This window comes from Pseudomonas saponiphila (assembly GCF_900105185.1).
GTDB classification, from domain to species: Bacteria; Pseudomonadota; Gammaproteobacteria; order Pseudomonadales; family Pseudomonadaceae; genus Aquipseudomonas; species Aquipseudomonas saponiphila.
Genome location: NZ_FNTJ01000001.1, coordinates 875,172 through 929,940, shown reverse-complemented (window position 1 = coordinate 929,940; position 54,769 = coordinate 875,172). Strand labels below are relative to the sequence as shown.

The window sequence follows — 54,769 nt, the reverse complement described above, 5'->3', positions numbered from 1 at the left end:
TCTGAGGAAGGACCTGCCTACCCATAAGCTGTTCTGCGAGTCGCTACACTCCGTGAGCAGGCAACTATCAGCGTCCGGAGCAAGCAGAGAACATGAGGCCAAGGAGCTGATCGCGAAGCAATTTATCGTTACCTGCCAGCAATTCAGAATTCCGATCAAGTGGAGCAAGGAGTTCGAGTACCACTCGGTGAACAGCAAGAACGAGCCATCCGCCTATCTCCTCGGCGCCATCTATGCTGCGGGCGGCATGAAGGCCGATGCTGAAACCACGCCTGCTCATCGCGCCAATCACTATCTGGGGCGTTTCAGCAAAGGATTTACCGTCGCTATCGATGGAGTTGTAGTCCGGGTGCTGCTGAAGAAAACAGTGATAGAGCCCAATCTTTACATGTCCCAGATAATGAAAGCCGTCTCCGAGGGACGTGAACCAACCCTGCCCACAAGCAGCATCCTTACGGCATCTTGCCAAGGATACGAGCTTGGATTGTCTCGGCCATTTTGTGAGACATTCGATTGGCCCAGCTGAGGCCACTGCTCGACACCGGTTTGCATGCTGGGTGATTTCAGGCCCGAGAATAGGGAGTGCAGGTGACAACCGTGCTCCCTGACTTCATAACCAGATCTTTTGCATGATCCCTTCGTGTTTCAACACGTTAAGAGGAACAGCATGCAAATCATCAAGACGCAGGATGTCTGCATGAAGATCTCGGTCAGCCGGACAACCCTCTGGCGACTTTGCCAGACTGAAGATTTTCCGAAGCCAGTTCGGCTAGGCCCTGGCGGCCGTTCGATTGGCTTTTTTGCCCACGAGATCGACGCATGGCTTGAGACTCAGGCTGCGGAGCGTGAGCACGCTGGTTGTCTGGCTCGCAAGAGGGAGAAGTCATGAGCCGCATCCGCATTGACGACTCCGCCGAATACTGGTGGTCTCTGCCTTGCAGCCTGCTTCGCGACTCGCGGCTGAGCTATGAAGCGCGAGGCGTGGCTTGCCACTTGCTCTCGTTGGGTCGCAACTGGCAGTTGCGTGCGGTCGCACTGCCGCGCGTGCTGCACGATCAGTCGCGAGCGAAAGGCCATCTTGGGCGAGACCTTTGCCGCCGCATCCTGCGCGAACTTGAAGATGCCGGCTACCTGGCGCGGAGGAAGTTCCAGGACGAGGAAGGGCTTTGGCGATGGGAGTCCGTGTTGACACCAGTCTCGCAAAAGGTGCCACAAACATCCATGGCCGGCTTGGCCGGCGACGGAGAAACCGTGGACGGCACATCCGTCGCCGGTCAGGGCGGTGATATAGGTGTAGGTGAATACAAGGAAGAAGTAGTAGTAAAAAATATAAAACCACTACTACAGACAGGGGCTGTGGATAACTCTCCGCAAACTGGAGAGGCTTCCGCGCCCTTGGACTTGTCGCACCCTTCCCTTCTGCCCTACCTGCGCGTCATCGCCGACGTAACCCGCCGCTTCGGCCCCTCGCTCTCAGCACAACAGATACAGCTTGTCGCCGACGAGCTGGCTGGCGTCCTGTCGGCAGCCGGTAGTGGCAAACACGCGGGTATCCGTTCCGTGCGCTCATGGCTATTGGCCGTGATGAACAGCGCTGTCACGGGGGAATTCATCCCTGAGTTCGCACCGAACATCGCCCGCTGGCGCAAGAATCGGCAGGAGGCGATGGAGGCAGCGCAATCGCGCGCCCCTGTGGAACAGTCAGAAGCCGAGCGTCAAAAAGCAAAGGCCATCGCCGATTTGAAAGCGATGCTCCACGGTCGGATGAAATGATCGACGCGGATGAGATGGTTGCGCTCATTGAGAGTTGCCGGCGCGAGATGAAAGCCATGCTTCCGGCCGATGAATTTGCCAGCTTGAGTAGCAAGACCAGGCAAGACTATCGCCAGCTCGGCCGAACGCTGTTGCAGCGTGCCCGCTACGCCGAAGGTGGGGCGGCCGAAGTCATGACGGCCACCCAGCGCCCGACAACCTTCTACAAACGCGTCGCAGCTCTTCGATACTGCCTGTACGCCGGTCTTGTCGAGCAGCTGAAAAGCCTGCATTCCGCGCTCTCTGCTCGACCTGTGGACAGGTTGCAAGTAATGGCCATCCAGGCCCAATTGCAACAACAGCGTGCATTTCTGCGCGAGTTCGAGACAGCCCGACAAAGCGGCCCTACCGGTGAGCGCCGCAAGCGTGCCAGCAAGCGGCAAGCCTTGCGCGGCCTCCCCGGCGACTGGCGCGAGCAACTGTATCAGCGCGCTGCGAAAGGCAAGTATGCCGATGCGATTCTGGTCGCTGCGCTGACCGGCTGCCGCCCGGAAGAACTGCGGCGCGGCGTGCTCATTCGCCGGGTGAACAATCCGCGCAACGACATGGGCGAGATCAGATTCGAGATCGATGGCGCCAAGGTCAAGGCGCATCAAGGCCAGCCGCAGCGCTTGATCGCCTATGGCGCACACGATCCCCATCCATTGCTGGAGGCTCTGCGCATCCGTCTAGCGGGGCGGCGGGAATTGCTCGTTTGCATTGACAGCCCGGTCAACTTTACCGTCGAAGTCCGTCGGCTAGCACACAGCCTCTGGCCGAAGCACAAGCACGCTATCACGGCTTACTGCCTGCGCCACCAATGGGCGGCCGACCTGAAACGGCACGCCGCTGCGGACTCAGTCAGCCAGGGGCTGGGACATGCCAGCGCCAAGACACGGCGACACTACGGGCAAGCCAATCAGGCCAGCAGTCGGCATGCACTGCATCCCGCTGCCATCGAGGCTGAGCGCCCTGTAAAACCGACTACCGCTAAGGGGCCGCGTCATCGAGCAGTCTCAAGCACGGAATCCACGCCCTGAAGAGAATCATGGCGAGGTGGGGCAAAACGCAGTTCATTTGCGGGACATCACTGATGAGACGCTGCCATGTCACGCCTGAAGGACGAAACCCTATCCATCCGCACCTCCGCTGAGATCAAGCAGCTTTTGCGCTTGGCGGCTGAGCGCGAGCGTCGCTCGGTGGCTTCAATGATCGAAATTCTGGTGCTGGAATACGCTCGTACGCATGACCTGAAACCAGATCCTCAAGGCCTGTCAGTAAAGGGAAATATATGAGGGTGGTGAATGCCGAGGAGGTGCAAGCGCACGTCAAAATCAAGAAGCTGAGGAAATGGAGTAGTCAGAGACTGATAACAGGGTATTTGTAGAGACAATACCCCATTTAATGGCTATGATTACCCCATTTAGACGGCCTGGGCCTACATTCCATGCACTCGCTCACACCCGAGTACCTTGCCGCGCTTCGCTTCGATGGCACCCAGGCTGCCACGTTGCGCACACTGGGCGAGTATCAGGGCAAGCAACAGCTCTATGCCGCGCAGTCGCCTGAAGCCCTCAAAGGCCTACGCCAGGTCGCGGTAGTCGAATCCACCGAGTCGTCCAACCGGCTGGAAGGCGTTGTCGTAGCGCCTTCGCGGCTGAAGTCTCTGGTCATCCGCAACGCAACGCCAAAGAGCCGTTCCGAACAGGAGATCGCCGGCTACCGTGATGCTCTGGCGCTGATCCACGAATCGGCCGTGCACATGCCCTTCAGCGAAGGCGTGGTGCTGCAACTGCACACCCTGCTGTACCGCTACATGCCGCAGGCGGGCGGGCGCTGGAAGGCGACTAACAACGACATCATCGAGCGCCACTCGGATGGCACGTCGCGGCTGCGCTTCCAGCCGGTCGCGGCGCATCTGACGCCGATGGCAATGGCTGATCTGACCGGGCGCTACGCCACCGCATTGGACCAGCACCTGGCCGACCCACTGGTGCTGGTGCCACTGGCGATGCTCGACTTCCTGTGCATCCACCCTTTCCCGGACGGCAACGGTCGCATGTCCCGCTTGTTGACCCTGCTGCTGCTCTACCACTTCGACTATGCCGTGGGCCGCTACATCAGCCTGGAACGCATCTTCGAGGATACCAAGGAAGGTTATTACGAGACGCTGGAAGCCAGCTCTCAGGGTTGGCACCAGGGGCAGCACAACGCCAAACCCTGGCTTGATTACTTCTGGGGTGCCTTGCTACGGGCCTATCGCGAGTTCGAGGAGCGTGTCGGCACCATCGAGCGGGGACGTGGCAGCAAAGGCGACCGGGTGCGTGCGGAAGTCCTGGGGCGCACCCTGCCGTTCTCGATTTCCGAAATTGAAGAAGCTTGCCCGGGCGTGAGCCGGGACATGGTGCGGCTGGTGCTGCGGGCGATGAAATCAGAGGGGTTGATCGAATCGACTGGCAAGGGGCGAGGTGCGAAATGGAAGCGCATCACAGCAGGCACCTCCGTTAGTACAGCGGTTCTGGCGATTGGCCACAAGATGGATCACTGAGGACTCTCCATGGATAACGTTTTCCAATTCCGCGACCAGCTCATCGAACGATACGGCAGCTTTTCCCGCAGTTTCGTTCGCATCGCCGCACCTGATATCCAAGCCGAGGTCGAGCATCAATATGCGCAAGGCCGCTATTGGCCTGAACCGTTGGTGCAGATCAACCCGAATTATCAACGTCAAGGCACAGTGCAGGATCTGGTGGCGGAGGGGGTCCTGCATCCTGCCTGCGCAGACATCTTTCAGGTTGGGAAGACGGAAGGCAAACCAAGTCCCCTGCATCTTTACAAGCACCAAATGGAAGCCCTGGCCAAAGGCCAGGAACGCCAAAGCTATGTGGTCACAACCGGAACGGGGTCGGGGAAGTCCCTGTCCTTTTTCATCCCGATCATCGATCGCATACTCAAGGCCAAGCAATCCGATGGCGAAGCACGTACCAGGGCCATTGTCATCTATCCGATGAATGCTCTGGCCAACAGCCAATTGGAAGAACTCGACAAGTTTTTGCATGGCTATGCGCCAGAGTCTCGTCCCTTCACCGTCAAGCGCTACACCGGCCAGGAAAGCAAGGCGGAACGCACTGCTATTGCGGATGACCCGCCCGATATCCTGCTTACCAACTTCATGATGCTGGAGTACATCCTCACGCGCTTCGACGAAGTGGATCGGCGCGTGGTGGAACACTGCGAGGGACTTGAGTTCCTGGTGCTGGATGAGTTGCATACCTACCGTGGCCGTCAAGGGGCGGACGTTGCCTTGCTGGTGCGTCGCCTGCGAGAGCGCCTGAAAGCCGAGCAACTGGTCTGCATCGGTACGTCGGCCACCATGTCCAGCACAGGCAGCCAAGCCGACCGCAACCGCGTGGTTGCTGATGTAGCCAGCAAATTGTTTGGCACCCGGATCAGCGAGCATGACGTCATAGGCGAGACACTGGAGCGCGTCACTAACCCGCTCAAGGACGTCAACGCCATCCGAAACGAACTGCCAGCAACAATTTCACGAAATCAGGATGCTTGGGCTGACTTTGACGCGTTTCGCAATGATCCGCTGGCCATCTGGGTGGAATTGAATCTGGGCATCGAACTGCCTGCGGACGAGCCTCCAAGGCGTGCAAGACCCATGACGCTGGAAGAGGCCAGCCGCCGCCTCGCCGAAGATTCGGGGTGCCAGCCTGAAGCCGCTCGCGCCGCTCTGCAGCGCTTTCTAGTGGCTGCCCATGATGTGCGAACGCCCCAGGGCAGGCCGCCTTTCGCATTCAAGTTGCACCAGTTCATCAGCGGTCCCGGCAAGGTACTCACCACGCTGGAGGCCCGAGGTAAGCGCCATGTCACGCTCGATGCTCAGCGTTTCGCGCCGGGGCGACAGCAAGAGAATGTACTGCTTTACCCGACGCACTTCTGCCGCGATTGCGGCCAGGAATACCTACCTGTCTGGCACGCACAGCAACCGGTCAGCTTCAGCTCACGTGAAATCGACGATATCGCGGCAGAAGACGACGCCAGCTATGGCTTTCTGTGTCCTCTGGTGCCCGGGCAGCAATACGGTGGCCTGCTCGAAGACCTGCCGGAAACCTGGATCGACCTCAGCCGTAGCGAACCCAAAATCAAGCCAGCCTACAAGAATGCCGTTCCCTATATGGTCACGGTCGATGCCAAAGGGCAAACGGGCTCGGGGACGGAGTTCTGGTTCATTCCGGGAAAGTTCCGCTTCTGCCTGAACTGCGGTACGACACACGAAGCCCACGGCAAGGATGCCAACCGCCTCTCCAGCCTGTCCGGCGAAGGCCGCTCTTCGGCCACTACCATGATTGCCCTAGCGGCCTTGCAGCAATTGTTCGCACTTTCCGAACCTGCGCCAGGGCAGCCTGACCCACGCAAGTTGCTTGGGTTTACCGACAACCGCCAGGATGCCGCTCTGCAGGCGGGACATTTCAACGACTTCATTTTCCTGCTGACGCTGCGTGCCGGCTTGATCGGTGCACTACAGGGCAGCGGCGGCCAACTCGATGAAGAACACTTGGCCGAAAGCGTCTTCAAGGCCCTCGGCTTTCAAGGGGTCGATGAAGCGACCTTGGTGGAGTATCTGCGCACCCCCAAGCTCATGGGACTGGCTCGACAGGAAGCACAACGCACACTGCGTTTCATCATCGCCTACCGGCTACTGCGTGATCTGCGGCATGGCTGGCGTTTCAATAATCCGAATCTGGATCAACTTGGTCTGTTAAAGATTCGGTATCGAGACCTGGATGCCTTTTGCGCTGACGCCAGCATCTTTGCTGCAAACAGCACCTTGACCAAATTGACGGCAGTGCAGCGTACAGTTTTGTTCGAACTACTGTTCGACGCCTTGCGCCGCCATCTGTGCCTGGAAAGTCGTTACCTCGACCCGGTCGAGCAGGACAAGGCACGCACCAGCGCCCACACCTACCTGAATGAGCGTTGGGCCTTCGCTCCCGACGAGAAACTCGATACCGGCCGCTATCTCATCCTCGGCAAGCGCCCGGAATACAAGGGCAAGCCGCGCACCGACCTGGTGACAGGTGGTCCACGCTCCCGTCTGCTGCGGCAAATAAAGACGGCTGCCTTCTGGCGTAACAGCGCCTGCGCCAGCGAGGTCGCGCAGTGGAAAGATCCCGAATGGGCCGAGCTGATCGAAGCCCTGCTGGAGTCCGCCAAGAATTACGGTTACGTGCAGCGCCAGCCTATCGACGCCCAACTCGCAGGCTGGCGTCTGAACGCGGCAGCCCTCGACTGGTGCCTGATTGCCGATGAGCAGCAGGCAGAAAGCAATCGCATCAATCAGTATTTCCGAGCGCTGTATCTCAGCATTGCCGACCTGCTGCGTCAGCCCTCGCATCCGCTGTTCGACTTCGAGGCCCAGGAACACACTGCCCAGGTGGATGCGCCACGCCGGCAGCTGCTGGAGCAGCGCTTCCGCTACACCGAAAAAGACAGGCAGGATTGGGCGCAGAACCCGGCCCACGAAGCGCCGTTGGAGCGGCTGCCGGTGATGTTCTGTTCCCCCACGATGGAGCTGGGCGTGGATATCTCCGCGCTCAACACCGTGTACCTGCGTAATGTGCCGCCGACCCCCGCCAACTACGCCCAGCGCAGCGGCCGTGCCGGTCGCTCGGGTCAGCAGGCGCTGGTCATCACCTATTGCGCGGCGCTCAGTCCGCATGACCAGTGGTTCTTCCACAATGCCGAGCAGATGGTGCACGGCGTCGTGCGCGCGCCAACTCTCGACCTGAGCAACCGCGATCTTATTGACAGCCATCTGCAGGCGGTCTGGCTGGCCAGTACCCAGGTGCAGCTGGACGACAGCATTGCGCCGATGCTGGATCTCGACCAGCCCGGCAAACCACTGAAACAGTCCTTGCACGAGGCGCTGCGAGCGCAGGCCGTCCAGCAGCGGGCCTTGGCCAGTGCCGGGCGGGTCATCGACCAGCTCGCGGGCGAGCTTGAAGGCAGCGCCTGGTTCACGCCTGACTATGTGCGCCAGGTCATCGACAACGCGGCGCAGGCGTTCTCTGGGGCGCTGGAGCGCTGGCGCAAGCTGTTTGAGGCAACGCGTGAACAGATGGAGATGGCAGATCGCATCGTCAAGAGCCACACGGCCTCGCACACTGAGCGCCAAAATGCCCAGCGCCGCTACGGCGACGCCGCGCGCCAGTACGCCGTATTGCTCAAGTCCGGCAACGGCCAGAACAATGACTTCTATACGTATCGCTACTTGGCCAGCCAAGGCTTTTTGCCAGGCTACAACTTCCCGCGCCTGCCGCTGATGGCCTGGATTCCCGCCCGTGGCGGCCAGGCCGTCAATGGCAAGGATGACGAAGGCAGCATGGTCAGTCGGCCACGCTTCCTGGCCCTGTCCGAATTCGGCCCGCGCAGCCTCATTTACCACCAGGGTCGCATGTACCGCGTGGTGCGTGCCAAACTCAACGTAGGCAATACAGACCACATTTCCGGCAACAGCCAGTTGGCCACCATTGCCTCGTTGGTGTGCAGCCAATGCGGCTACGGTCATCTCGGCGAGCCGGGCGGCGAACAGCCGCTGGTCAATCGCTGCGAGAACTGCGACGCCTTGCTCACCGAGCACGATTGGGTGCGCGAGCTCTACCGCATCGAAACCGTGGAGACCGTGGCCACCGAGCGCATTTCCATCAACGATGAGGAGCGCCAGCGTCAGGGCTTCGAGCTGCAAACCACCTACCGCTTTCTACCCGGCCCCGATGGTCGTATCCAGCAGCAGAAGGCCACGATCCAACAAGGCGAGGACGTGCTGGGCGAGCTCACCTACGCGCCCGCTGCGCAAATCTGGCGCATCAATCGCGGCTGGCGCAGGCGCAAAGACAAGGAGCAACTGGGCTTCTACATCAATCCCATCACGGGCACCTGGAGCAAGCAGGACGCACCGGATGCGGAAGACGACCAGGGCGGCGACGATGCTTTGCTGGAGAAGGTGCCCAACCAGCGCATCGTTCCTTTTGTGGAAGATCATCGCAATCTGCTGATCTTCGCTCCCGTACATGCACTGTCGCTGGAGGCCATGGCCACTTTGCAGGCCGCGCTCAAGCGCGGTATCGAAATGACTTTCCAGATCGAGGAATCCGAACTGGTGGTCGAGCCACTGCCGAAGTCCGACGAGCGCCGCGCCTTGCTGTTCTACGAAGCGGCGGAAGGCGGTGCGGGTGTGCTCACTCGCCTGGCAAACAATCGCGACGACCTTGCACTCGTAGCCAGCAATGCCCTGCAACTGATTCACTATCGCAAACCGCAGAGCGGCATTTGGACGCTGGACGATCTGCCGTCGCTGGAACAGACCGATGCACTTGGCAATCATCAGTGCGAAGCCGGCTGCTATCAGTGCCTGCTGTCCTACTTCAACCAGCCGGATCACGAACACATCAACCGCCGCAATGCGGATGCGCTCAAGCTGCTGGTCGCGCTGGCCAATGCTCAGGTACAACCTGTGGAATGCAGCGCGGCCCCCGTTGCAGCGACGATCTTGGCAGACGAGCCACTCGACGCCTGGCTGTCCGCGCTCAGCCAGGCAGGGGGCGTGCAACCTGATGCGGTCAACGTGTCCGTCAACAATGGTGCAGCCATCGCCGCTGCCCAGTACAAGGCAGCCCGCGCTTTGGTCTTTCTGTCCGCTGTGGATGATCAGACCACCAGCGTATTGCAGGACAAAGGCTGGCAGGTGCTCGATTTTTCGGACGCTTCACGCTGGCCACAACAATTCGCCGCGCACGCCGATGTGTTCGGTTCCAAGGAATAAAGGCGTATGACGATCCTCGAACACGACTTTCTGCCCGGCAATCTGGTGCGCGCCCGAGGCCGCGAATGGGTGGTGCAAAGCGACTCCCGCCGCGACTGGCTGCGCCTGCGTCCATTGAGCGGCGCCGATGACGAAAGCATCGCCCTGATCCCAGAGTTGGAGCTGCATCCCGTCGAACCTGCCACCTTCGACTGGCCCGATCCTGCACGCGCCGGCAACCATGCCGCCGCGCTGTTGCTACGCGATGCCTTGCGCCTGACCCTGCGCGCCGGCGCCGGCCCGTTCCGCTCCTTTGGCAATATCGCGGTGGAGCCTCGCGGCTACCAGCTTGTGCCGTTGCTGATGGCACTGCGTCTGTCCACTGTACGCCTGCTGATCGCTGATGACGTGGGCATCGGCAAGACCATCGAAGCCGGCCTGATCGCACGCGAGCTGATGGACCGTGGCGAAATCGCCCGCCTGGCCATCCTCTGCCCGCCGCACCTTGTCGAGCAGTGGCAAAGTGAGTTGGAGACCCGCTTCAACCTTCAGGCCGTGGCGTTGACTTCGGCTTCGGCCTCCCGCATCGAACGTGATCTTCCGCATGGTGTGCGCCTGTTCGACCATCATCCCGTGGTGGTCGTCAGCCTGGACTACATCAAGAGCGAACGCCACCGCGAACAGTTTCTCGCTACCGCCCCCGAATGCATCATCGTTGACGAGGCCCACACCTGCGCCAGCAGCGGCGCGGGCAAGCAATTGCGCTTCGAGCTGCTGCAACGCCTTGCCCGTGACGCGCAGCGACACCTGGTTCTGCTGACCGCCACCCCTCACTCTGGTGACGAAACCGCCTTCTATAACTTGCTGTCGCTGCTCGATCCACGTTTTGCCGCATTACAAGGCCGCATGACAGCCTCCGACCCGCTGCGTCAGGAACTGGCCCGCCACTTCGTCCAGCGCCGTCGCAAGGACATCGTTGAATGGCAGGCCGAGACCCATGACGGACGAGGTTTTCCCCGCCGCATGAAAACCGAGCTTACCTACCAGCTCAGCGGCGAATGGGGCGCGTTCTTCGACGCCGTGCAGGATTACTGCCGCGAACTGGCTGAAACTGTTGAGCAGCAAGAACAGCAAGGCGGCGCGCGCCTCATCTGGTACGCCACCCTGGCATTGTTGCGCTGCGTGGCATCGTCGCCCGCAGCCGCCGTCAAGGCGTTGACCACACGGCTGGAAGGCACTGTGCCGGACGAGACGCTTCTCGGCGATGAGCGCCTGCACGATGGCGAGGCCGATGACCTCTCCGGCAGTGATCTGGAGCCGCCAGCACAGGTGCAGGACGCTGCGCCGCGCCTGCAAGCCTTGATCGCCGACGCGCAACGTCTTTCCGGTAAGGCCGGTGATCCAAAGCTGGCTGCGCTCATCCGGCATATTGACCTCCTGGTGAAGGATGGCTTCCACCCGGTGGTGTTCTGTCGCTACATCGCCACCGCTCATTACGTGGCCGAACACCTCAAGGCCGCTTTTCCGAAGGCCTCCGTCGATGCCATCACCGGCGAACTCACCACCGAAGAGCGCCGCGAGCGCGTGGATGAGTTGGAGGATGCCGAGCAACGCATCCTGGTCGCCACCGACTGCCTCTCCGAAGGCATCAACCTGCAGCACCTGTTCACCGCTGTCGTCCACTACGACCTGGCCTGGAACCCCACCCGCCACGAACAGCGCGAAGGCCGCGTCGATCGTTTCGGTCAGCAGGCCGATGAAGTGCGTTGCACCATGCTTTACGGGCAAGACAACCCGGTGGATGGCTTCGTGCTCAACGTTATCCTCAAGAAGGGCGAGGCCATCCAGAAGGAACTCGGCGTGCTGGTTCCACTGCCCGAGGACGAAGCCCGCATCAATCAGGCCCTGGTCAAGGCGGCATTGATGAAACGCAGCGACAGTCGCGCCGCGTCGCCGCAGGTCGCATTCGACTTCGGTGAGCCAGAGCAATTGCTAGCTCCTCTGCAAGCCCAATGGCACGACGCGCTGGAAAAAGCCAAGGCCAATCGCACTGTGTTCGCCCAGCGCCGCATCAAGCCAGACGAGGTGCTGCCCGAATGGCACAAACAGCAGCAGGCCTTGGGCACCCAGGCTGACGTGCAGCGTTTCCTGCAAAGCGCTTGCGTGCGATTAGGGTCACCGCTGGAAATCGGTCGCAAGCAGACTGCACGCTTCTTGCCGCAGCACCTCCCAGAAGCCCTGCGCCAGCGCTTGGCCGACGAGGGTATCGATAAACCCCAGCTCATCGACTTCAGCGACCTGCACCGTAGTCACCCGCTGGTTGGCCTGCTGGCTCAGCATCTGCTGGAAGACGCACTCGTCGGCGAACGTCCGCTGGCCGCCCGTTGCGCTGCCACTCTTACCAATGACGTGGAGGTCGTCACCACCCTCTATCTTCTGCGCCTGCGCCACCAGCTCAGCTACGTGCGCCGCCGCGAACCCTTTCAGATGATGGCGGAGGAAACCGTTGCTCTGGCTGTGCAGGGCCGCAACGCTCCTCAATGGCTGGCTGACGACGGCGTGAGTCGCCTGCTCGAATGCACGCCCAGCGGCAACCTGCCGCCGGAGGCGGCACAGCGCGAAATCCGCACCGCGCTCGACTTCCTCGCCGCGCACCCGCAGCAACTGCAAGCGGTAGCCCAACAGCGGGCCGATGCCCTGCTGGCCGACCACCAGCGCGTGCGCGAAGCCACCCGTGACGTCGGCCAGTACAGCGTCAGCCCCTGCCTGCCGGTCGATGTGATGGGCGTGTACGTGCTGCTGCCTGACTCGCTGTAAGCCTCGGCCTGGAGAAGAACAACCATGAAACGCATCCGCAAGACCCAGGCCGCGCTGAACCTGCCTACCGTCAAGCTCGAAGGCGGCCTGTTCCTGCCCGACCAACTGGAAAAAGCCGCACAGGGCCGCGCCAACGCACAGCTAGAGGCCGACTACGGCACCCCCAAGGGCGTCAAGCTGGGGTTTGGGGAGCAATGGAACCAAAAACCAACGTAAGCTCTGAATCCCACCGTAAAGGGGCTTTCCGATCTCCAGCTCACCCGCCAGGCATTACTCTCTGATCAGTGCCTCGATGATCGGGCAGATCGTTCCGCCGTCTCCCGCATAACATTGCTGCACCAGTTCGCCTAACAGTTGCTGCATGACGACCAAGTCGGCCATCTTCTGCTCGATCAACGCGAGCTTGCGTGCAGCCCGTGCTCGCGTTTCGGCACAGGCGCACGACTCATCCAGCGTCAGCAGTCCACCGACTTCCGAGAGCGTGAAACCCAGCGCCTGAGCCCGCTTGATGAAACGCAGTCGCTTCACCATGTCCACCGGATAGCGCCGATGGCCACCCAAGGGTTTGGCTGGTTCATCCAGCAGCCCGCGTCGCTGGTAGTAGCGGATCGTCTCGACGTTCACCCCGGCGGCGTCTGCCAGCTTGCCAATGGTCAGCTCTGTGGCCATCACTTTCTCCTTGATTCCGTACTTTGGTACGGAGTTTAGAATAGCACCTAGGCAATCAGGCTCAGGAGATGGGAATGGGGATGCAACTCACCGGGAAAGGCTCGCTGGTCGCGAGTTCGCTGACCGCCATCGGTGCGTCGGTGTGCTGTGTCGGGCCACTGGTGCTGTTGGCACTCGGTGTCGGCGGTACGTGGGTGGGCGCTCTGACCATGATGGAGCCACTACGCCCCCTCTTCATCGGGTTGACTCTACTGTTCCTGGGATTGGCATTCCGCAAGCTCTACCTGGTGCCACAGGTTTGTACGCCAGGTACACCCTGCGCCGATCCGCGCACGCTCGTGCGACAGCGACTCGTGTTCTGGATCGTCAGCGTGCTGCTGCTCGGCCTATTGGCCGTGCCGTGGCTCGCCCCGCTGTTCTACTGAAGGAGATTAACCATGCGCAAACTGCTGATCGCCGTGCTTTTCGCCTTGCCCTTCGTGGCGCTGGCGGCTCCCCCGAAAACCGTCACGCTCGACGTGCAGAACATGACGTGCGGACTCTGTCCGATCACGGTCAAGAAGTCGCTGGAGAAGGTGTCCGGCGTGAGTGACGTCCAGGTCAATTTCGACCAGAAGACGGCGACCGTCACCTACGATCCCGATAAGGCCCAGCCCGAGGCACTGACTGAGGCGACCGCGAACGCGGGATACCCCTCCACAGTGCAGAAGTGAGGTCACGATGAGCGCCATTGTCCTTGAGTCCGTGCTGACTTGCCCGCGCTGCGGCTTCGCCAAGCCGGAAACCATGCCCACGGACGCCTGCCAGTTCTATTACGAGTGCAGCAACTGCAAGGCGCTGCTGCGCCCCAACCCAGGGGATTGCTGCGTTTTCTGTTCGTTCGGCTCGGTGAAGTGCCCGCCGATCCAGCAGCAGCTTGGGTGTTGCTCATAGCGTTTAGGGGGATCACAGGTCGTCGTCTGGATTACGCAGTGGCCGCAGCTCGCCGCGCGCAACTTCTTCCGGTACCGCAAAGGAATACCGCCCGAGCATGTTGATGTGCTCGTAGATCAGCGGCGATAGCCGGGCCAAATCCTCTTCCAGCACTGGATAGCCGTGCTGCTTGAGCCGTTCCACGGCCGCCGTCATGTAGAGGGTGTTCCACAGCACGATGATGTTCACCACCAGGCCCAGAGCACCGAGCTGGTCTTCCTGGCCTTCGCGGTAGCGCTGGCGGAGCTCGCCGCGTTTGCCGTGGAACACGGCGCGGGCCAGGCTGTGCCGGCCTTCGCCTCGGTTCAACTGGGTCAGGGTGGCGCGGCGCTTGGACTCGTCGTCGATATAGGTCAACGTGTGCAGAGTCTTTTCGATCCGCCCGAATTCGGCCAGCGCCTGGGCCAGCCGGGTGGGTCTATCTCCCGTTTGCAGCGTGCGCATGATGCCAGTCGCCGGCACCCGGCCGAGTTTGAGCGAGCCGGCCAGGCGCAGCAGGTCGTCCCAGTGCTCGGCGATCAGGTCGAGTTTGACCGACTGGCGGGCCAGCCCGTTGAGCTTGCCGTAGTCCGCGTCCGGGCGCGTGCGCCAGAAGCGGGTACCGCCGACATCGGCCAGCCGCGGACTGAAGTGGTAGCCAAGTAGGCGGAAGAGCCCGAACACCACATCGCTGTAGGCCCCGGTGTCGGTCATGATTTGCGTCGGCTGCAACTCGGTCTGCTGTTCCAGCACGACCGCCAGCAACACCAGGCTGTCGCGCAGCGTGCCGGGCACGGTGATGGCGTTGAGGCCGGAGAATTGGTCGGAAATCAGGTTGTACCAGGTGACACCCCGGCCGGTGCCGAAATACTTCGGATTGGGGCCGGCATGCACGGTGCGCACCGGTACGACGAAGCGCATGCCATCGGCGGAGGCGACCTCGCCGCCACCCCAGACTTGGGCCAGTTCCAGTTGGCTTTGCGCTCCGACCAGGATGGCGTTAGCCGCTGACAGGGTGTCGTCGCGGATATAATTCTGGCTGACCCAGGACAGCCGGTCACGGCGCAGCGCCGGGTTGTCGGTGCGGATCAAGGGCTCCAGGCCGGTGTTGCAGGCCCCGCCCAACAGCACCGCGCAGAGGCTGGTGACCAGGTTGTCGGCGCGTGCATTGCGTTCGGAGACATGGGTGAAGGCCTCGGAAAAGCCAGTGCGGGCGGCGATTTCCAAGAGGATTTCCGGCAGATCGACACGCGGCATCAGGTCAGACACGGCCGCCCGCAGTTGCAGCAACGAGCAGGGCTCGTCCAGCTTGTCCAGCGCCCCGAGCGACAGTTCGGTCTTGCCCTCGGTGTTCTCGCTCAGTTGAATCGCCGGGTTGTCGGGCAGGCGCGCGGCTACTGCCAGCCAGGTTGCATCCAGCTCGACGGACAAGGCGTCCAGGGTGGTTTTGGCGTCGATGGTCAGGCCCAGTGACCGGCAGATGATCGGTCGCGCCGCCAGCCATTCGGCACCGTCGAGCAGGCCAAGACGCGGGTCGGCATAGCGCCAACTGGGCGAGACGAAGACATCGCGGCGGCGCAGGGCCGTGCGCAGCGCATCGAGCGTGCAGAACACATAGGCACCCATGTCGAGGGAGCCATCTTCGCGGGTGATGTGCTTCTGCCAAGCCTTGGCCACGATCTCCTGCGGCGCGTCATCCTCTGGCTTCCGGCGCGGCAGGTTCAGTTGCAGCCACTCCAGACTAGCCGCCACGCCCTTGCCGGCCGGGCTGAAGCCGAAGCGGATGTGCTTGAGCAGGTCGGGCAGGAAGCGGCGCACGCTGCGGTAGCGCGCTTCCAATGCAAGAAAATAGACGTCATCTACCGGGCGGATCAGCGCGTTGACCTCTTCCAGGGCCTTTTCCAGGGTGGTCCTCGGCAGGTCGTTGAACAGCCGGGCGCGCACGTTGTCATCGCTGATCGAGCTGTCCAGCACGACCTTGCACGCGGCGGCGAGCGTCGCGGCCGACCGATCCAGGTCTTTCAGGCTGCGCATGCGGGCTTTCTTGTCGGCCTTCTCCGCGTTGCTGAACAGGTCGCGCAGCAAGGCCTCCAGGACTTCCAGTGCGTCGTCGTGCGCAGTCGCCTCCAGGCAGAGTGCGAAGGCCACCAGTGTCGCCATCCGCCGCGACGCCGGCAGCCGATTAATCGCGGTGACCTTGGCCGTGTTGGCGAAGCGGGCCAGGGCGGCGATACGGCTGGGAGGGATGTGCGCCGCCGCCGGCAAGGTGATGCCGATGCCGCGCACGTCATCGAGCCGGCGCAGTGCCCGAATCAACGCGGGGCCACTGACCATGACCGGGCCGGAGCGCAATTGATCCAGCCGGGAGCTGCGGTTGCCTTCGGCCACCGTCAGCAAGTCTTGCAGTTGCAATCGCTGTTCCTCAGTCACGCTGCGGCCCAGCGTAAACCAGAGGCGTTCTTCGACCCGACTGCGCAACTGGGCGATAAAGCGCTCTAGTTGAGACACACCAGGCAGGAGGACTTTCTGTGTGAACAGCCACGAGGTGGCTCGCTCAAACAGCACTCCCGGCCGGTCGGTGCCCGTCCAGCAGAGGGCATACAGCCAGCGGCTCAAGCGAAAGCCGATGCCCGGATCGGTGAAATGACGATAGCCAAAGCGGTTCTGAATATCGGTGGCATGTATCCAGCGGCGATGATCGCTATAGCGCTGGAGGCAGTCGGGGTCTGGAATCGCCAGTTGTCGGCAAAGCACCTGCAGGACTTCCACCGGCACGGCGGCGGGCTTGTCCGGCAGAACGCCAACGAAGCGGACGGTGGTCAGCAGAACGGCATAACCCAGACGGTTATGGTTACCCCGCAGCACCTGGATGGCTTCACGGTCTTCATCGCTCAGGTGGAAGTAACGTTCCAGCTCTTCACGGCTGGGCGAATCAACATAGCGGCCAAAACCGTCGCGTTGCTCTTGAGTCAGAAAACCGACCGGCATTGATCACAGCACCTCGACGCAGAACACGGCGGGCGTGACGATCCGCGTGCGTTCGATGTGCCCGCGTTGCAGCAGGCCGGCGCGGCGATCACCGGTTACCAGGTAGTCCGCATCGCCCGCCAAGGCCATGGCCAGCAAAAACGAGTCATCCGGATCATCGGCTTCGACCTCGATGGTCAGGCGCTCCAGTACCACAGCCCGTTGCAGGTTATTGATCATGGCGCCCACCTTGGCGGGCTGTAGGATGGCCTGAAGCTTGGGATAGCGGCTGGCTCGACGAATTTCATCGAGTTGCATCCGCGAGGTCACCACCTCGAAACGCGCCGCCCGCCAGGCACGGTAGATCGCATCGGGCGCGCCATGTGGCGAGATCAGGGCGCTGAACAGGATGTTGGTATCCAACACGACCCGCATCAGCGCTTACGTGCCCAGTCGAGCGCTTCGTCAACCGCGTTGGTCAATTCTGCCTCACTCAGATGGGCGTTAGCGGCCTTGGCCTGCTCAGCGCTCAGCTCCAGGATGTGTGCCCGTACCGCTTCTTCGATGAAGCGCGACAGGTCGCCCTTACGGCCGCCGCCCTGGCTGGCCAGAAACATCCGAAGCGACTGGTCGGTGTCGGCCGAGACGGCGACATTCCAGCGAATGGTATTCATAGCGTTCTCCGCTAATAGGTGTTTGTGTGTTTATACGCCAATCACAAAGGGCGATGCAATGGTTCGACAAAACGAAGGTTTTGCCGAACTCTATCGAGGAATGGCTCGGTTCGTTAAGCTCCCCGCGCTACGGTTCAAATAACTGGTACGCTTAATCAAAGTTCAACTATTACTAACGTAGTCGAGTAAACAGTACTTTTGATGAAGATCGGTTATGCGCGAGTGAGCACTCGGGATCAGAAAGCCGACCTACAAGTCGATGCCCTGAAACAGGCCGGGTGCGAACGCATCTACCAAGACATCGCCAGCGGCGCGAAAAGCGCCCGGCCGGAGTTGGACAAACTGCTGGCCAACGTGCGGCCGGGTGATGCCGTGGTGATCTGGAAGCTGGATCGCCTTGGGCGTTCCCTCAAGCACCTGGTCGAGTTGGTCGGCGAGCTGGCAGAGCGCAAGGTCGGCTTACAGAGCCTGAATGACCCCATCGACACCACCCACGCCCAAGGCCGCCTGGTGTTCAACCTGTTCGCCTCGCTGGCGGAGTTCGAGCGCGAGCTGATCCGCGAGCGGACTCAGGCGGGTCTGTCGGCCGCACGGGCGCGTGGCCGGATCGGTGGCCGTCCCAAGGGCCTGCCAGCCAAGGCTGAGGCCACCGCCATGGCGGCCGAAACCCTCTACCGCGAAGGTCGCCTGAGCGTCAGCGCGATCGGCGAGAAGCTGCACATCTCCAAGAGCACGCTGTACAGCTACCTGCGCCACCGTGGTGTCGAGATCGGCGCGTACCAGAAGAGCGCCAGGTCACGCGACCAGCAGCCTTCGGCCGCGTCGCCGGCAGAGCCGCCCGCCGCCGAGCGGGTGGCCACCGTCACCCTGCGCCTCGCGGTGGTGAATAACAGCAAGTTCGTGCGCGGCCGGAAGCGGGCCACGGAGAACATTGAGCGCTACTGCCTGGAGCCCTATGGCATGAAGCGGCTGGATGCCGGCCACTATGAGTTGACCATTCCGTATCGGAGCGACGATGAGCTGGACAAGAGCGTGCATGACCTGCTGACCGAGATCAGCCAGGAGGCCGACATGCGCAACTGTTTTGTCGAGATGGGCGCCTGGGAAGAAGACACCGAAAAGCGTTGGTAGGGCTTACGTTGGTTTTTGGTTCCATTGCTCCCCAAACCCCTTCTCCTACAGGAGATTCTTGTTGTGCTGAGGATGAGTCTGCCCCGTGCGCCGGTGGCGACGAGCAGGGCAGAAGGTACGAAGGGGCTGGAATCCGGTGATATCAAAAAAGTGCAAATCGCTTGGATCAGGAAAGGCTTTCGCGTACGGCGCTGTTGGTGCTGATGGAAAATTGACCCACCCTGCCGATTGAAATTTGACCCAGGGCGGATTGCTGATTTCTATATCAGCAACTGTGGATAAGTCTATCAGCGCAGCTGCTTTAAAATCCCTTCCTTTCGATCGCCCCAAGTGGCGACTGAAGACCTGCCACATGTCGTCATGCAGCAGGCCATCCTTTCCCTAAAATCAAAACGGTTCGTCGTCCACCGGCTTCTGATCGTCCTTGCGTTTTCGCTCCCGTGATTTGATCTTTGCCTGAGCCGCCAAGCTGCTGTGTTGCAGGCGGTAGGACTCGTTGCCCGTTTCGACGATGTGGCAGTGGTGCGTAAGCCGATCCAGCAGGGCGGTGGTCATCTTGGCGTCGCCGAGCACGCGCGACCATTCTGCGAAGCTCAGGTTGGTCGTGATCACGACGCTGGTGTGCTCGTACAGCTTGGACAGCAGGTGAAAAAGCAGAGCACCGCCAGCCTGACTGAATGGCAAGTAACCCAGCTCATCGAGGATGACCAAGTCCATGCGCAGCAGTGCTTGGGCGATGCGCCCGGCTTTACCGTCATGCTTCTCGCGCTCCAGCAGATTGACCAGGTCAACCGTGGAGTAGAAGCGCACGCGCTTGCCGTGCAGAGTGATGCCGGACACGGCTAGCGCGGTGGCCAGGTGGGTCTTGCCGGTGCCCGGCCCGCCGATGAGTACCACGTTCTGTGCCGTGTCGGTGAAGGCCAGGCTGGCCAGTTCCCTGATCAGCCGTGCGTCGGCGCTGGAGGCGCTGAAGTCGAAGCCAGCCAGGTCACGGTGCATGGGCAGCTTGGCCATGTTCATTTGATGGCTCACCGAGCGCATGGCGCGATCCGCATGCTCCTGTTGCAGCAGGTGTTCGAGCAACCATTTCGAGGAGGCTAGGGCCGACTCACCCTGCGCCGTCAAGTCCGCCCAAGCATTGGCCATGCCGTGCAGGCGCAGCTCTTTGAGTTCTGCCATGAGATCACGCATGACGGATCTCCTCGACGCTGCCGCGTAAACGGTCGTAGCGCGCCGTGTTCGCGACAGGCGCTTCCTTGAGCTGCAAGTGAGTCTCGACGGAGGGCGGTGGCTCGGTCGCTGTCAGCCGCGCCACGACATTCAAGACGTGTTCGGCGCTCAGGGTGCCGGCTTCGAGTACCAGTTCAACGGCCACCAATACGGCATCGAGTCCGGCGACGGGTACGGCAGCCAGGACTTGCGCCATGATCCGGTCACCGCCGGCATGACGTGTCAGGCCGTGTTTGAGTTGCCGCAGTGGTGTTGGTAGATCCGCAAAAGGAGCGCCATTGCGCAGTGCGCCCGGCTTGCGCTCGATCAGCGGGATGTAGTGCTGCCAGTCATAGTTGACCTGGTCGCGATCCAGCAAGCGCGCGTGGCTGGCAATCAATACGTCATCAGCTACCACCTCGATCCGCGTCGGATACAGGCGGCAACTGAGCCACTTGCCGGCGTACTCACAGGGTACCGAGTAGCGGTTTCGTCCCATGCTGACCAGGCAGGTGCTGGAAACCCGCGCCGCACGCTCGACGTAACCGTCGAAGGGCGCGGGCATGGGCATCATTTCGGCCCGCTCCAACTCCAACACCTCAGCCACGCTCAGCCCGCTGTATTGCGGGTGCGGAAGCTCGCTCCAGAGTGCGCGGCAGCGCTGCCCGAGCCAGGCATTGAGTTCCTCGAAGGAGTGGAATTGACGGTCTTGGGCGTCCAGCCAGATACGCCTGCGACTGTCCTGCACGTTCTTTTCGACGATGCCCTTTTCCCAACCTGAGGCAACGTTGCAGAAATCCGGATCGAACAGGTAGTGCGCGCACATCACCGCGAAGCGCGCATTCACCGTGCGGCCTTTGCCCTTGTTGACCTTGTCGACGGCCGTCTTCATGTTGTCGTAAATGCCTCGGCGTGGCACGCCGCCTAAGGCGCTGAACGAGCGCGTATGCGCGTCGAACAGCATCTCGTGACCTTGGCTCGGATAAGCCACCAGCCAGAAGGCACGGCTCGCGCACAGCTTCAGGTGCGACACCTGCATGCGCCGGTAAATGCCGCCGATCAGCAAGCCTTCCTCGCTCCAGTCAAACTGAAACGCCTCGCCAAGGGCAAAGGTCAACGGCACAAAGGCGTGCGCTGCCTTGCCCTGATCCCCGCGCCAGGCACGGACAAACGCGGTGAGCTGGCTGTAGCCACCGTCATAACCCTCGGCTTTGATTTGTGCCAGCAGCGCCTTGGCACTGCGCCGTTGTTGCTTGGGACGCAGCGAGTCGGCTTTAAGCGCCTGCTCCAGCGTGCCGTGAAACGGACTCAGCTTGTTGAAAATGGCCCGGCGCAGGTACACCGGCTGCTTGGCTTCCGGCGCTCTGACCCACTTGCGAATGGTGTTGCGCGCCAATCCGGTGCGCTTGGCTATCTCATGCAACGACAGCTTGTCGCGGAAATACATCCGCCGAATTTTGCCCATCATTTCCATACTGATCACCCTGTGTTCTCCTGCTCATAAATTGAGCAGGAGCAGTTGAGCACCTGGGTCAGTTTTCGATCGGCAGAACAGCCTCTACTGGGTCAGTTTTCGGTCAGCGGCAACACAATAGCGGTTTACCATGCCTTATCGTCAGATCGCGAGTGAGCAGACTGCCACCTTCTAGCCGGTCCCGATAAATGATCAGCGTAGCATCCGCATCCCGCACATTGCGCTTGGTGCGCTGACGATAGCCGCTGGATTCGGTCTCCTGCAGCTGGTAGCGCGCATCCAGGACGCCATCAGCGGCCCGACGGCCCGCCGGGCACCAGCCGCCGTGCGGAATCTGCCGAGCAATGGCAAAATCCAGCGCCGCCCGGTCTACGCCGGCTTGACCACCGGAGATAATCCGCTGGATATTCACCCCTGCCCCGTCGTAGCCACCACGCAGCTCACCTGAACTTCGGCGCTGGGCTGATCCGCTGAGAGCTGGCCGATGCGCCCGCGCTGGCTGGCAAGCTTCAGCTGCTTGCGCACCTGTTCCAGACTGCGTTTTTCAATGACGGCTGTATAGCTCGCACCCAGTTCGCCATCCGGGTCGATGAACAGCTCGATCCGCTTCACCGGCAACCCGAACACCGTGAAGCTGCGTGCCGGTGCAAGCAACCAACTGCCGGGGGCATTGGGCGCAATGTCATCCAGCGCGTGCATCGGCAAGGTTTGACGGCACTCCACGGCGGCGGCAATGGCAGGCTCAATGCGTGACCATTGATCGAGGTCTGGTGCATGGCCATCCATCAGCACCACCGGCATGGCCGCCAGCAGCAATGCTTTCATCCCTTGATGTTCCTGATCCAGAAGCGGCGGTCATCGACCGTGAAGTTGGGGTCATAGCCGACCAGCGTCAACAGTGAACCGACATAGTAAAGGCCGAACTGATTCATCAGCCAGCGCTCCATCGCCGGGTCACTGGGCAGCTTGTTGTACGGCGGGGTTGGGCCGTCGGTGCGAACCTGGCCGCTGGTTTTTCCGGAGATGGAAAAGCTCTTCCAGGTCAACACGAAGTTGTTCGACTGTTTCGGCAGCTCCGGCGCGCAAAGCGACAGATTGCTGAAGCGCTCTGAGCGCTTGGCGTCGTGCCAGAGCACTGCGTCAAAGCGAATGCAATCACTGGCTTTGAGCGTGAGGCTGCGGGTCAGCGTCATCTGATCAGCCGGAATTTGCAGATTGCTGATCACCACCTTGGGCCACTCTGGGGCGCGACCGTCGGTAGACAGACTCTGGCGCAAGGCGTTATGCAGTGGAGTGCCCAGCAAGCTGTTGCGGTTTGCCGCGCTTGCGGGCGTAGCCGCTTGCGACAGACTGGTTCCAATGGAGTGTCCCAGTCCATTCAGAGAGTCCAGCGCCCCCTGCATGTCGGTTGTGGCACATCCCGTCAAGAGAAAAGGAAGCAGCAACAGGCTTCGGTAGTGTTTCATCGCAGTTCCTCGCGAGGTCATCCGTTGAAGAGGGCATTGAGCCGAGCACACCAGGTTTCCGCCGCCCGACGACTCATGGGAAAACTGAGCACTGGTCGTTGCGGATCGGCGGTTTGCAGCTCGATGGCGAAGTCTTTCGCGCGTACCGTGCGCTCGAAGGTCGGCACGCTCATGCCGCTGGCGTTGACCTGACGGCTACCGCCGTTCATCTCCATGCTCTCGACCTCGCGCCAGGTCATCCGCCAACCAAGCAGCCAGGAGAAGTCGTGGATGCGCCAGGCTTCATCCACGACTGAACAGACAGCCAGTTTGCGATGCTGCCGGTCAAACACCAGAAAGGCCGGCGCGGGGTAGCCCAAGAGATGTCCAGCATCGAATGACAGCCCCTGCTGAGCGTTGAGCTTGGCTACAAGTGCCTGACAGCGGGCCTGCAAGCGCGCCAGAAAGCGGAAGGACAACGTGAAGATCGCCAGCGAAATCAGCAGATAGAGCATCAGCTCACTGGTCAGCAGCCCCCACAGCGATGTCTGTGACAGGCGCGCAGGCCCCACGCCGAACATCGCCAGTACAAGAATCAGAGTAAGACCAGCGGCAGCGAGACCTGAAAGCCCAGCCACTGGAACAGCAAGCCCCGCAGCCGCTCCCATCCCAGCAGTCTTCCAGACGCTTGCCATACGTCATGATCTCCATTTTGTTACTCATAGAGGTCATTCTATGGCGCTTGAGTTAAATTGTCACTTATAGTACGGGCACTTATCGGGCGTAGCCCTATAGAGGGGGGACTCATAGAGTCATTTCTCTTTAAGAAGAGAGAAATATGGCCCTTGATCCCCGACTACGCTTCGGCCTGAAGCTGATAGAAATCAGAAAGACCAGAGGGTGGTCGCAAGAACGCCTGGCACTGGAAAGTGGCTTGGCGCGCAGCTATCTGGGGGGTGTTGAGCGTGGGCAGCGCAACATCGCATTGCTCAACATCTTCAAGCTGGCCGAGGCACTGGGGGTGGAGCCTTCAGTACTGCTGGAGGCACCGGCTGCTGGACAGGAGCCAGCTCCGTAACATCGTAACGCTACGTTATCGTAGCGTTACGATGGTCACCGCATGATCGCTCACGGCAGCTATCGCAGCCATCTGCTTTCAAGAATAAGTAAAGTCCACTAAAATGGCACTTACGCAATTTTTTTCGCGATAAGGGTCATAAAAGTGACTTTTCATCTCTCGACTCCCGCTGAGATCCTGCACGCGCTGGGTGCTCGTCTGCGGGAGCAGCGGCTTGCCCAATCGCTTACGCAGCGTGAACTGGCGCAGATGGCCGGACTGTCCCTGGGGGCGTTGCGCAAACTCGAAAGCGACGGCCAGTGCTCGCTGGAAACGCTGGTCCGCGTTGCGCAGGCACTTGGCTTGCTGGAGGCGCTGGACGATCTCTTCGTGCTCAAACGGCAATCCATCGCCCAGATGGAGCAGGTGGACCTTGTCAGCCGCCGCCAGCGTGCGCCGCGTAAGAGAACATCATGAAGCTGCTTACCGTGCATTATTGCGGCTGGGGAGAAGACTGGCCGTTGGGACGCTTAGCCGATGACGGTCAATCCCTGCTCTTCGAATATTCTCCCGAAGCTCTGTCTCAGGGCTTGGAACTGTCGCCCTTGCACCTCAAGCTGCGTGCGGATGCCTACGGAAGTTTTCCGACCCATTTGCATCGCCTTCCGGGCCTGATCGCCGACAGTCTGCCGGACGGCTGGGGTTTGCTGCTGATGGATCGCTTGTTCCGTCAACACGGCTTGCGCCATCCCGGGCCGCTGGACCGGCTGGCCTTCATTGGTGAGCGCGCCATGGGCGCGTTGCGCTTCGTTCCGGCAAGCGACGCCGCTGCCCAGGAGCCCGACTGGTCCTTGCTGGCGCTGGCCGAGCAAAGCCGTCTCGCGCTCGCGGGCGAGGCGGGGGCAGCCCTGCGCGAGCTCGCGCTCACCGGCGGCTCACCGCAAGGGGCCAGGCCCAAGGCCTTGGTGCAGTACGACGCAACGACCGGGCAAGTCAGCACCCGTCCGGATGCGCCCGGCAGTCCGTGGCTGGTCAAGTTCCCGGCGCAGAACGAACACAAGGAAGTCTGCGTCATCGAGCAGCTCTATGCCGAGTTGGCTCGGGATTGCGGACTGGATGTACCCGAAAGCCGCTGGTTCGACCTTGGCCCTGAACTGGCCGCCTTCGGCGTCGCGCGCTTCGACCGAGAGGGTGGGCAACGCGTCCCGGTGCACAGTCTGGCTGGATTGTTGCAGGTGGATTTTCGCCTGCCCGGTGCCACCGACTACACCGCCTTCCTGCGAGCTACCCGTTTCCTGACGCGCGACGAGCGCGAAGTGGAGAAAGCCTACGCGCGAGCCGTCTTCAATGTGCTCTTCCACAACCGTGACGACCACCCCAAGAATTTCGCCTGGCGTCTCGGGCCTGACCGGCGCTGGCGTCTGGCTCCGGCATTCGACCTGACCTTCAGCGAAGGCCCGATGGGCCAGCATCACCTGGACGTTTGCGGCGAAGGTGCTGCCATCGAACGCCGGCATTTATTGCGTCTGGCGGAGGAAGGTGGCGTCCCAAGGAAACGGGCGGAAGAGGTCATCGAGCGGATGTTGCCGCAGGCAAGCTCATTGGGTGAGCGATTTGAGCGTGTTCCGATCAGGCAGATGTTGGCGCAGCAGATAAAATCCACCATTGATACCTGTCGCAGGCGTCTGGAAAGTTGAATCCGAGCCGGCGCAACGGCGCCAGATCAGGGGTGAACGTACTCACTACTGAGTTTTTTGAGTACAAACATGAGTATATTTTTTAATGGAGCAGCATGGTGAACTGTTCATTCAATGACTTGCAGTCACAATCGCTGTTCAACGTGTAATCCCCCTCAGCCCCATTGCCGCGCAATGGGGCTGAACTCCCCCGCTCTATCCAGCGCCCCTAGAAATAGGTGGTCGCCCCCGCAAAGAACGCCCGACCGGGCACGTAGAAGTTGGTCGATCCGTCCCGCAGATCCTTGTCCATCAGGTTCTGTACCCCACCGTTCAAGGTCAGCCACTTGGTCAGCGCCAGGTTCGCCGTCAGGTCGTAGGTGGTGTAGGACTGCACGAAGTCATTGCCCATGCCCCGCTGCTTGCCGACGTGCTGCGCCGACAGTTCGGTACTCACGCGGTCGTTGATCTGCCAGTCCAGCGCGCTGAATGCCGACAGCTTGGGCGAGCTGATCAGATCTTCGCCGGTGCTCAGGTTCCTGCTTTCCAGCATGTAGGTGGCGTTGCTGCGCCAGGTCACGGAAGCACCCAGCGGCACCCGGGCGGTGCCTTCCCAGCCACGAGTGCGGGCCTTGTCGACGTTTTCCAGCATGGTCCACCAGCGCCCCTGATACTGACCCAGCGGGCCATATTCGATCTTGTTGCGGATTTCGGAGCACCGTGACCGGCCGTTTCGGTTGATCGTGACCGGTCATTTCGCTAACGCGTGACCGCTCATTTCGGTAGCAACGTGACCGATTTTCCGCCTGTTCCGAAACAGGTGGTCACGGCTTACCGAAATCGCCGGTCACGACTTAGCGAAAGCCTTCCCCTTCGTTGCGCATGACCTGATGCGCCGCCATCCTCGACCGATTTCGGGAGAGGAAGATGGCGGCGCCGCGAGTAGCCATGCGAAACATCAAAGAATGTCTGCGCCTCAAGTTTGAGGCCGGCTTGTCCCACGAGAAGATTGCCCGTGCCTTGCAGCTGTCCAAGGGCGTGGTTAGCAAGTACATCGCGGCGGCGCGGGTGGCCGGGCTGGACTGGCCGGCGCTGGTGGCCATGGACGAGGCCGCGCTGGCGGCCGCCTTGTTTGCACCGACGTCGACGAACAAGCCGCGCGGTGAGCGAGTGCTGCCCGATGTGCTGAGCATCCACCGCGAGTTGCGACGCAAGGGCGTGACCTTGCAGCTGCTGTGGGAGGAATATCTCGCCGCGCATGCGGGCCAGCCGACCTACCGCTACACCCAGTTCGTCGAGCACTACCGGCGCTACGCCCAGACGCTCAAACGTTCGATGCGTCAGCTGCACCGTGCGGGCGAGAAGCTATTCATCGACTATGCCGGGCCGACGCTGCCGGTGGTCGACCCGGCCACCGGCGAAGTGCGCCGGGCGCACATCTTCGTCGCCGCCCTGGGCGCCTCGAATTACACCTATGCCTGCGCGACGCCAGGCGAAACCCAGGTGGACTGGCTGACCTCGCTGGGCCAGGCTCTGACCTACTTTGGCGGCGTGCCGGAAATGGTTGTGCCGGACAATCCGCGCGCCCTGGTCGCCCAGCCGGATCGCTACGAGCCGGGCCTGAACCGGGCCACGCTGGAGTGCGCGCGTCATTACCAGACGGTGATCCTGCCGGCACGGCCACGCAAGCCTCAGGACAAGGCCAAGGCCGAGGTGGCGGTGCAGGTGGTCGAGCGCTGGATCATGGCGCGGCTGCGCCATCGGCAGTTCTTCAGCCTGCATGCGCTTAACCAGGCCATCGCCGAGCTGCTGGAGGATCTGAATCGGCGCCCGTTCAAGCGGCTCGATGGCTGCCGGCGCGACTGGTTCGAGCGCCTGGATCGCCCGGCCTTGCGAGCGCTGCCGGTGCATCCCTACGAGGTCGCCACCTTCAAGCGCTGCAAGGTCAGCATCGACTACCACATCGAGGTCAATGGCAGCTTCTACAGCGTGCCCTCCGCCCTGGCCCGGCAGAACGTGGACGTGCGACTGACGGCACACACCCTGGAAGTGCTGCATGGCAACCGGCGGGTGGCCAGCCACCTGCTGCTGGGGCGACGCGGCGCTTACAGTACCCAGCGCGAGCACATGCCCGCGGCGCACCAGGCGCATCGCGAATGGACGCCACAACGCCTGCTCGACTGGGGCGCGCGGATCGGCCCCTACACGCGCCAACTGATCGATCACCAACTGACCCACAAGCCGCACCCGGAGATGGGCTACCGCGCCTGCCTCGGCCTGCTCTCGCTGGCCCGGCGCTATGGCAATGCACGCCTGGAAGCCGCTGCCGAACGTGCCGTACACCTGCGCGCCTTCACCGGGCGCAGCGTGCGCAACCTGCTCCAGCAAGGCCTGGATCAACAGCCGCTGCCCCAGCGTGCCGCCGAAACGACCTTACCCGGCGACCACGAGAACGTCCGTGGCGCCGACTACTACCAACCCCCGCAACAGGAGCTGTTCGATGATGCCGCAACACACCCTGAATCAACTGCACCAGCTACGCCTGGACGGCATGGCCCGCGCCCTGGAAGAGCAATGGACGCTGCCGGCCAGCCACAGCCTGAGCTTCGATGAACGCCTCGGCCTACTGCTCGACCGCGAACTGGCCTGGCGTGACAACCAGCGCCTGGTACGGCTGCGCAAGAAGGCCAAGCTCAAGTACGCCAACGCCTGCCTGGAAGATCTCGACCGCCGCACCGGACGCGCCCTGGACGAGCGTCTGATCGCCACCCTGGCCAGTGGCGACTGGATCCGCCAGCAGCACAACCTGCTGCTGACCGGCCCGACCGGTGCCGGCAAAACCTGGCTGGCCTGCGCCCTGGGCAACCAGGCCTGCCGCCAGGGCTATAGCACCCTGTACCTGCGCACCCCGCGCCTGCTGGAACAACTGCGCATCGCTCATGGCGACGGCAGCTTCGGCCGTACCCTGCAACAGCTGGCAAAGGTCGACGTCCTGGTGCTGGACGACTGGGCGCTAGCCCCGCTGGAGGAAGGAGCCCGGCATGACCTGCTGGAGGTGATCGACGACCGCGCTGGCAGCCGCTCCACCATCCTGACGAGCCAACTGCCCATCGAGCACTGGCACGGCTGGATCAACGACCCGACCCTGGCCGATGCCATCCTCGACCGCCTGGTGCACAACGCCTACCGACTGACGATGAAAGGCGAGTCGCTGCGCCGAAAAAAAGCCGAGGAACAAGCCGCATCGTGACCGATGCGATTACAATCCAGAACCCGCGCAACCGGGGTGGAAGCACCGGTCACGTATTAGCGAAACGCTCGGTCACGTTCACCGAAATCCGCAATCTTGTCGGTGAAGTCGGTGTGGAAGTAGGTCAGGCCGGCCTCCCAGCCGTCATGGTCGAACGACACGCCGATTTCCTTGTTGGTGCTGGTTTCCGGTCTCAGGTTCGGATTGCCCGCCATCCAGCAACTGCCAGTGACATAGCCCAACGGACGCAACGAACCACAGCCCCGGCCACCAGACTCGGTCGCCGCTCCCGCACTGCCCTCCTTCAGGCTCGGCGCACGAAAGCCCTTGGACACACCGCCACGCACGGTCCAGTCCGGGTGCGGGTGATAGACCACATACGCCCGTGGGCTGTTGTGGTTGCCGTATTTGTCGCTGTGGTCGAAACGGTTGCCCAGGGTCAGTGACAGGTTGTCCAGCAGGAACAGCTCGTCCTCGATAAAGGCCGCCGAGTAATCACCCTTCAAGGTCGAGCCACTGACCGGCGTGCCCCGGTAATCCACCGGCACAGTGCCGAGGGTATCGGTGTTGGTCAGTTCCTCACGCTTCCATTGCCCGCCCAGCGTCAGGCGCTGGTCCACCAGCAGTTCGAAAGGCAGGTTGAGGCTGCCTTCGACGATCTTCTCTTCGGAGTTGGCTTTACCCACCTCAAGGTCGTTGCGGTACCTGTTCAGGTAGGCATCGAGCTTCGAGGTGCCGAAACTCCAGTCGCCACTGTGGGACAGGATGTAGCTGTCGCGGGTCAGGCGGCTGGGGCCGAAGGCGCCACCTACGGTTTCGTCCCAATCACCAAAGGTCTTCTTCGACGACCAGGAATGCTCAACGCCATGCACCGCCTCAAACGACAAGCTCTGCTCTTCGTTGATCTGCCAGTCCAGCAGCGCATTCATGCTCTGGTCCTTGGAGCCGCCAGCGCCGTCGTCGTACATGAAGTCGCCTCGGGCATCGCGTCGCGCCTCGACCTCATCCGCCGCCCGCCGCGTGACGTTGGCGCCCAGGCGCAAGCCCAGGGACTCGGTCAACGGCCCCGTCGCATTCACGCTGTACTGGGTGGTCTGGCCGCGGTCGGAATCCTTGGGCACGGTGATGTGGGTGCTGGCCGAGCCGGTCCAGGTCCGCGACACCTTGCGCGTGATGATATTGATCACCCCGCCCATGGCATCCGAGCCATACAGCGATGACATCGGTCCGCGCACGATCTCGATGCGCTCGATCATGTTCGGCGAGATCCAGTTCAGGTCCTGGCGCGCCAGGTCACGGCGATAGCTCAGGTCGGCGGAGCTGCCGACCCGTTTGCCGTCCACCAGGATCAGCGTGTACTTGTCGTCCAGGCCCCGCAGCTTGATTTTCGACTGCTCGCCCACCGGTCCGAAACCTCCGGTCACCCCCGGCACACGGCGCAGCAGGGTGTTGAGGTCGTAGACTGGCTGGCGCTCGATTTCCTCGCGGGTGATGACGCTGACACTGGCTGGCGCATCCCGAAGGTCCGTGGCAGCGCCACTGGCCGTAACGAACGCGGTGTCCAGTTCCACCGGCGCTGGTTGGGCCTCTTCAACACGCTCGCCGGCCTGCACCAGCGGGGCCAGCAGGCCGACACCGGCGCTGAGCATGAGCGAATTGAACAGGCAGGAACTGACTTTCATGACAAACGATCCTTGTCGATTCAATGCACCTTGGTGGTGCATCAAGGGAGAGAGGATCGAAGATTAACGCTAATGCATATCATTTATAAACAGGAATATTTCTCGTCTTAAACATTCCGTTCCGAATCTGCTGGCGAACACTGCCCTGCCCCCCCCTGTTCACGGGTGGGGGGGCCAGGGCCCCTGGGTCAGCAGACTTCTTCGTAAGGCAGGCCCACATAGTTCTCGGCAATGTTCACCAGCCCCGCGTGGGAATTGAGGAAATGCTCGCGATCCGCCTGCTGCATCTTGTGCTCCCAAGCGTCCTGCTGCTCGCCGAAATCGTGCAGCAGGTTGGTCATGAACCAGCTGAAACGCTCGCCCTTCCAGACCCGGCGCAACGCCAGCTCGGAGTATTTCTCCAATAGTTCGGTACGCCCTTCGCGGTAGACCTTGACCAGAATCCGGTACAGGTAGCACACGTCAGAAGCCGCCAGGTTCAGGCCCTTGGCCCCGGTGGGCGGGACAATATGCGCGGCGTCGCCGACCAGGAACAGCTTGCCGTACTGCATGGGCTCCACCACATAGCTACGCAGTGGCGCGATGCTTTTCTCCAGCGCCGGCCCGGTCACCAGATCCGCCGCCACCTCCGCCGGCAGACGGGCCTTGAGCTCGTTCCAGAAGCGCTCGTCGGACCAGTCTTCGACCTTGTCGCTCAGCGGCACCTGCAGGTAGTAACGGCTGCGGGTCAGGGAGCGCTGGCTGCACAGCACGAATCCGCGCTCATGCTGGCCATAGATCAGCTCATGGTTGACCGGCGGGGTATCGGACAATAGCCCCAGCCAGCCGAAGGGGTACTCGCGCTCGTAGTGGGTCAGCACCTCTTCGGGGATGCTCTTGCGCGCCACGCCGTGAAAACCGTCGCAACCGGCGATGTAGTCACAATCGATCCGGTGCTGCCGGCCGTCCTTTTCATAGGTGAGGTAGGGTTGCGCGCCCTTCATGTCGTGGGGCTGCACCTGGTCTGCCGAATAGATGATCGGTGCCCCGCTGGCGGCGCGGGCCGCCATCAGGTCGCGGGTGACTTCGGTCTGGCCGTAGACCATCACCGTCTTGCCACCGGTCAGGGCCTTGAGGTCGATGCGCACACGCTTGCCACCCATCAGCAGCTCCACCCCTTCGTGGACCAGGCCTTCGGCGTCCATGCGCTGGGCCACACCGGCCTCGCGCAGCATGTCCACGGTGCCCTGTTCCAGCACCCCGGCGCGGATGCGGCCGAGCACATAGTCCGGGGTCTGGCGCTCGACAATCACCGTGTCGATACCGGCCTTGTGCAGCAGTTGGCCCAGCAGAAGGCCGGAAGGACCGGCACCGATAATCGCAACCTGAGTTTTCATTGTTGTCGTCTCTCAAGGGCATTCCAGTCACCGCGCAGGCGAAATCCGGAATTTATGGTTATTGTTGTACCCCTGCATTTTTGCCGACAAAAATCGCAATAAATGGTGATAAACCGCCATAAAAATGCACTTTTGCAAACAACGTTCGATTATCGAGCACTCCAGTCAGCCCGTTTAGACAGGTCGCCTCCGATGAAAGCCAGTCGCTCCAGCATCCCGGTGTTCAAGCTCTATGGGGAAAACCAGGCCTGGCCGACTCCGGACCTGCTGCACTGCGAATCCATCCCCAAGCGCAGCAGCCTGCACCATTGGGAGATCAAGCCGCACCGTCACGCCGACCTCTACCAGTTGCTCTATGTGCAGCGCGGCCAGGCCCTGGTGGAAGTCGAGGGACGGCGCCAGGACGTGCGCGAAGCATCGATCCAGGTGGTGCCGCCGCTGATGGTCCACGGCTTCCAGTTCTCGGAAAACATCCAGGGTTACGTGCTGACCCTGGGCGCACCGCTGGTGGCCCAGCTGGAAGCGCAACTGGGGGCGCCACTGGCGGTACTGGCCAGCGCCGCCTGCTATCCGGTGGGCCGTGACCGGCACAGCCTCAATACCTTGTTCAAGGCGCTGATGGATGAGTACGAAGGCAGCGCCGCCGCCCGCGACCTGCTATTGCATTCGCTGGTCAACGTGCTGGTGGTATGGATCAGTCGCCGTGGCCAGCAGAACACCCCGCCGAGCAATCGCGGCGAGCGCAACCAGCACCTGCTGGGGCACTTCATCAAGCTGGTGGAGCGGCATTATCAGGAGCATCCCACGGTGGAATCCCTGGCCCATCGCATCGGCCTGTCCAGCGTGCACCTCAACACCCTGTGCCGGGAACTGGCCGGGCAGAGCGCGCTGCAGATCCTGCACCAGCGCCTGATGCTGGAAGCCAAGCGCGGCCTGATCTACACCAACATCAGCATCAGCCAGCTCTCGGACAACCTGGGATTCAGCGATCCGACCTACTTCTCGCGCTTCTTCAAGCGCCTCAGCGGGCAGACGCCCAACGCCTTCCGCCAGAGTGCCGGGCACGCCCCTCCAGCGCCCTGAGGCCGGCGCAAAACAAAACGCCCGAGGCCAGTGCCCCGGGCGTTGCTGTTTCAGCGCCGGTAAAGCGCTCAGGCTTTGCGGGTGCGTGGCAAAAAGATCGCCAACACCCCGAACAGCGGCAGGAACGAGCACAGGAAGTACACGTATTCGATGCCATGGATGTCCGCCAGGTGCCCCAGCAGCGCCGCGCCGATGCCGCCAAAGCCGAACATCAGGCCGAAGAACACCCCGGCGATCATGCCGACGTTGCCCGGCACCAGCTCCTGGGCGTAGACCACGATGGCGGAGAACGCCGAGGCCAGGATGAAGCCGATCACCACGCTGAGGACGCTGGTCCAGAACAGGTCGACATGGGGCAGCAACAGGGTGAACGGCGCCACCCCGAGGATCGAGAACCAGATCACCGCCTTGCGCCCGATCTTGTCTCCGATCGGCCCGCCGAAGAAGGTCCCCGCCGCCACCGCACCGAGGAACAGGAACAGGTGCAGTTGCGAGCTGGCCACCGACAGGTCGAACTTCTCGATCAGGTAGAAGGTGAAGTAGCTGGTGAAGCTGGCCATGTAGAAATACTTGGAGAACACCAGCAGCCCGAGGACCACCAGGGCGCTGAGCACCCGGTTCCTCGACAGCCCGTGGGTCGCCGCCTGGCCCTGCTTGAGCTTGTGCAGCCGCAAGTGGTTGGCGTACCAGCGGCTGATGGCGTAGAGCACCACCAGGGCAAACAGCGCGAACAGGCCGAACCAGGCCACATTGCCCTGGCCGTAGGGAATGATGATGGCCGCGGCCAGCAAGGGGCCGAACGCGGTGCCGGCATTGCCACCGACCTGAAAGCTCGACTGCGCCAGGCCGTAGCGCCCGCCGGACGCCAGCCGGGCGACCCGCGAGGCTTCCGGGTGGAAGGTCGAGGAACCGATGCCGATCAAGGCCGCGGCCAGCAGGATCAGGGCAAAGCTGCCGACCTGGGACATCATCAGGATGCCGATCAGGGTACAGATCATGCCCGCCGGCAGCAGGAACGGCAGAGGCCGCCGATCGGTGTAGAAGCCGACCCAGGGCTGCAACAGCGATGCGGTGAGCTGGAAGGTCAGGGTGATCAGCCCGACCTGGGTGAAGCTCAGCCCGTAGTTGCTCTTGAGCATCGGGTAGATCGCCGGCAGTACCGCCTGGATCAGGTCGTTGATCAGGTGGGCCAGGGCCACCGCGCCAATGATGCGCAGGACCAGTGGGCTGCTTTGCGAAGCAGGAGAGGCCGTCGTTGCGACGGTCTGAGGGTTGCTGCTAGCCATAGGATTTTCCGTACAACGGGTGGGCGCACAGGGGCAGGTGCGCCAATGTGCCATTTTTCAGTGCGTGCGCGCCATCCCATTAGCTTGCTAACGACCGGCGATCCGCGCCTCGGGGAAGTCCGCTTCAAGCTCGGCCTTGAGCCATTGGATAAACCATTCCACGTCCTCGGACCATTCAGCTTCCGGGGTCAGTACGCGGTAGCTTTCCAGCTTCACCTGATCCTCCAGCACCCGCACCAGAGTCCCGGCCTTGAGCTCCTCGCGCACCAGCACCTCGTTGGCCAGGGCGATCCCGCCGCCGCTTTCGGCCACTGACAGGGCGTGGTCGTTGTTCACGTAGATCAGGTCGGAGGTGAGGTGGATTTCCAGGCCGTTGGCGGCGAACCACAGGTTCCACCACTCGCCGTCATCGAAGTGAATCAGCTCGTGGCGGGCCAGATCCACCGGGCCCTTGATCGGCTCGATGCTGGCCAGGTAGGCCGGGGTGCAGATGGGAAACACCCGAGGGCAGATCAGGCTGACCCGGGACTGGGCATATTGCCCGTCCAGGCCGTAGGCGATTCCCAGATCGGCGCTCTTGGCGTCGACGTCGGTGAACGTGGAGTTGGGCTCGATGGCGAATTTCAGGCCCGGGCGCACATGGCGCAACGCTTCCAGGCGCGGGGTCAGCCAGCGCTTGGCAAACCCTGGCACCACCATGATCCGCAACCAGCGCTCGGCGGCCTTGGGCTGGGCTTCGCGCCCGGCCTCGATGATCAACTGCAGGGCGGCGGCGATCTTGCGGTGATACTTCTCCCCTGCCGGAGTCAGGATCACCCCGCGCGAGGTGCGTTCGAACAGCTGCACCCCGAGCCAGTCCTCCAGCAACTTCACATGACGGCCGATGGCCGGCTGGGTGACATGCAGCGACCTGGAGGCCTCGACATAGCTGCCCAGGCGCGCCGCGGCATCAAAAGCCCGCACCGCATTCAACGGTGGCAAACGCTGTTCGGCCATGGTCTTGCCGCCTCTTGCTATTAAATTATTTAACAGCTGGTATGTTAAAATTGATGTTTCGCCCCCGCAACCCCTCACTGATAATCAGCCCCAGCAGAACAATAAGAACCCGCGCAAAGCCCGTAGAAACAGGCTTTTCACGCATCCGAACACATCTCGATCCTGCCCTAAGAAAAACAATATCCATGGCCTGCACGACAGCCCATGGGGGAATCGGAGGTAAGGCATGAATGCCCTGCATTCGCTGCAAACACTGGCGGTGTCCATCCGCTCGGTGCGCAAGGTCTACGGCGATCCACACAGCGGCCCGGTGGCCCTGAAGCACATCGACCTGGACATCCGCGACAACGAATTCTTCACCCTCCTGGGGCCCTCCGGATGCGGCAAGACCACCCTGTTGCGGATGATCGCCGGCTTCGAATTCCCGACCCAGGGCGAGATCCTCCTCTACGGCGAGAACATCGCCGACCGGCCGCCCTTCGAGCGTCCGGTGAACACCGTGTTCCAGCATTACGCACTGTTCCCCCACATGACCCTGGCCGAGAACCTGGCCTTCGGCCTGGAATCACGGCCCATGGGCCAGGTGCTGAGCAAGGCGCAGATCGCCGAGCGCGTGCGCGAGATGCTGGCCCTGGTGCAGATGGAACGCTTCGCCGGGCGCAAGCCCAACCAGCTCTCCGGCGGCCAGCAGCAACGCATCGCCCTGGCCCGAGCCCTGGCGCCCCATCCCAAGGTGCTGTTGCTGGACGAGCCGCTGTCGGCCCTGGACCTCAAGTTGCGCCAGGCCATGCGCGAAGAACTCAAGGCCATCCAGGCCAAGACCGGCATCACCTTCATCTTCGTCACCCATGACCAGGAAGAAGCCCTGACCCTGTCCGACCGCATTGCCGTGCTATCCGAAGGTGAAGTGCAGCAAGTGGGCCGCCCGGAAGAAATCTACGAGCAGCCGCGCAACCGCTTCGTCGCCGACTTCATCGGTGAAACCAACTTCATCCCGGCCACGGTCAACCGTATCGAAGCCGGCCTGGCCTGGTTCAGCGGGCCCGCCGGGCAGGCACTGCCGGCGCAACCCTGCACCACCGCCAAGGTCGGCCAGCAGGTCACTCTGTCGGTGCGCCCCGAGCGCTTGCACCTGCGCAGTGACGTCTCGGAAGGCGCCCTGGCGTGCCGTATCGAAGCGCTGATCTACCTGGGCACCGACCTGCAATACCTGGTCAGCCTCGGCGACGGCACGCGCCTCACCGTGCGCACGCCCAACAGCCTCGAACACCACCCGCGCTTGAGCGTCGGCAGCAGCGCCGGGCTGGTATTCGAACGCGGCAGCGCCAGCGTCCTGCTGGATTGAACACGAGGATCCGCCATGCACGCCTCATCGATTTCCCAGCACCTGGAACGGCGCAAGGCCTTGCGCAGCGTTCTCGGGGTCAGCCCGGCGCTGATCGCCATCGGTCTGTTCCTGGTCGTGCCGATCCTCATCGTCATCGGCTATTCGCTGATGGAAGCCAACCCCTACGGCGGGGTGAACCAGGTTTTCAGCAGCGACGCCTACAGCGCCCTGCTGTTCGAACGACAACTGGATGACAGCCTGGCCTTCACCGACTCCTACCTGCTGATCGCCCTGCGTTCCATCGGCATCGCTGGGTTGACCACCGTCGTCACCCTGCTGATCGGCTTTCCGGTGGCGGTGTGGCTGGCCATGCAGCCGGTGCAGCGCCGGGGCCTGCTGATCTTCCTGATCACCGTGCCGTTCTGGGCCAACCTGCTGATCCGCACCTACGCCTGGATCCTGCTGCTGCGCAACACCGGGGTGATCAACAACAGCCTCATGGGCCTGGGGCTGATCAACGAGCCGTTGCAACTGCTGTACACCGACGGCGCGGTGCTGCTGGGACTGGTCTACACCTACGCGCCCTTCGTCGTGCTGCCGATCTACGCCACCCTGGAAAAGATGGACATCCGCCTGCTGGAAGCAGCCCAGGACCTCTACGCCGGGCGCTGGCGCACCTTGCGCAAGGTGGTGCTGCCGATTGCCAAGCCGGGGATATTCGCCGGGGCGATCCTCACCTTCGTGCCTTGCCTGGGGGCCATGATCGCCCCGGAGCTGCTGGGCGGCGGCACCCGGATGATGCTCGGCAACCTGATCTTCCGCCAGTTCAGCGATGCCCGTAACTGGCCCTTCGGCGCCGCCCTGTCGCTGGTGCTGATGGCCGCGGTGATGCTGGTACTGACCCTCTACGCCCTGCGCGCCCAGCGCCAGCGCACGCTTCAGGAAGGTGCATGATGATCAGCCTGTTCAAACGCAACGGCCTCGGCGTCCAGGACTTTCCCGGCTTCGGCGGCTTCAGCTTTCTGTTCTACCTGTACCTCTACGCACCGATCCTGGTGCTGGTGGTGTTCTCCTTCAACGCCAACCAGTCGGCCACGGTGTGGAGCGGCTTCAGCCTCGACTGGTACCGCGCCGCGTTCGCCAACCAGGCCCTGCGCCAGGCGGCGGGCAACAGCCTGCTGATCGCCGTGTGCGCCAGCATGGCGGCCACCGCCATCGCCACCCTGGCCGCCCTGGGCACCTCGCGCGGGGCGAAATTCAAGGGCCTGCAACTGTCCATGGGCGCCATCATGCTGCCCCTGGTGCTGCCGGAAATCGTCGTCGGCGTGGCCACCCTGGCGCTGTTCTCCACGCTGGGGCTGTCCCTGGGCTACGGCAACCTGATCATCGCCCACACGGTGTTCTGCATCCCCTTCGCCTACTTGCCGATCCGCGCCCGCCTCAACGACATGGACCTGTCCCTGGAGCATGCGGCGGCGGACCTGTATGCCGGGCCCTGGCGAACCTTTCGCAAGGTGACCCTGCCGCTGCTGATGCCGGGGATCGTCTCCGGGCTGATGCTGGCCTTCATCGTCTCGCTGGATAACTTCGTGATCTCGATGATGGTGTCCCAGGCCGGCACCACCACCCTGCCGATCTTCATCTTCGGCCTGTTGCGCATGGGCGTGACACCCGACGTCAACGCCGTATCGACGCTGATCCTCGGCGTCTCGGTGCTGTTCGTCAGCCTCTCTTACCTGCTGAGCAAGAAACACCCTTGAACCGTCCACTGACCTTGGGAAAATGCCATGAGCAAGTTGATCGCAAGTCTGGGAACCTCGCTGCTGCTGAGCCTGCCACTGGCGGTGCAGGCAGCGGAAAAACTCAACGTCGTGAGCTGGAGCGGCTATTTTTCGCCGGAAATTCTCGCCAAGTTCCAGAAGCAGACCGGCATCGAGGTCACGGTGGACTCCTACGATTCCAACGAAACCCTGCTGGCCAAGCTGAAGCAGGGCGGCAGCGGTTATGACGTGGCGATCCCGTCCCACCAGTTCATCCCGATCCTGATCCAGGAGCAGTTGCTGGAACGCTTCGATCCGGCCAAGGAGCTCTACTACGCCAGCGTGGTGGACAACCTCAAGCAACCGACCTGGGACCCGCAAGGCGCCTACTCGGTGCCCTTCATCTGGGGCACCACCAGCGTGGTGCTCGACGGCGCGCGCTACACAGGCCCGAGCGACAGCTACAAGGTGCTCTACGAACCGCCGAAGGAGCTGCAAGGGCGGATCAACATGTTCGATTCGGTCAGCGAAGTGATCGACATGGCCAGCCTGTACCTGAACATTCCGCTGTGCAGCGAAGACCCCAAGCAGATGCAGCAGATCCTCGGCCTGCTCAAGGCGCAGAAACCCTTCGTCAAGACCTACAGCTCCAAGGCCGGGGCGATCCGCGAGAACCTCGCGGCCGGGGAAATCGACATGTCGATGTTCTGGGGCGGCTCGTCGATGCGCGCCCGGGAGATGAAGCCCAGCCTGAAATACCTCTACCCGAAAGAGGGCGTGCTGGCCTGGGTGGACAACATGGTGATCCCCAAGGGCAGCAAGAACCCGGCGAACGCCAAGGCCTTCATCGCCTTCCTCAGCCAGCCTGAGAACGCCGCCATGACCCAGAACTTCCTCAAGCACCAGAGCCCGATCAAGGGCGTCGAACCCTTCCTCGACGCCGGCCTCAAGGATGCCCCCGAGCTGCATATTCCCGAGGGCACCAAGGTGGTCTTCAGCCAGACCTGCGGCGAAGGCGCGATCCGCCTCGCCGACCGCCTGTGGACCAACCTGATGCGCTGACCTGCACTGACATCTGCCGCCCCGGCCTGGATGCCGGGGCGTTTCTAAAGCCGTTTGAAAGGCCCCTGCCATGATCGCCAATCCCCCCAGCGAGCTGGTCCTGCTCCAGGCCCATGAACTCGCCGAGCGCATCCGCCTGCGTCAGGTTTCCTGCCGGGAAGTGATGCAGACCTACCTTGCCCACATCGAGCGCTACAACCCTCTGGTCAATGCCCTGGTCAGCCTACAACCGGCCGACAGCCTGCTGGCCCAGGCCGACCAGCGCGACGCCGAACTGGCCCGGGGCGAGTACCGTGGCTGGATGCACGGCCTGCCCCACGCGATCAAGGACCTGTCCCTGACCCAGGGCATCCGCACCACCCTGGGCTCGCCGTTGTACCGGGACTTCATCCCCCAGCGCGACGGCATCATGGTGGAACGGATCAAGGCCGCCGGGGCGATCATTATCGGCAAGAGCAACACCCCGGAATTCGGTCTCGGCTCGCAGACCTACAACCCGCTGTTCGGCGCCACCGGCTGTGCCTATGACCCCGGCAAGACCGCCGGCGGCAGCAGTGGCGGCGGCGCCGCGGCGCTGGCCCTGCACCTGGTACCGGTGGCCGACGGCAGCGACATGATGGGCTCGCTGCGCAACCCGGCGGCCTTCAACAATATCTTCGGTTTCCGCCCGTCCCAGGGCCGGGTGCCCTTCGACGACAGCAGCGACCTGTTCATCGACCAACTGGGCTACGAAGGCCCCATGGCCCGCAGCGTGCGCGACGCCGCCCTGCTGCTGTCGGTGCAGGCCGGTGGCGATGCCCGGGCGCCGCTGTCCATCTGCGAATCCGGCCAGGCTTTCGCCGCGCCACTGGAGCGCGACTTCAAGGGCACGCGCCTGGGCTGGCTGGGGGATTTCAACGGCTACCTGCCGATGGAAAAGGGAGTAATGGCGCTCTGCGAAAAGGCCTTGGGCGATTTCCGCAGCCTGGGCTGCAGCGTCGAGCCGGCCAGCCCGGAGTTTGCCCCCGAGCGCCTGTGGAGCAGCTGGCGCACCTTGCGCCACTGGATGGTCGCCGGCTCCCTGGGCAGCGCCTATGCCGAGCCGCACAAGCGCGCCCAACTCAAGACAGAAGCCCTCTGGGAAGTGGAGAACGGCCTCAAGCTGAGCGCCAGCCAAGTGTTCGAGGCCTCGGTGATCCGCAGCGACTGGTACCGCGCCCTGTCAAAACTGTTCGAACGCTTCGACTACCTGCTGCTGCCCAGCGCCCAGGTCTTCCCCTTCGACAAGAACACCCCTTGGCCGCGCAGCATCGAAGGCGTGGCCATGGACACCTATCACCGCTGGATGGAGGTGGTGATTCCCGGCACCTTGTCCGGCTGCCCGGTGGCCAGCGTACAGGCCGGCTTCAACGCCGACGGCCTGCCCATGGGCCTGCAAATCATCGGCCGGCACCAGGCCGACTTCGCCGTGCTGCAACTGGCACACGCCTACGAACAGGCCAGCCGCTGGTTCCAGCGCTGCCCATCGCCACTGATTTCGGGGGGGAAGGGATAAACGGTTGATAGCGTAGATAATTTTTTTATAAAAACGCTTGACGCATCGTCGTTCCGAGCGAATAATGCGCGCCACTTGGCTACATAGCTCAGTTGGTTAGAGCATAGCATTCATAATGCTGGGGTCCGGGGTTCAAGTCCCTGTGTAGCCACCAAGTACTAAAAACGGCTTACCGCAAGGTAAGCCGTTTTTTTATGCCCGCGCAAAAGTACCGGGGATTACGCCGCATTGATCCACAAACGCGACACCCGCATTGAGCACCGCCACTGGCTGGGATAGAACACTGCGGCAGTGTTTGTGAGAGCTGCGCCATCCTCACTTCAAGGGCTCGAAAATGAAAATAAAAACCACCCGAACCGCGGTCGCTCCCTGGCTGTTCTCGCTCCTGGCGATGACCTGTACCTCGGCCTTTGCCGAGCAGGCCGCCACCCCGCCCTCCAACCTGCTGACCGCCGCCGTAGCCTGGAGACAGACCGCCGCCGAATTCGAGGCGCTGTACTATCAGGGCTTCAACGTAGCGCGCATGCAGCTGGATCGAGCCCTGCAAGCACACAAGCCAGGGGATCGCCCCCTGGCAATCATCAGCGATATCGACGACACCGTGCTCAGCAGCAACAGCTACTGGGGCTACATGATCAACTCGGGGAAAGAGTTCTTCGACGACGCGGCCTGGGATCAATGGGTGGCCGAGAACGGCCCCGTCGCCACGCCCGGAGCGGTGGACTTCCTCAACTACGCCCAGTCCAAGGGGGTCGAGGTGTTCTATGTCACCAGCCGTGACCAAGGCGAAAAAACCTATGAGTACGCCCTGGCCAACCTGCGCCACAGCAAGCTGCCATTCGCCGATGAGCAGCACCTGACGGTGTATCGCGACAGCTCCAACAAGGAGCCGCGGCAAACCGAGATTGCCAAGGATTTTGATGTGGTGGTGATGCTGGGTGACAACCTCAACGACTTCAAACGCAAGTACTACGTGGCCGACGTCAAGCAGCGCAGCAGCCTGATGACCGAGGACAAGGAGCAGTTCGGGCGCAAGTTCATCCTCTTCCCCAACCCCACCGATGGCCATTGGCTGAAGGCGATCTTCGGTGATTCCGAACCGCCGGCCACTCCGGAGAATCGGGCCAAGTTCAAGACCGCGGCTAGCTCGACGGCCTGGCAGATGAAGCCCTGACAGGGCGCCGCAACATCAGCGCAACGCTGGCCCGCCATGACCAGTGTTGCGCCACGCCCCCAGGGATGTCATAAACGCCAGCCCCTGCATTCAGGCAGGAACAAGGAGTCGTTTTCTCATGTGGGCAAGGAAGCTGCTGTTGCTGATCTCGTGCGGGGTACTTGGGGCCTGCAGCACTCCCGAGCCGATCCAGTACCTGCCCGGCCGGGTCATCTACCGCATCGACTCATCACGCTTTTTCGAGATCGACCAGACCACCTTGAAGCTCTGCAACGGTTCCTCGCCGGTCATCGCCAGCAGTGGTGACATGGTGCACTACACCGACACCAGGCTCGGCATCCATACCCCGGTAGCGCCCTTTGGCTCATTCAACGGCATCACCGTGCACGGCCGTGGTTCGCACTTGATGATCGATGCCGCCAACTCCAACTACCTGGTCATTCCGATTGCCCAAGGGCCGGGTTTCAGCAACGGCGGAGGCGGCTTGCCGCGCCTGTACTTTTCCCAGGACGCCGGACGCACCTGGCTGCGCATCACCGCGCCCATGTACCTGGAAAGCACGGAGCGAACCTGGCTGACCGGCTCCATCCTGTCGCTCGAAGGCCCCTTCCTGCACGGCGCCGTGCAGATTGACCTGTCCCTGAACTACGAGACGCTCAAGGACCACTCGCCCTATTCGATGCTGTCTTATCCACAGCGCTGGCAACGCGCTGATAGCCGTCGTACGCCCGGCTACTTCGAGCCAGCTCGCCAAGCCCCCATCGATGATCGGTTCAATTGCGCAACCGGCGACAGGCCGGGCCAGCATCGTCAGCGATCGCAACACGAGGCTTAAAAAACCGCAGCACGCTGCGGTGTATTCCCGGATCAATTGAACGGCTGCGGACGCGGTGTCTGCGCCGAGGACGGCGGCAGGATCGGCAGCTTGAAGTCCGGTTGATCGCCGGTCAGGGTCTCAAGGAAGGCCACGATCTGACCGACCTCCTCGGTATCCAGCTGGCGTCCCAGTTGCAGACGGGCCATCACGTCCACCGCCTCTTCCAGCTTCCAGTAGGCGCCGTCGTGGAAGTAGGGATAGGTCAACGCCACGTTGCGCAAGGTCGGCACCTTGAACAGCATGCGGTCGGCATCCTTGCCGGTCAGCCCGGCCACGCCTTGGGCCGGGTTCTTAGTGACATAGGGTTCGAGCATGCCCATCTTCTGGAACGAGCCACCGCCCACCGCCTCGCCGTTGTGGCAGGCCACGCAGCCGATGGACTTGAACAGCTGGTAGCCCTTGAGCGCGGTGGGACTGATGGCCGCCTTGTCGCCCTTGAGCCAGCGGTCGAACGGCGCATTGGGCGTTACCAGGGTGTCTTCGAAGGCGGCAATGGCATTGGTGGCGTCTTCGAAGCTGATCTCATCGTTGCCATACACGCGCTTGAACGAAGCCCGGTACTGCGGAATGGAACGCAACACCTCCACCGCCAGTTCATGGCTGAAGCCCATTTCCCCCGGGTTGGTGATCGGGCCGCTGGCCTGCTCCTGGAGCGTGGCCGCACGGCCATCCCAGTACTGCGCAAAGCTCAGCCCGGAGTTGAGCACCGTCGGCGAGTTGATCGGCCCCTGGTGCCAGTTGTGGCCGATGGAGGTGGGCAGGTTGTCGCTGCCGCCCATGCTCAGGTTGTGGCAGGAGTTGCAGGAAATGAAACCGGACTTGGACAAGCGCGGGTCGAAGAACAACTGCTTGCCCAGTTCCACCTTGGCCACATCGGTGATCTTCGCCGGCTGTACCGGCAGGATCGGCTCGCTCGGCGTCTCTCCCCGTACCTCGCCCCCCAGCAGCAATCCGAACACAAGTAACCATTTACAACGGTGCATGGCGTCCTCTCATCAGGCTTATGGTTTGCCTCACCATGTGCCCTATGGACGTCGGCTACCCTGACTCAGATCAAGCGACAGCCGGCAGATTCCTGAGTTGCGACGTTGTCGCGCACCCACTCGACAATCCCCCGCAACCCAACTGCCGGTCCCACTGCTGTACATTCCCCTCCACGGACGACACCTCATTTCCCAGTGAACGGAGCTCAACGCGTGTTCTCGATCTTCCCTCCCCGTCACCCCCGACTCCTCAGCGTCGGCCTGCTGGCCGCCGCCCTCAGCCTCGGCGCCTGCCACAACCCGCCCTCTTCCACTGCCCTGCCCGCCGCTCCGGAAATCGCTTCGGGCTACCGCACCGACATGCAGACCCGCCATGCCGACAAACACATGGCGGCCGCCGCCAATCCGCTGGCCGCCGAAGCCGGGCGCGATATGCTGCGCAAGGGCGGCTCGGCCATCGATGCGGCAATTGCCATGCAAGCGGTGCTGACCCTGGTGGAGCCGCAGTCCTCAGGGATCGGCGGCGGCGCGATGATCGTGCTCTGGGACGGCAAGGCCGTGCGCACCTATGACGGCCGGGAAACCGCGCCAGCCGGCGCCACCGAAAAACTCTTCCTGCAGGCGGACGGCAAGCCCATGTCCTTCCCCCAGGCACAGATCGGCGGCCGCTCGGTAGGCACCCCGGGCGTATTGCGCGCCCTGGAACTGGCTCACCAGAAACACGGGCGCCTGCCCTGGGCGCAGCTGTTCGAGCCGGCGATCCGCCTGGCCGAACAAGGCTTCGCCATCTCGCCACGGCTGCACAGCATGATCAGCGCCGACCCGTTTCTGGCCCGCTCGCCGGACATGGCCGCGTACTTCCTCAATGCCGACGGCACACCGAAAGCCGTGGGCACCTTGCTGAAGAATCCACAGCTGGCCGCGGTGCTCAAGCGTATTGCCCTGGAAGGCCCGGACGCCCTCTATAAAGGCCCGGTGGCAGCGGAAATCGTCGCCAAGGTCCAGGGCCACGCCAACCCCGGCAGCCTGTCGCTCCATGACCTGCAGGGCTACCGCGCCAAGGAACGCGCGCCGCTGTGCAGCGACTACAAGCGCTGGCAGGTGTGCGGCATGCCGCCGCCTTCATCGGGCGGCGTGGCGGTGGCGCAGATCCTCGGCACCCTGCAAGCCCTGGAACAACGCGACCCGCGCTACGCCCTGGCCCAGCTCAAGCCGCAGAAGACCAACCTGCCCGCCAGCCTTGAGCCAGCGCCACAAGCGGTGCACCTGATCGCCGAAGCCGAGCGCCTGGCCTACGCCGACCGCGGCCTGTACGTGGCCGACAGCGACTTTGTACCGGTGCCGGTGGCCGGCCTGATCGCCCCGGACTACCTGGCCCAACGCGCCGCGCTGATCGGCGAGCGCAGCCTGGGCAAGGCCGAACCGGGCAAGCCCCGGGGCATCCAGGTGGCCTACGCACCGGACCGTTCGCCAATGCGCATTTCCACCTCGCAAGTGGTGGCGGTGGACGACCAGGGCGGCGCGGTGTCCATGACCACCACGGTGGAAGCGGCCTTTGGTTCGCACCTGATGGTCCAGGGCTTCATGCTCAACAACCAACTGACCGACTTCTCCTTCATCCCCGAGGAAAACGGCCAGAAGGTGGCCAACCGCGTCGAACCGGGCAAGCGCCCGCGCTCGTCCATGGCGCCGACCCTGGTCTTCGACCGCGCCAGCGGTGAACTGCTGGCCAGCGTCGGCTCCCCCGGCGGCTCGCAGATCATCGAGTACGTGGCCAAGTCGCTGGTGGGCATGCTCGACTGGAACCTCGACCCGCAAGCCGCCGTCGGCCTGCCCAACTTCGGCAGCCGCAACGGCCCCACCGAACTGGAGACCGGCCAGTTCAGCCCGGGGCTGAAGCAAGCGCTGAAAGCCCAGGGGCATGAACTGAACGAGATCGACATGACCAGCGGCACCCAGGCCATCGTTCGCGTGCGTGATGCCCAGGGCAAAACCTCCTGGGCCGGCGGTGCCGATCCACGGCGTGAAGGGGAAGCGCTGGGGGATTGAAGGCCCTGCGCTGAACCCGAGGGCTGGCCGTGAGGCTGGCCCTTTTTTGTGAGCGGGGAGCACGGGCGCTGTATGCAAGATTTTGCGGCGGTCTGTGTCTGACCCAACCTGGGGATCTGCCCTAGCATCGTCCCTGTCCACCGAGGAACCGACGATGAACAAGATTGCAGCCGACCTTGATATTCCGGGCCTGAGCCCACGCCGCCTGACGCCCCAGGACCTTGAACTGATCTGCCGCCATCGCCTGGCGATGTTTCTCGATGCGGGAAAGGACCTCTCCACCTTGCAGGTGATGACCGAGCACTTTCGCCCCTGGTTGCGCGAACGCCTGGACGACGGCCGCTACTACGGCTTCGCCCTGATGGACGCCGAGCAGAGCGTGGCCAGCATCGGCCTGATGAGCATCGACTGGCCGCCCCACCCTTCCCATCCAACCCAGGATCAGCGCGGCTACGTGCTCAACGTCTACGTTGAACCGGCCTACCGGCGGCGCGGCCTGGCGTCGGCGCTGATGAAACTGGCGGAGGCCGAGTTCAGCCAGCGCGGACTGGGCTTTGCCGTGCTGCATGCGACCGAGGCCGGCAAGCCGCTGTATCAGGGGCTGGGTTGGGCGGCGACCAGCGAGATGGCGAAAGTGTTGGAGGGTTGAGTGAGCGGCTCCGGATCGGAGTGGGAGCAAGGTCGGCGCTCGCCTTCCGGAGCGGCCCGTTCATTGCTGCATATCGCGATGCTTCGACCCGATGTATTTCGTGAGGTGCTGGCACAACCTCTGTAGCCGCTGCCGCAGACTGCGACAAGGACCGTAGGGCCTTCGGCGCCAGGGAGATCGCGGCCTGCGGCAGCGGCAGGTCGGTTCACATAAAGTCGCAGCAATGCCGTTGCGACGCCCTTCCCTCCCGGCTATCCTTCGCCCGTCGCTGCAACATCAGCGAACGGGCTTGGCGGCCCGAACCACGAAAGGCGCAATAGCGCCAAAACACGAATGCAGGCGCTTTTTTTGTGCCCGCATTTCTGTGTCATGGCGGATTGCGCAGGGACCCCTTCGGGGGTGCCGGTTCCTTTCGTGCCGGTCCGCCAACCTTGTGCAATCCGCCACCCAAATCTGCTTGGCGGCAGATGGTGGTGGTTCCCAATACGAAAGGAGTCGTCACCATGCACCACACTCGAAATCCGTCCTCCCCACACCTCCCGTCACACAAAACCGGAGGTGCACGATGACCACTCAATCGCCCCTGACCACCCTCGGTGAAATCCGCTTTTCCCAGTGTGGCGAACACCTGCGTCCGCTGTTTCGGGTGAATGCCGATGTGCCGATCAGCGATGCCCTGGAGCACGCCTCGGCGCTGTTGCATCTGGCAAAGCAATTCACCCTGGAGGCGGCCATGGAGCCACGGTGCGACCGCTATGCTTGGGCGGCACACTACCTGGCAGAGATGGGCAAGGCACTGATGGACGACGTGCGCGCCACACTCTCTGCATGACCTGATCGTCACCGAGCCAACGTCGCCTCTGCGGGCAGATCCAGCGATCTGCCCGTACATCGCCTGACGCACTGAGTGACTTGTTTAAGTCCCAGCACGGGACTAGGATCACGCCATGAGAATTATTGCAGTCAGCCAGTTAAAGGCCTTCTGGGCAAAGTACCCGGATGCGGAGCAGCCCTTGCTGGCCTGGGTCGATGAAGCAAAGAAAGCCGAGTGGTCCAACCCTGCGCAGATCAAGGACCAGTATCGCAACGCAAGCATTCTCAAAAGCCGCAGGGTGGTCTTCAACATCAAGGGCAACGAGTATCGGCTGGTCGTTGCCGTGGCCTATCGTTTCGGCGCGCTGTACATCAAGTTCGTAGGCACCCACCAGCAGTACGACGCCATCGATGCCGACAGCGTAGACATGGAGTACCCCATATGAACATCCGCCCTATCCACACCGACCAGGACTACCGCGCAGCGCTGCAAAGCATCTCGCCCCTGTTCGACAACGAGCCGCAGCCGGGGACGCCTGAAGGCGATTACTTCGATGTGATGATCACCCTGATCGAGGCATACGAAGCCAGGCAGTTTCCCCTGGACCTGCCCAACCCGATCGAGGCGATCAAGTTCCGCATGGAGCAATCCGGCTTGTCCGCCGCCGACCTGACGCCCGCCATCGGCCGCACCAACCGCGTCTACGAGGTGCTCAACGGCAAGCGCGCGCTGACCCTGCCGATGATCTGGAAACTGCACCAGCTGTTCGGCATCCCGGCCGAAAGCCTGATCAAGCCGAACAAATCGTCCTGATTCGCACTGCCGGGCTTGAGCTTGCCCCTGGGTAAAGGCTCAACCTGCCCGGCAGCCCAACCACACCAAGGACGCTCCATGCTCACCATCGGACAAATGGCCCGCTGCCACGGCCTCACCACCAAGACCCTGCGCCACTACGACAGCATCGGCCTGTTCACCCCGGCCCTCACCGGCCGCGACAACGGCTATCGCTACTACAGCCCGGAACAGATCGTGACCCTGGGCCGCATCGTCTGGCTGCGGCAGTTGGGCATGTCCCTGGAAGACATCCGCACGCTGGCGGACCAGGGCGGCCTGGACAGCGTGCTGCACATGCAGCAGTCGCTGCAGGAGCATGCCCGGCAGCTGGAAAGCGAGATTGCCCGCAGCCAGAAAGTGCTCGGCCACCTGCAACGCTACCTGGCCCAGCCGCAGCGCCAGATTCCTACCCCGCAGACACCGCAGAAGGTGTTCCTGGCCACGCAACGGATCATCGGCATGGCCTGGCAGCAGGATGACCCGGGCTCCATCGCCGAGCTCTGGCAACGTTTTGAACCCCGGGAACAGGAAATCCAGCGGCTGGCAGAACCGGTGGGCACCTACGGCATCTGCCAGCCCCTGGAAGACGGCCAGTGGCGCTACGTCGCCGGCTTGCCGGTGGCCGCCGACGCGCCCCTGGTGCCCGGCATGGTCGAGCTGGAGATTCCCGCTCGCCACTACGCCCGGGTGGAACACCACGGCGCCGTGGCCACCCTGCCGGAAACCTTTCGCGCCGCCTACAGCGAATGGTTGCCGGCCGCCGGGTTGATGCCAATCGAAGCCATAGAGTTCGAATACACCGGCGAGCGTTTCCTGGGGCCCCTGCACCCGGACAGCGTGGTGGAGCTGTACATCCCGCTCAAGGCCTGAAACCTCCGCAAGGTGCGCCGCGCCGCAGGCAACCGCTGGTCTGGAGCTGCCTTTGCAACGCGGCCTGTCAGCAAAAATGCTGCGGATACCGCTATGCTCTGCAGCCATTCCCAGGTTACCGAGCGAAGGCCCGATGAGTTTCCAGGCAGCTGTGTTGAACCAGATACCCGGCATCCGTCATGAGTTTTCGACCCTTGGCGCTGCCCTGCCGGCCAACCTGTTCTTCTGCTCGCAGGTCCACAGTGGCGAGGTGGTGCACGCCAGCACCACCCTGCCCAGCGGGATCATTCGCGGCGATGCGGTCCTCACCCATTCCAGCCGGCCCATCGCGGTGGTCACCGCCGACTGCCTGCCGTTGCTGATCAGCAGCGACGATGGCTCCTGGGTGGCGGCGGTACACGGTGGCTGGAAAGGCCTGCACGGCGGGATCATCGCCCATGTGCTGCAACACTTTGCCAGCAAGGGCATCGCCCCACGGCAATTGCGAGTGGCCATCGGCCCGTCGATCAAACCCTGCTGCTATGAAGTCAGTGCCGACTTCATCGACACCCTGTCCGCCACTCAAGATCCGCTGTGGCCCGCTGCGCAAGCGCCCTGGAGTCGCCAGCAGCCGGCCCCGCTACTGCCCCCACAGATTCCCCCGCCACAGCCGACCCAGGCCGACTCCCTGTGGTTCGACCTGAGCCGCTATGCGGTGTACCTGCTGCAGGCCGCCGGCATCGAGGACGAGCAGATCGAAATCAGCGAGCTGTGCACCTACTGCTCGACCCCGACCCTGGCCAGCTATCGCCGACGCGTGCATCGAGGTGAAGCCAAGGCCTTCCAGTACTCCTGGATCGGCCGGACATGAGCCTCGGCATTGCACTACTCCCGACCTCTCTGAGTGACCTGGAAACCCTGGTCAAGATGCGCATTGCGGCCATGCGCGAAAGCCTTGAACGCCTGGAGCGCTTCGATCCGCAGCGGGCCCGGGAGCGTTTTGCCGCCAGCTTCGCGGCCGAACGTTGCCAATTCATCCTCAGTGACGGACAGCCCGTGGGCTTTATCCAGAGCGAATCACGCGAGGATCATCTGCGGCTGCAACACCTGTACGTCACGCCGCCATTCCAGGGACGGGGCATCGGTGCCCAGGCCCTGGCGCCGCTTTTGGAACGCTCCGCCAGGGAACAATTGCCCATCCACCTGGATGCGTTGCGCGGCAGTGACTCGAATCGTTTTTATCAACGCCTGGGTTTCGTGCAGGTGGGAGAAAGTGAATGGGATATTCACTACGTTCGGCCAGCAGATCCACCCCGGGCCTGAATCCGGCTCCCGTCGGCCACCAAGAGCGTGCTGGTTCTTGGCCTACTACCTGAGCTAACGTTGCCTCCCGTCTCAGACCCAACCCAAGGAGAGCCCGTGTCTGACAATCTCTACGCCCCGCCCCAGGCGGATCTGGTCGCCCCTTCGGCGCACACAGCGCCACAACCGTTCTATGTGGTGTCCAAGGCCAAGTTCCTGACCCTGTACATCCTCACCTTCGGTATCTACCAGCTGTATTGGGCCTACAAGAACTGGCATCAGTTCAAGCACGCCTGCGGCAAGGAACTGTGGCCGGTGGCCCGGGCGTTATTCTCGATTTTTTTCATTCATGCGCTGTACCGCGAAGCCGACGCGATACTCAAGCGCGACGGCCACAGCCAAGACTGGCGGCACGACGAACTGGCCACCCTGTTTGTCGGCGGGGTGATCCTCAATGCCGTGCTGGATGGCCTGGCACGCCAGCACATGGGCTACCCGTTTATCGACATCGCCAGCCTGGCGCTGCTGCCGGTGCTGGCGTGGGTCACCTGGCTGGGCCAGCGCGGCCTGAATGCCGCCGCCGGGGACCCCGAAGGCCGCAGCAACGCCCGTTTCACCCCGCTCAACTTTGTGCTCTGCGCACTCGGGGCCGTGGTGCTGGTGCTGGCTTGCATCGGGGTGATGCTGCCGCCGGAGTGACCCCGGAACTCAGACGCTGACGTAGACCCAGGCCTGGATCCCGGAGGCCAGGGTCACGCTGACCCGCTGGTAGTCGGCGACTTCATAGCGGTCGGCCGCTGCCAGCTCCTCGGGGGTTATCTGAAACACCGTGCCGGCAATCGGCGCGCTGTCCGCCGTCCCCGGGCGCAGGATCGGGTGATGGGTCTTGCCGCTGGCGGCCAGTACCTCGGGATCGGTGATTTCCACCCAGTTCTGTTCATAGCCGAGCATGGCGTCCTTGCTGCCGCTCAACTCACGACCGAAGTTGGCCAGCTGTACAGCCTTGTCCTGCAGGGTGCCGTAGGAAAAAAGGTAGACCGAGGCTTGTGTTGCCGAACTCATTCGTCACGTCCTTGAAAACACGATGATCCGCTTCAGCGGTTGATTTTCAGAGCTTGCCGCTCGGCATGGCGCTCCAGCGCCAGCTCGATCAGGCGGCTCACCAGCTCGCTGTAGCGCATGCCGGTGGCCTGCCACAGCTTGGGATACATGCTGATGCGGGTGAACCCGGGCAGCGAGTTGATTTCATTGATCAGCACTTCACCGTCGTCGGTGAGAAACACGTCGACCCGGGCCAGCCCGGAGCAGCCCAATACCTGGAACGCCTCGATGGCCAGGGCGCGAATGCGTTCGCTGTGCTCGACGCTGATGTCCGCCGGCACCAGCACCCGGGCCGCCTCTGCGTCGATGTACTTGCTGTCATAGGAATAGAAACCGTTGCTGACCACGATCTCGCCGCAGCCGCTGGCGACTGGCTGGTCATTGCCCAGCACCGCGCATTCGATTTCCCGCCCGCGCACCGCCGACTCCACCAGCACTTTGTGATCGAACCCCAGGGCCAGCTCCACCGCGGCATCGTAGTCGGCCTCGTTCTCGACCTTGCTCACGCCCACCGAAGAACCCTGGTTCGCCGGTTTGACGAACAGCGGCAGGCCGAGCGCTTCCCGCGCCTGGGCAAAACCGTAGCGGCTGCGGCTGGCCCGGGTCAGGGTAATGAACGGGGTCACGGCCAGCCCGGCATCGCGCAACAGACGCTTGCTGACGTCCTTGTCCATGCACACCGCCGAACCCAGCACGTCGGAGCCGACAAAAGGCAGGTCGGCCATGCGCAACAGGCCTTGCAGGCAACCGTCTTCACCCAGGGTGCCGTGGACAATCGGGAAGATCACATCCACATGTCCCAGCAACTCCTGGCTGCCGGTTTCCAGCAACTGCTGGCTGGCCTTGCCCGGCACCACCGCCAGCTCGCGGTTGGACTGGTTGAGGGCGATCAGCGCCGGGTTTTCCTGATTGATCAAAAAGTTCGAGGTGTCGTTGAGGTGCCAGTGCCCCTGCTTGTCGATGCCAATCAGCACCGGCTCGAAGCGCGTGCGATCCAGGGCATCGACGATATTGCGTGCCGACTGCAGCGACACTTCGTGTTCCGCCGAACGACCACCAAAAATAATCCCGACCCGCAACTTGCTCATGACTGGTTCCTATTGAACGTTCTCTGATGGCCCATGGTTTCAGCTCGGGCTGTAGCGCAGGTGAATCAGCGCCACCCGCTGCTGTTCCTTGTTCTTGCGCTCTTCGATGGCGAACGGCACAAACCCCAGCTTCGGATACAACAGCAACCCCGCCACATTGCTGTTGAAGCAGGACAGGGTCACCTCGCTGGCCTGGTGCTTGCTGCGGGCGATCGAGATCATCTGGCCGATCAACTGGGCGCCCAGGCCGGCACCGCGCACTTCGGGGTCGACGATCACGTTGCCGATGGTGCAAGTGCCGCCATTTTCCCAGCGATAAAAATTGGCAAAACCCACCACCTGCCCGTCTTGCTCGATCACCGTCGAGTCGCTACGCCGGGCGATGGAGTCGCGCAGTTGGTCGTGGGTCAGCGGCCAGGTGGCAGCGGGAAAGAAGAAAAACAGCTCTTCGGGGTTGCCCACGAAACTGCAGATACGCGCAATGTCGGCCTCTACCGCCGGGCGAAAAGTCACTGCCATGTTCAGTCTCCTGAGAGGGGGGACGGGTCGTCCTTGTTGAGTATCAGATCGGCACAAACACAAAAAACCGGGGTTCAGCGATTGGCCAGCAGGTGCCCGCCGAACAGCAGGTAGCAGCCACCGGCGAAGCGATCCAGCCACAGGCGGGCCCGGGCATAGACGCCCGCCACCCGGCTGCTGGCGAAAAACAGCGCCACGCTGCAATACCAGGACAACGACAGGCCAGCCATGGTCAGCACCGCCAGCCCCAGCAACAGCGGTGGCGGCGACGCCGGCATCGCTGTTGCGAAAATGGTCGCCACGAACAGCGCCGATTTGGGGTTGGTCATGTTGCCGAGCAAGCCCAACCGGTAGGCCGAGAACAGGCTCCGCGAACCTTCGCGTGTCACCGCGGCATCTGCCGTGCCCGGGGCCGGTTTGCGCTTGAACTGCTTGAGCCCCAGATAGATCAGGTAGCAACCACCGGCGACCTTGAACACCACGTAGAGCGCCGGCGCCGCGCTGAACAGCGACTTGATCCCCAGCCCCCCGGCCAGCCCCCATAGCACGGTGCCGCTGGCCACCCCGAAGGCGGCCAGCAGGCCGTGACGCCGTGAGCAGCCGGCCGCCAGCTGCGCGGTGGTGAAGAAGTTCGGTCCGGGGGTGATCACCGCCACGCTCCAGAGCAGCGCCAGCGAGAGCAGAGGGGCGACGTAAATCAGGTGGGAAGCATGCATGAGCGCAGGTTGCCATGAAGAGGGCTGGGGGCTGACGCTACTCCACTGGCGATCCTTCAGGCAACCGTCGAATGAGCCGGCAACTATGCTCAAGGAACCCACTGCCACGCTGCAGGAGCGCAATCATGAAAGGCTATCTGGTGATTTTCTTTACCCAGCAGAACCGTCGCTACCACGGCAAGATGCTCGGCGACTGGGTGGTCGACCTGGCGCAGCAGATGGGCCTGCGCGGCGCCACACTGTCCACCGCCATCGAAGGCTTCGGGCACTCCCGCCACCTGCATTCGGCGCACTTCTTCGAGCTGGCCGACCAGCCCCTGGAAATTCGCCTGGCCATCAGCGAAGCCGAATCGCAACGGCTGTTCGAGCGCCTGCAGGCCGAGGACTTTTCGCTGTTCTACATCAAGACGCCCATCGAGTTCGGCCACCTGGGCAAGCAGGCCCCAGCCCCCGACGCGGCCTGAACCGGAGGACAAGACAGCTCGCGCGCCCCTGAGTTAACGTAGCGCCCCAGATTTCATCCATCAGGACTGCTTCATGGCCAAGCCCACCGCCGTCACCGATTGGGTTCACCGTGCGCCATCCGCCCGGGGCCTGGAGCGTATCGAGGCGTATTTCGCCGGCCATGGCTATGACATGCACCGCCACGATACCTACGCCATCGGCCGGACCCTGCGCGGGGTGCAGAGCTTCCAGTACCGCGGCGGCTGGCGCCACAGCCTGCCCGGCGCGACCATGGTCCTGCACCCCGACGAAGCCCACGACGGCGAAGCCGGCACCCACGACG

The 54,769-nt window shown here is 62.6% G+C and carries 57 protein-coding genes, 1 tRNA gene and 1 pseudogene (2 of these 59 only partly in view); 39 read left to right on the top strand and 20 right to left on the bottom strand.

Going from position 1 to position 54,769, the window contains the following annotated elements; all coding sequences use genetic code 11:
• From BLV47_RS04405 to BLV47_RS36075, 9 genes are all read left to right on the top strand, one after another.
• Positions 1-526 carry the 3' portion of a hypothetical protein gene (locus BLV47_RS04405; protein WP_092310320.1) on the top strand. The gene continues 284 nt to the left of window position 1, outside the view, so only the last 526 of its 810 coding nucleotides appear in the window; its start codon lies off the left edge, out of view; the stop codon is at positions 524-526.
• Positions 527-667: 141 nt separating this feature from the next.
• On the top strand, positions 668-889 hold the full coding sequence (locus tag BLV47_RS04400; RefSeq protein WP_092310317.1) for a helix-turn-helix transcriptional regulator: 222 nt from the start codon (positions 668-670) through the stop codon (positions 887-889).
• Complete coding sequence (locus BLV47_RS04395; RefSeq protein WP_092310314.1) at positions 886-1,773, top strand: hypothetical protein; 888 nt, start codon at positions 886-888, stop codon at positions 1,771-1,773. The genes BLV47_RS04400 and BLV47_RS04395 overlap by 4 nt, the downstream gene beginning before the upstream one ends.
• Positions 1,770-2,831 carry a site-specific integrase gene (locus tag BLV47_RS04390; protein ID WP_092310311.1) on the top strand — a complete coding sequence of 354 codons (1,062 nt, stop codon included), beginning with the start codon at positions 1,770-1,772 and terminating at the stop codon, positions 2,829-2,831. The genes BLV47_RS04395 and BLV47_RS04390 overlap by 4 nt, the downstream gene beginning before the upstream one ends.
• A gap of 66 nt (positions 2,832-2,897) precedes the next feature.
• A complete protein-coding gene (locus BLV47_RS04385) occupies positions 2,898-3,086 on the top strand; it encodes a hypothetical protein (protein WP_092310308.1) in 189 nt (62 codons plus the stop codon).
• A 152-nt stretch (positions 3,087-3,238) separates the two neighbouring features.
• On the top strand, positions 3,239-4,339 hold the full coding sequence (locus BLV47_RS04380; protein ID WP_092310305.1) for a Fic family protein: 1,101 nt from the start codon (positions 3,239-3,241) through the stop codon (positions 4,337-4,339).
• Positions 4,340-4,348: 9 nt separating this feature from the next.
• The gene (locus BLV47_RS04375; RefSeq protein ID WP_092310302.1) at positions 4,349-9,622 is read left to right on the top strand and encodes a DEAD/DEAH box helicase; all 5,274 of its coding nucleotides are present in this window, start codon (positions 4,349-4,351) and stop codon (positions 9,620-9,622) included.
• Between the two features lie 6 nt (positions 9,623-9,628).
• Positions 9,629-12,418: a helicase-related protein gene (locus BLV47_RS04370; RefSeq protein WP_092310299.1), complete on the top strand. Its 2,790-nt coding sequence runs from the start codon at positions 9,629-9,631 to the stop codon at positions 12,416-12,418.
• A 24-nt stretch (positions 12,419-12,442) separates the two neighbouring features.
• On the top strand, positions 12,443-12,634 hold the full coding sequence (locus BLV47_RS36075; RefSeq protein WP_167365624.1) for a hypothetical protein: 192 nt from the start codon (positions 12,443-12,445) through the stop codon (positions 12,632-12,634).
• Positions 12,635-12,688: 54 nt separating this feature from the next.
• Here the strand turns inward: BLV47_RS36075 and merR are convergent, their stop codons facing one another.
• A complete protein-coding gene (merR, locus tag BLV47_RS04365; protein WP_010466370.1) occupies positions 12,689-13,087 on the bottom strand; it encodes an Hg(II)-responsive transcriptional regulator in 399 nt (132 codons plus the stop codon).
• A gap of 74 nt (positions 13,088-13,161) precedes the next feature.
• On the opposite strand from merR, the gene BLV47_RS04360 reads away from it, so the two are divergent.
• From BLV47_RS04360 to BLV47_RS04350, 3 genes are read left to right on the top strand one after another with little or no spacing between them, the layout of a single operon-like run.
• Positions 13,162-13,512, top strand: a complete 351-nt coding sequence (locus BLV47_RS04360) for a mercuric transporter MerT family protein (RefSeq protein ID WP_003089115.1) — start codon at positions 13,162-13,164, stop codon at positions 13,510-13,512.
• 12 nt (positions 13,513-13,524) lie between these two features.
• Positions 13,525-13,800: a mercury resistance system periplasmic binding protein MerP gene (merP, locus tag BLV47_RS04355; RefSeq protein WP_003150552.1), complete on the top strand. Its 276-nt coding sequence runs from the start codon at positions 13,525-13,527 to the stop codon at positions 13,798-13,800.
• 7 nt (positions 13,801-13,807) lie between these two features.
• A complete protein-coding gene (locus tag BLV47_RS04350; RefSeq protein ID WP_003089113.1) occupies positions 13,808-14,020 on the top strand; it encodes a GDCCVxC domain-containing (seleno)protein in 213 nt (70 codons plus the stop codon).
• A gap of 12 nt (positions 14,021-14,032) precedes the next feature.
• Here BLV47_RS04350 and BLV47_RS04345 read toward each other — a convergent pair whose 3' ends face one another.
• Genes BLV47_RS04345 through BLV47_RS04335 form a run of 3 tightly spaced genes read right to left on the bottom strand, consistent with a single transcriptional unit; the run spans position 14,033 to position 17,679 of the window.
• Complete coding sequence (locus BLV47_RS04345; protein WP_003299771.1) at positions 14,033-17,026, bottom strand: Tn3 family transposase; 2,994 nt, start codon at positions 17,024-17,026, stop codon at positions 14,033-14,035.
• Positions 17,027-17,029: 3 nt separating this feature from the next.
• A complete protein-coding gene (locus tag BLV47_RS04340) occupies positions 17,030-17,440 on the bottom strand; it encodes a putative toxin-antitoxin system toxin component, PIN family (protein WP_003150546.1) in 411 nt (136 codons plus the stop codon).
• Positions 17,440-17,679, bottom strand: coding sequence for a ribbon-helix-helix domain-containing protein (locus tag BLV47_RS04335; RefSeq protein ID WP_003089107.1), 240 nt, complete (start codon positions 17,677-17,679; stop codon positions 17,440-17,442). The genes BLV47_RS04340 and BLV47_RS04335 overlap by 1 nt, the downstream gene beginning before the upstream one ends.
• Before the next feature lie 201 nt (positions 17,680-17,880).
• On the opposite strand from BLV47_RS04335, the gene BLV47_RS04330 reads away from it, so the two are divergent.
• On the top strand, positions 17,881-18,810 hold the full coding sequence (locus BLV47_RS04330) for a recombinase family protein (protein WP_003150544.1): 930 nt from the start codon (positions 17,881-17,883) through the stop codon (positions 18,808-18,810).
• Between the two features lie 387 nt (positions 18,811-19,197).
• Here the strand turns inward: BLV47_RS04330 and istB (BLV47_RS04325) are convergent, their stop codons facing one another.
• The 6 genes from istB (BLV47_RS04325) to BLV47_RS04300 form a co-directional block, all read right to left on the bottom strand.
• Positions 19,198-20,001, bottom strand: a complete 804-nt coding sequence (gene istB, locus BLV47_RS04325; protein WP_003117254.1) for an IS21-like element ISPst3 family helper ATPase IstB — start codon at positions 19,999-20,001, stop codon at positions 19,198-19,200.
• The gene (gene istA, locus BLV47_RS04320; RefSeq protein WP_126543471.1) at positions 19,994-21,493 is read right to left on the bottom strand and encodes an IS21 family transposase; all 1,500 of its coding nucleotides are present in this window, start codon (positions 21,491-21,493) and stop codon (positions 19,994-19,996) included. Before istA (BLV47_RS04320) ends, istB (BLV47_RS04325) begins: the two co-directional genes overlap by 8 nt.
• A 103-nt stretch (positions 21,494-21,596) precedes the next feature.
• Complete coding sequence (locus tag BLV47_RS04315; RefSeq protein WP_244168841.1) at positions 21,597-21,905, bottom strand: putative molybdenum carrier protein; 309 nt, start codon at positions 21,903-21,905, stop codon at positions 21,597-21,599.
• Complete coding sequence (locus tag BLV47_RS04310; protein WP_092310296.1) at positions 21,902-22,318, bottom strand: hypothetical protein; 417 nt, start codon at positions 22,316-22,318, stop codon at positions 21,902-21,904. Before BLV47_RS04310 ends, BLV47_RS04315 begins: the two co-directional genes overlap by 4 nt.
• Complete coding sequence (locus tag BLV47_RS04305) at positions 22,315-22,959, bottom strand: hypothetical protein (RefSeq protein WP_092310293.1); 645 nt, start codon at positions 22,957-22,959, stop codon at positions 22,315-22,317. The genes BLV47_RS04310 and BLV47_RS04305 overlap by 4 nt, the downstream gene beginning before the upstream one ends.
• A 17-nt stretch (positions 22,960-22,976) precedes the next feature.
• Entirely contained in the window at positions 22,977-23,633 is a 657-nt protein-coding gene (locus BLV47_RS04300) for a hypothetical protein (RefSeq protein ID WP_087838478.1), read from the bottom strand.
• A gap of 143 nt (positions 23,634-23,776) precedes the next feature.
• On the opposite strand from BLV47_RS04300, the gene BLV47_RS04295 reads away from it, so the two are divergent.
• The 3 genes from BLV47_RS04295 (at position 23,777) to BLV47_RS04285 (ending at position 25,692) form a co-directional block, all read left to right on the top strand.
• Positions 23,777-24,016, top strand: a complete 240-nt coding sequence (locus BLV47_RS04295) for a helix-turn-helix domain-containing protein (RefSeq protein ID WP_011806687.1) — start codon at positions 23,777-23,779, stop codon at positions 24,014-24,016.
• Positions 24,017-24,160: 144 nt separating this feature from the next.
• Complete coding sequence (locus BLV47_RS04290; protein ID WP_087838477.1) at positions 24,161-24,472, top strand: helix-turn-helix domain-containing protein; 312 nt, start codon at positions 24,161-24,163, stop codon at positions 24,470-24,472.
• Positions 24,469-25,692: a type II toxin-antitoxin system HipA family toxin gene (locus BLV47_RS04285; RefSeq protein ID WP_092310290.1), complete on the top strand. Its 1,224-nt coding sequence runs from the start codon at positions 24,469-24,471 to the stop codon at positions 25,690-25,692. The genes BLV47_RS04290 and BLV47_RS04285 overlap by 4 nt, the downstream gene beginning before the upstream one ends.
• 208 nt (positions 25,693-25,900) lie before the next feature.
• Here the strand turns inward: BLV47_RS04285 and BLV47_RS04280 are convergent, their stop codons facing one another.
• Positions 25,901-26,380 (bottom strand): TonB-dependent receptor domain-containing protein, encoded by a 480-nt coding sequence (locus BLV47_RS04280; protein WP_341865636.1) that lies wholly within the window; start codon positions 26,378-26,380, stop codon positions 25,901-25,903.
• A 218-nt stretch (positions 26,381-26,598) separates the two neighbouring features.
• Here BLV47_RS04280 and istA (BLV47_RS04275) point away from each other — a divergent pair, with 218 nt between their 5' ends.
• Both istA (BLV47_RS04275) and istB (BLV47_RS04270) read left to right on the top strand, forming a co-directional pair.
• Positions 26,599-28,284, top strand: coding sequence for an IS21 family transposase (istA, locus tag BLV47_RS04275; protein ID WP_062838241.1), 1,686 nt, complete (start codon positions 26,599-26,601; stop codon positions 28,282-28,284).
• Positions 28,172-28,921: an IS21-like element IS1474 family helper ATPase IstB gene (gene istB / locus BLV47_RS04270; protein WP_062838242.1), complete on the top strand. Its 750-nt coding sequence runs from the start codon at positions 28,172-28,174 to the stop codon at positions 28,919-28,921. The genes istA (BLV47_RS04275) and istB (BLV47_RS04270) overlap by 113 nt, the downstream gene beginning before the upstream one ends.
• Positions 28,922-28,977: 56 nt before the next feature.
• On the opposite strand, the gene BLV47_RS04265 is transcribed toward istB (BLV47_RS04270), so the two are convergent.
• Together BLV47_RS04265 and pobA are read right to left on the bottom strand one after the other, a co-directional pair.
• A complete protein-coding gene (locus tag BLV47_RS04265) occupies positions 28,978-30,603 on the bottom strand; it encodes a TonB-dependent receptor domain-containing protein (RefSeq protein WP_244168839.1) in 1,626 nt (541 codons plus the stop codon).
• Positions 30,604-30,791: 188 nt separating this feature from the next.
• Positions 30,792-31,979, bottom strand: a complete 1,188-nt coding sequence (gene pobA, locus BLV47_RS04260) for a 4-hydroxybenzoate 3-monooxygenase (RefSeq protein ID WP_092310287.1) — start codon at positions 31,977-31,979, stop codon at positions 30,792-30,794.
• A 192-nt stretch (positions 31,980-32,171) separates the two neighbouring features.
• On the opposite strand from pobA, the gene BLV47_RS04255 reads away from it, so the two are divergent.
• The gene (locus tag BLV47_RS04255; RefSeq protein ID WP_092310284.1) at positions 32,172-33,062 is read left to right on the top strand and encodes a helix-turn-helix domain-containing protein; all 891 of its coding nucleotides are present in this window, start codon (positions 32,172-32,174) and stop codon (positions 33,060-33,062) included.
• A 68-nt stretch (positions 33,063-33,130) separates the two neighbouring features.
• Here the strand turns inward: BLV47_RS04255 and BLV47_RS04250 are convergent, their stop codons facing one another.
• Positions 33,131-34,348, bottom strand: coding sequence for an MFS transporter (locus BLV47_RS04250; protein WP_092310280.1), 1,218 nt, complete (start codon positions 34,346-34,348; stop codon positions 33,131-33,133).
• Between the two features lie 87 nt (positions 34,349-34,435).
• Positions 34,436-35,344, bottom strand: a complete 909-nt coding sequence (locus BLV47_RS04245) for a LysR substrate-binding domain-containing protein (RefSeq protein ID WP_092310277.1) — start codon at positions 35,342-35,344, stop codon at positions 34,436-34,438.
• A 226-nt stretch (positions 35,345-35,570) separates the two neighbouring features.
• On the opposite strand from BLV47_RS04245, the gene BLV47_RS04240 reads away from it, so the two are divergent.
• From BLV47_RS04240 to BLV47_RS04205, 8 genes are all read left to right on the top strand, one after another.
• Positions 35,571-36,689: an ABC transporter ATP-binding protein gene (locus BLV47_RS04240; protein ID WP_092310274.1), complete on the top strand. Its 1,119-nt coding sequence runs from the start codon at positions 35,571-35,573 to the stop codon at positions 36,687-36,689.
• A gap of 15 nt (positions 36,690-36,704) precedes the next feature.
• Positions 36,705-37,625, top strand: a complete 921-nt coding sequence (locus BLV47_RS04235) for an ABC transporter permease (protein ID WP_092310270.1) — start codon at positions 36,705-36,707, stop codon at positions 37,623-37,625.
• Complete coding sequence (locus BLV47_RS04230) at positions 37,625-38,431, top strand: ABC transporter permease (RefSeq protein ID WP_409258984.1); 807 nt, start codon at positions 37,625-37,627, stop codon at positions 38,429-38,431. Before BLV47_RS04235 ends, BLV47_RS04230 begins: the two co-directional genes overlap by 1 nt.
• A gap of 27 nt (positions 38,432-38,458) precedes the next feature.
• Entirely contained in the window at positions 38,459-39,493 is a 1,035-nt protein-coding gene (locus tag BLV47_RS04225; RefSeq protein WP_092310264.1) for an ABC transporter substrate-binding protein, read from the top strand.
• Between the two features lie 70 nt (positions 39,494-39,563).
• The gene (locus BLV47_RS04220) at positions 39,564-41,027 is read left to right on the top strand and encodes an amidase (protein WP_092310261.1); all 1,464 of its coding nucleotides are present in this window, start codon (positions 39,564-39,566) and stop codon (positions 41,025-41,027) included.
• 77 nt (positions 41,028-41,104) lie between these two features.
• Positions 41,105-41,181: transfer RNA gene (locus BLV47_RS04215), tRNA-Met, on the top strand.
• A 180-nt stretch (positions 41,182-41,361) separates the two neighbouring features.
• Complete coding sequence (locus tag BLV47_RS04210) at positions 41,362-42,201, top strand: 5'-nucleotidase, lipoprotein e(P4) family (RefSeq protein WP_092310258.1); 840 nt, start codon at positions 41,362-41,364, stop codon at positions 42,199-42,201.
• A 118-nt stretch (positions 42,202-42,319) separates the two neighbouring features.
• Complete coding sequence (locus BLV47_RS04205) at positions 42,320-43,036, top strand: T6SS immunity protein Tli3 family protein (protein WP_092310255.1); 717 nt, start codon at positions 42,320-42,322, stop codon at positions 43,034-43,036.
• A gap of 32 nt (positions 43,037-43,068) precedes the next feature.
• On the opposite strand, the gene BLV47_RS04200 is transcribed toward BLV47_RS04205, so the two are convergent.
• Positions 43,069-44,061 (bottom strand): cytochrome-c peroxidase, encoded by a 993-nt coding sequence (locus tag BLV47_RS04200; protein WP_092310252.1) that lies wholly within the window; start codon positions 44,059-44,061, stop codon positions 43,069-43,071.
• Between the two features lie 213 nt (positions 44,062-44,274).
• Here BLV47_RS04200 and ggt point away from each other — a divergent pair, with 213 nt between their 5' ends.
• From ggt to BLV47_RS04150, 10 genes and pseudogenes are all read left to right on the top strand, one after another.
• Complete coding sequence (gene ggt / locus BLV47_RS04195; protein WP_092310249.1) at positions 44,275-46,110, top strand: gamma-glutamyltransferase; 1,836 nt, start codon at positions 44,275-44,277, stop codon at positions 46,108-46,110.
• Between the two features lie 154 nt (positions 46,111-46,264).
• Positions 46,265-46,759, top strand: a complete 495-nt coding sequence (locus BLV47_RS04190) for a GNAT family N-acetyltransferase (protein WP_092310246.1) — start codon at positions 46,265-46,267, stop codon at positions 46,757-46,759.
• Positions 46,760-46,777: 18 nt separating this feature from the next.
• Positions 46,778-46,885: pseudogene (locus tag BLV47_RS36830) on the top strand (helix-turn-helix domain-containing protein); the annotation flags it as partial.
• Between the two features lie 439 nt (positions 46,886-47,324).
• A complete protein-coding gene (locus tag BLV47_RS04180) occupies positions 47,325-47,591 on the top strand; it encodes a DUF3077 domain-containing protein (protein ID WP_092310243.1) in 267 nt (88 codons plus the stop codon).
• Between the two features lie 115 nt (positions 47,592-47,706).
• Positions 47,707-48,018 carry a type II toxin-antitoxin system HigB family toxin gene (locus BLV47_RS04175; RefSeq protein ID WP_092310240.1) on the top strand — a complete coding sequence of 104 codons (312 nt, stop codon included), beginning with the start codon at positions 47,707-47,709 and terminating at the stop codon, positions 48,016-48,018.
• Complete coding sequence (locus BLV47_RS04170) at positions 48,015-48,386, top strand: helix-turn-helix domain-containing protein (protein ID WP_092310237.1); 372 nt, start codon at positions 48,015-48,017, stop codon at positions 48,384-48,386. The genes BLV47_RS04175 and BLV47_RS04170 overlap by 4 nt, the downstream gene beginning before the upstream one ends.
• Positions 48,387-48,464: 78 nt before the next feature.
• Positions 48,465-49,277, top strand: coding sequence for a MerR family transcriptional regulator (locus tag BLV47_RS04165; RefSeq protein WP_092310234.1), 813 nt, complete (start codon positions 48,465-48,467; stop codon positions 49,275-49,277).
• Between the two features lie 133 nt (positions 49,278-49,410).
• Positions 49,411-50,127: a purine nucleoside phosphorylase YfiH/LACC1 family protein gene (locus BLV47_RS04160; RefSeq protein WP_092310231.1), complete on the top strand. Its 717-nt coding sequence runs from the start codon at positions 49,411-49,413 to the stop codon at positions 50,125-50,127.
• Positions 50,124-50,579 carry a GNAT family N-acetyltransferase gene (locus BLV47_RS04155; protein WP_092310228.1) on the top strand — a complete coding sequence of 152 codons (456 nt, stop codon included), beginning with the start codon at positions 50,124-50,126 and terminating at the stop codon, positions 50,577-50,579. Before BLV47_RS04160 ends, BLV47_RS04155 begins: the two co-directional genes overlap by 4 nt.
• Before the next feature lie 96 nt (positions 50,580-50,675).
• Positions 50,676-51,257 carry a DUF4234 domain-containing protein gene (locus BLV47_RS04150; RefSeq protein ID WP_092310225.1) on the top strand — a complete coding sequence of 194 codons (582 nt, stop codon included), beginning with the start codon at positions 50,676-50,678 and terminating at the stop codon, positions 51,255-51,257.
• Positions 51,258-51,266: 9 nt separating this feature from the next.
• On the opposite strand, the gene BLV47_RS04145 is transcribed toward BLV47_RS04150, so the two are convergent.
• From BLV47_RS04145 to BLV47_RS04130, 4 genes are all read right to left on the bottom strand, one after another.
• Positions 51,267-51,620, bottom strand: a complete 354-nt coding sequence (locus tag BLV47_RS04145; protein ID WP_092310222.1) for a gamma-glutamylcyclotransferase family protein — start codon at positions 51,618-51,620, stop codon at positions 51,267-51,269.
• Between the two features lie 32 nt (positions 51,621-51,652).
• Complete coding sequence (ddlA, locus tag BLV47_RS04140; protein ID WP_092310219.1) at positions 51,653-52,747, bottom strand: D-alanine--D-alanine ligase; 1,095 nt, start codon at positions 52,745-52,747, stop codon at positions 51,653-51,655.
• A gap of 39 nt (positions 52,748-52,786) precedes the next feature.
• Entirely contained in the window at positions 52,787-53,266 is a 480-nt protein-coding gene (locus BLV47_RS04135) for a GNAT family N-acetyltransferase (RefSeq protein WP_092310216.1), read from the bottom strand.
• 74 nt (positions 53,267-53,340) lie between these two features.
• Positions 53,341-53,982, bottom strand: coding sequence for a LysE family translocator (locus BLV47_RS04130; RefSeq protein WP_092310213.1), 642 nt, complete (start codon positions 53,980-53,982; stop codon positions 53,341-53,343).
• 125 nt (positions 53,983-54,107) lie between these two features.
• Between BLV47_RS04130 and BLV47_RS04125 the strand changes: the two genes are divergently transcribed.
• Both BLV47_RS04125 and BLV47_RS04120 read left to right on the top strand, forming a co-directional pair.
• The gene (locus BLV47_RS04125; protein ID WP_092310210.1) at positions 54,108-54,446 is read left to right on the top strand and encodes a DUF190 domain-containing protein; all 339 of its coding nucleotides are present in this window, start codon (positions 54,108-54,110) and stop codon (positions 54,444-54,446) included.
• Between the two features lie 73 nt (positions 54,447-54,519).
• On the top strand, positions 54,520-54,769 hold the beginning of the coding sequence (locus BLV47_RS04120) for an AraC family transcriptional regulator (protein ID WP_092310207.1). 560 nt of this gene lie beyond the right edge of the window; only the first 250 of its 810 coding nucleotides appear in the window; the start codon lies at positions 54,520-54,522; its stop codon lies beyond the right edge, outside the window.

What these genes read in the sequence shown, in the direction of transcription:
- BLV47_RS04400 (WP_092310317.1), top strand. Translation starts at nt 668, where the DNA reads ATGCAAATCATCAAGACGCAGGATGTCTGCATGAAGATCTCGGTCAGC.
- BLV47_RS04395 (WP_092310314.1), top strand. Translation starts at nt 886, where the DNA reads ATGAGCCGCATCCGCATTGACGACTCCGCCGAATACTGGTGGTCTCTG.
- BLV47_RS04390 (WP_092310311.1), top strand. Translation starts at nt 1,770, where the DNA reads ATGATCGACGCGGATGAGATGGTTGCGCTCATTGAGAGTTGCCGGCGC.
- BLV47_RS04385 (WP_092310308.1), top strand. Translation starts at nt 2,898, where the DNA reads ATGTCACGCCTGAAGGACGAAACCCTATCCATCCGCACCTCCGCTGAG.
- BLV47_RS04380 (WP_092310305.1), top strand. Translation starts at nt 3,239, where the DNA reads ATGCACTCGCTCACACCCGAGTACCTTGCCGCGCTTCGCTTCGATGGC.
- BLV47_RS04375 (WP_092310302.1), top strand. Translation starts at nt 4,349, where the DNA reads ATGGATAACGTTTTCCAATTCCGCGACCAGCTCATCGAACGATACGGC.
- BLV47_RS04370 (WP_092310299.1), top strand. Translation starts at nt 9,629, where the DNA reads ATGACGATCCTCGAACACGACTTTCTGCCCGGCAATCTGGTGCGCGCC.
- BLV47_RS36075 (WP_167365624.1), top strand. Translation starts at nt 12,443, where the DNA reads ATGAAACGCATCCGCAAGACCCAGGCCGCGCTGAACCTGCCTACCGTC.
- merR (WP_010466370.1), bottom strand. Translation starts at nt 13,087, where the DNA reads ATGGCCACAGAGCTGACCATTGGCAAGCTGGCAGACGCCGCCGGGGTG.
- BLV47_RS04360 (WP_003089115.1), top strand. Translation starts at nt 13,162, where the DNA reads ATGGGGATGCAACTCACCGGGAAAGGCTCGCTGGTCGCGAGTTCGCTG.
- merP (WP_003150552.1), top strand. Translation starts at nt 13,525, where the DNA reads ATGCGCAAACTGCTGATCGCCGTGCTTTTCGCCTTGCCCTTCGTGGCG.
- BLV47_RS04350 (WP_003089113.1), top strand. Translation starts at nt 13,808, where the DNA reads ATGAGCGCCATTGTCCTTGAGTCCGTGCTGACTTGCCCGCGCTGCGGC.
- BLV47_RS04345 (WP_003299771.1), bottom strand. Translation starts at nt 17,026, where the DNA reads ATGCCGGTCGGTTTTCTGACTCAAGAGCAACGCGACGGTTTTGGCCGC.
- BLV47_RS04340 (WP_003150546.1), bottom strand. Translation starts at nt 17,440, where the DNA reads ATGCGGGTCGTGTTGGATACCAACATCCTGTTCAGCGCCCTGATCTCG.
- BLV47_RS04335 (WP_003089107.1), bottom strand. Translation starts at nt 17,679, where the DNA reads ATGAATACCATTCGCTGGAATGTCGCCGTCTCGGCCGACACCGACCAG.
- BLV47_RS04330 (WP_003150544.1), top strand. Translation starts at nt 17,881, where the DNA reads ATGAAGATCGGTTATGCGCGAGTGAGCACTCGGGATCAGAAAGCCGAC.
- istB (WP_003117254.1), bottom strand. Translation starts at nt 20,001, where the DNA reads ATGCGTGATCTCATGGCAGAACTCAAAGAGCTGCGCCTGCACGGCATG.
- istA (WP_126543471.1), bottom strand. Translation starts at nt 21,493, where the DNA reads ATGGAAATGATGGGCAAAATTCGGCGGATGTATTTCCGCGACAAGCTG.
- BLV47_RS04310 (WP_092310296.1), bottom strand. Translation starts at nt 22,318, where the DNA reads ATGAAAGCATTGCTGCTGGCGGCCATGCCGGTGGTGCTGATGGATGGC.
- BLV47_RS04305 (WP_092310293.1), bottom strand. Translation starts at nt 22,959, where the DNA reads ATGAAACACTACCGAAGCCTGTTGCTGCTTCCTTTTCTCTTGACGGGA.
- BLV47_RS04300 (WP_087838478.1), bottom strand. Translation starts at nt 23,633, where the DNA reads ATGGCAAGCGTCTGGAAGACTGCTGGGATGGGAGCGGCTGCGGGGCTT.
- BLV47_RS04295 (WP_011806687.1), top strand. Translation starts at nt 23,777, where the DNA reads ATGGCCCTTGATCCCCGACTACGCTTCGGCCTGAAGCTGATAGAAATC.
- BLV47_RS04285 (WP_092310290.1), top strand. Translation starts at nt 24,469, where the DNA reads ATGAAGCTGCTTACCGTGCATTATTGCGGCTGGGGAGAAGACTGGCCG.
- istA (WP_062838241.1), top strand. Translation starts at nt 26,599, where the DNA reads ATGGCGGCGCCGCGAGTAGCCATGCGAAACATCAAAGAATGTCTGCGC.
- istB (WP_062838242.1), top strand. Translation starts at nt 28,172, where the DNA reads ATGATGCCGCAACACACCCTGAATCAACTGCACCAGCTACGCCTGGAC.
- BLV47_RS04265 (WP_244168839.1), bottom strand. Translation starts at nt 30,603, where the DNA reads ATGAAAGTCAGTTCCTGCCTGTTCAATTCGCTCATGCTCAGCGCCGGT.
- pobA (WP_092310287.1), bottom strand. Translation starts at nt 31,979, where the DNA reads ATGAAAACTCAGGTTGCGATTATCGGTGCCGGTCCTTCCGGCCTTCTG.
- BLV47_RS04255 (WP_092310284.1), top strand. Translation starts at nt 32,172, where the DNA reads ATGAAAGCCAGTCGCTCCAGCATCCCGGTGTTCAAGCTCTATGGGGAA.
- BLV47_RS04250 (WP_092310280.1), bottom strand. Translation starts at nt 34,348, where the DNA reads ATGGCTAGCAGCAACCCTCAGACCGTCGCAACGACGGCCTCTCCTGCT.
- BLV47_RS04245 (WP_092310277.1), bottom strand. Translation starts at nt 35,344, where the DNA reads ATGGCCGAACAGCGTTTGCCACCGTTGAATGCGGTGCGGGCTTTTGAT.
- BLV47_RS04240 (WP_092310274.1), top strand. Translation starts at nt 35,571, where the DNA reads ATGAATGCCCTGCATTCGCTGCAAACACTGGCGGTGTCCATCCGCTCG.
- BLV47_RS04235 (WP_092310270.1), top strand. Translation starts at nt 36,705, where the DNA reads ATGCACGCCTCATCGATTTCCCAGCACCTGGAACGGCGCAAGGCCTTG.
- BLV47_RS04230 (WP_409258984.1), top strand. Translation starts at nt 37,625, where the DNA reads ATGATCAGCCTGTTCAAACGCAACGGCCTCGGCGTCCAGGACTTTCCC.
- BLV47_RS04225 (WP_092310264.1), top strand. Translation starts at nt 38,459, where the DNA reads ATGAGCAAGTTGATCGCAAGTCTGGGAACCTCGCTGCTGCTGAGCCTG.
- BLV47_RS04220 (WP_092310261.1), top strand. Translation starts at nt 39,564, where the DNA reads ATGATCGCCAATCCCCCCAGCGAGCTGGTCCTGCTCCAGGCCCATGAA.
- BLV47_RS04210 (WP_092310258.1), top strand. Translation starts at nt 41,362, where the DNA reads ATGAAAATAAAAACCACCCGAACCGCGGTCGCTCCCTGGCTGTTCTCG.
- BLV47_RS04205 (WP_092310255.1), top strand. Translation starts at nt 42,320, where the DNA reads ATGTGGGCAAGGAAGCTGCTGTTGCTGATCTCGTGCGGGGTACTTGGG.
- BLV47_RS04200 (WP_092310252.1), bottom strand. Translation starts at nt 44,061, where the DNA reads ATGCACCGTTGTAAATGGTTACTTGTGTTCGGATTGCTGCTGGGGGGC.
- BLV47_RS04190 (WP_092310246.1), top strand. Translation starts at nt 46,265, where the DNA reads ATGAACAAGATTGCAGCCGACCTTGATATTCCGGGCCTGAGCCCACGC.
- BLV47_RS04180 (WP_092310243.1), top strand. Translation starts at nt 47,325, where the DNA reads ATGACCACTCAATCGCCCCTGACCACCCTCGGTGAAATCCGCTTTTCC.
- BLV47_RS04175 (WP_092310240.1), top strand. Translation starts at nt 47,707, where the DNA reads ATGAGAATTATTGCAGTCAGCCAGTTAAAGGCCTTCTGGGCAAAGTAC.
- BLV47_RS04170 (WP_092310237.1), top strand. Translation starts at nt 48,015, where the DNA reads ATGAACATCCGCCCTATCCACACCGACCAGGACTACCGCGCAGCGCTG.
- BLV47_RS04165 (WP_092310234.1), top strand. Translation starts at nt 48,465, where the DNA reads ATGCTCACCATCGGACAAATGGCCCGCTGCCACGGCCTCACCACCAAG.
- BLV47_RS04160 (WP_092310231.1), top strand. Translation starts at nt 49,411, where the DNA reads ATGAGTTTCCAGGCAGCTGTGTTGAACCAGATACCCGGCATCCGTCAT.
- BLV47_RS04155 (WP_092310228.1), top strand. Translation starts at nt 50,124, where the DNA reads ATGAGCCTCGGCATTGCACTACTCCCGACCTCTCTGAGTGACCTGGAA.
- BLV47_RS04145 (WP_092310222.1), bottom strand. Translation starts at nt 51,620, where the DNA reads ATGAGTTCGGCAACACAAGCCTCGGTCTACCTTTTTTCCTACGGCACC.
- ddlA (WP_092310219.1), bottom strand. Translation starts at nt 52,747, where the DNA reads ATGAGCAAGTTGCGGGTCGGGATTATTTTTGGTGGTCGTTCGGCGGAA.
- BLV47_RS04135 (WP_092310216.1), bottom strand. Translation starts at nt 53,266, where the DNA reads ATGGCAGTGACTTTTCGCCCGGCGGTAGAGGCCGACATTGCGCGTATC.
- BLV47_RS04130 (WP_092310213.1), bottom strand. Translation starts at nt 53,982, where the DNA reads ATGCATGCTTCCCACCTGATTTACGTCGCCCCTCTGCTCTCGCTGGCG.
- BLV47_RS04125 (WP_092310210.1), top strand. Translation starts at nt 54,108, where the DNA reads ATGAAAGGCTATCTGGTGATTTTCTTTACCCAGCAGAACCGTCGCTAC.